The following is a 56,133-nucleotide window of genomic DNA, read 5'->3' on the forward strand; positions in this document are numbered from 1 at the left end:
CCCACGGGACCGGCGCCCGTGGGGTGGGTGATGGCGGGCCGGGCGAGCAGGGGCGGGCGTGCCCGGCGTGGCTGGACCCGGACCTCGACCCCCGGACCCGTCAGCTGGCACGTCAACGGCGGCACGGCCAGGACCTGGCGACGCTGCTGATGCGGCTGCCGACCGACCACCTCCACGACAAGACCGCCGCGACCGTGCTGGTCACCACCGGCCTGAGCGACCTGCAGGACGAGACGACCGCGGTGGCATCCACCCCGACCGGGCACACCCTCACCGCCGGCGAGGCCCGCCGGGCCGCCTGCGGCGCCGGGATCATCCCCGCCGTCCTCGGCGGGGACTCCCAGCCGATCGACCTGGGCCGCCAGCACCGGTTCTTCACCACCACCCAGCGCGCCGCCCTCGCCCTCACCTACGACACGTGCGCCGCACACGGGTGCGACATCCCGTTCGCGTGGACCGAGACCCACCACCTGCACGCCTGGCGCGACGGCGGACGCACCGACCTGGCCAACGCCGTGCCCCTGTGCGGCCACCACCACCGAGCGCTCGACCGTGGCTACACCCACACGATCCGAAGAGAGGGCAGACGCGTGGTCATCCACCTCGCCCGACACCGGACGTAACCGCTGCCCCCGCGCTGCGATCGCACTCTCTCGCCGTGACTAGCGCGATGGCTAGATACCCGCATAATCGCCGAGGGTCGTCCCCGGGTGGAGGAGCTCGAGGGTCAACCCTCGTGGATGAGCTCGAGAGCGGCCCCGCTGGCCAGGTCGGCGGTCCTCAGCGGGTGCTCAGCGCTGGTTGTTCCGGCGTGCGGCGCGGCGGCCGAGGGTCGTGAGGGCCTCGACGACCCGTCGGGGGGCGGGCCGCAGGCGCGGGGCGGCATGGCGGCCCAGCACGGGCCGGGTCTCGCCGCCACCGGGCGGGGCGTCCGGCAGGAGCCGGTTCCCCACGCCCATGAGGCGGGTCGTCGCCCCCGGCATCAGGCCACGGACCCGGATCCCGACCTGCGCGAGCGGGGTGAGCACGACCATCGGGCGTCCTGCGAGCGTGGCGTCGACCATCCGCCGGGCTGCCCGGTCGGCGTCGATCGACAGCAGGGGCAGCGCGGCGCCCGGGGCGAACCACGCGTACTCGGCCTCGGGGTCCCCGGTGAAGGTCGCCCGCTCGTGCGAGCCGGTGCGCATGAGTCCCGGCACGATCGTCGTCGCCGTGATCCCGGTCCCCGAGAGGGACGCCGCGAGACCGTCGGAGAAGCCGACCGCGCCGAACTTCGCCGTCGCGTACGGCAGCAGGTGCGGCGGAGAGACCATCCCACCGATCGACGTCACGGTCCCGATCCGGCCGCGGCCGCGCCCCCGCATCGCCGGGAGCATCGCCCACGTCAGCGCGATCGGGCCCGTGAGCATCGTCGCGATCGCATCGTCGAAGTGCTCGAGGGTCACCGACTCCGCCGGGCCGGCCTGGATGATCCCCGCGACCGTCATGAGGACCTCGATCGGCCCGACGGTCGCCTCGACGTCGTCGACGAGCGCCTTGACCTGCGCCCGGTCGCGGATGTCGACGACCCGCGCCGTCACGCGCTCGGACGGCCCGACGAGCGGCACGGCGCTCTCGAGCTCGCCGGCGCTGCGGGCGGCGATGACGACGTGGTGCCCGCGCTCGCACAGCTCCCGGGCCACGAGAAGTCCCAGACCCCGGGAGGCCCCTACGACGAGGGCGACGGGGTGGGTCAGCGCGTCGGCAGGTTCCATGGGTCCGACGCTACGGGCGTGCGCCGCCGGAGGAGATCCCCCCGCCGGGGTGGAGATCGAGCCCCCTCGACGGCCCTAGGGTGGAGGCCATGCGCGCACTCACCTGGCACGGCAAGCAGGACGTCCGGATCACCGACGTCCCCGACCCGACGATCGAGCAGCCCACCGACGCGATCATCCGCGTCACGTCGACCGCGATCTGCGGCTCCGACCTCCACCTCTACGGGGTCCTCGGCCCCTACCTGTCCAAGGGCGACGTCCTCGGGCACGAGTTCATGGGCATCGTCGAGGAGGTCGGCCCGGCGGTGACGAACCTCGCCGTCGGCGACCGCGTCGTCGTCCCGTTCAACATCTCGTGCGGTCGCTGCTGGATGTGCGAGCGCCAGCTCTTCGCCCAGTGCGAGACGACCCAGGTCGTCGAGAAGGGCAAGGGCGCGAGCCTGTTCGGCTACACCTCGCTGTACGGGTCGGTCCCCGGGGGCCAGGCCGAGCGCGTCCGCGTCCCCCACGCCGACTTCGGGCCGGTCGTCCTGCCCAAGGAGCACGACGACGAGCGCTACCTCTACCTCTCGGACATCCTCCCGACCGCGTGGCAGGCCGTGCAGTACACCGGTCTGCAGGACGAGCCGGGGAGCACGCTCGCGGTGATCGGCCTCGGCCCCGTCGGGCAGCTGGCCCTCCGCTCAGCTCGGCAGATGGGGATCGGGCGCGTCATCGGCGTCGATCTCGTGGACGAGCGGCTCGAGCTCGCCCGAGCCCACGGCGCCGAGGTCGTCGATCTGCGCGAGGTGAAGGACGTCGCCGCGACGATCGTCGACATGACCGATGGTCGGGGCGCGGACGCGACCGTCGACGCGGTCGGCATGGAGGCGCACGGCAACCCCCTCGCGGAGAAGGTCATCACCGCCGCCGGCAGCCTGCCCGGGCCCCTGGCCCGCACGGCGATCGAGAAGGCGGGCATCGACCGGCTCGACGCGCTCCACACGGCGATCTCCGCGACGCGACGTGGCGGCACGGTCTCGCTCAGCGGCGTCTACGGCGGGATGGCCGACCCGATGCCGCTGATGGAGATGTTCGACAAGGGGCTCGAGATGCGGATGGGCCAGTGCCACGTGAAGCGCTGGACGGACGAGCTGCTCGAGCTGGTGTCCGGGGCCGAGGACGTCCTCGACCTGGAGAACCTCGCGACGCACCGGGTCCCGCTCGAGGACGCACCGGACGCCTACGAGACCTTCCAGAAGAAGGAGGACGGCTGCATCAAGGTCGTCCTCACGCCGTGATCCGGCCCGACTGAGGGTCGAGCAGGACCTCGGGCCCCGGGCCGCGCGTCAGACCGTGCGGCCCGGGGTCCCGTCGTCGGTGACGACGGGCTTGCCCGCAGCCTCCCAGGCCTGCATGCCGCCGTCCACGTTGATCACCTCGTGGCCCTGCCCGGCGAGCCAGGCCGCGGCGCGGGCCGAGCGGCCACCGGCCTTGCAGATCACCGGCAGGGGGCCGTCCGTCGCCGGCAGGTCGGCCAGGCGCGTGGGGACGTCGGCCAGGGGCACGTGGACGGCGTTCGGGGCGTGGCCGGCGTCCCACTCGTGCTGCTCGCGCACGTCGAGGAGGACGGCCTCGTCGGGCAGGTCGGACGGGGTGGTCTGGCGAGGCTCGGTCATGCCGCCCATCCTCGCGCGCCGGACGGCCCGAGGGCCACCGGGGCGCGTCGGACGGTGCGACCTACCCCGGGCTCGCGCGGAATCTGCGCGTCACATGGTGCATCCGCGCGTGATATTCGGCGCGCAGATGGCACTTGCGCGCGCAATTGCGACAAGGGGGCGGCAAGGAGGGGGCGGGGAGCTCTACTTGAGGAACTTGCTCGTGCGGCGGTCTGCCAGGGGTGTGCCGCCGGTCTGGCAGGTGGCGCAGTACTGGAGCGAGCGGTCGGCGAAGGAGACCTCGCGCACGTCGTCCCCGCACTCCGGGCACGCCTCGCCGGTGCGCCCGTGCACCCGCATCCCCGCTCGCTTGGCGTCCTTGAGCTCGGCCGCCGGCCTGCCCGACGCCGCCGCCGCCGCGTCGCGAAGCGTCGAGCGCAGCGCCTCGTACAGCCGCGTCACGTCGTCCTCCGACAGCGACCCCGCGATCGCGAACGGGCTGAGCCTGGCGACGTGGAGCACCTCGTCGCTGTAGGCGTTGCCGACCCCGGCGAGCACCGACTGGTCCCGCAGCAGCCCCTTGATCTGCATCCGCCGCCCGGACAGCAGCGCCGCGAACGCGTCCCGGTCGAAGTCGTCGGCCAGCGGGTCGGGCCCCAGGGTCGCGATCGCCTCGACCGAAGACACGTCCCGCACGACGTACGCCGCGACCGACTTCTTCGTCCCCGCCTCCGTGAGGTCGAACCCGGCACCGGAGGCCATCCGCACCCGCAGCGCGATCGGCCCCTTGCCCGGACGGGCCACCGTCGCCGGCACCGCGTCGTACCAGCGGATCCACCCCGCCCGCGCCAGGTGCATCACGAGGTGGGTGCCGTCGGCGTCGACGTCGATCCACTTCCCGTGCCGGGCGACGTCGGTGACGATCGCACCGTGCAGCTCCTGCGGCGGCGGGTCGAACGTCTTGAGCACCGTGAACGAGGCGAGCTCGACAGCCGCGACCGCGTCGTCGACGAGCCGCCCGCGCAGGAAGTCGACGAGCCCCTGGACCTCCGGCAGCTCAGGCATCGGCAATACCCGTCATCGCCGTCGGCACAGCGGCCGCCTCACCACGACGACCGCAGGACCGGGTCCGGCGGCTTCGTCGTCCCGATGACGCGGCGCATGAGGGACAGCAGGGCGTACCCGTCGCTGCCCTTGCACAGGGGGATGTCCCGGGTGTGGTGGCGACGGATGTCCTCGTTCGCACCGAAGGCGAAGTGGGACAGGATCTGCTCGGCCGGCGAGAGCATCCGGATGCACACGGCCCGGACGTGGTCGGGGTGGGTCTCGGTGAACTCCGCGTAGATCGACGGGTCGTGCTGGCCGTCGTCGCCGACGAGGATCCAGTCGATCTCGGGCAGCTCCCGGGCCAGGCGCTCGAGGCAGGCCTCCTTGTGGGCCTGGCCCGAGCGGAACCACCCGGTGTTCGTCGGGCCCCAGTCGGTCATGAGCAGCGGCCCGAGCGGGTAGCCGTTGCGGCGCAGGAAGCGGGTCAGCAGCGGCACGGTGTTCCACGCCCCCGTCGAGACGTAGACGATCGGCGCGCCAGGATGGTCGCGCAGCAGCTCGCGGTACATCGTCGCCATCCCGGGCACGGGGCGGCGGGTGCCCTCGGCCTTGATGAAGGTGTTCCACGCGGCGATGAGGGGTCGCGGCAGCGCGGTCGCGATGACCGTGTCGTCGATGTCGCTGACGAGCCCGAACGTCTCGGCCGGGTCGACGACGTGGATCTCGGCCTCGGCGTCCGCGGCCCGCGGAGACGTCAGGCGCGCGGTGTGCAGGCCCGGCGGCAGGCCGTGCCCCTCGAGCTCGACGTCGATGATCCCGCTCCGGTCGGCCCGCGCGACGATGCTCGCCCCGCCCAGGGTGATCGTCACCTCCTCACCCATCGCGGGCGCGGTGAAGAACGCCCGCCAGCCGCGGCGCATGCGGTCGGCGTTGCGCAGCTCGATCCAGCTCGCCCCGGAGTGGGTCGCCATGCGGCGGTAGGGGCGGCGGGACATGAGCACGCGCCCGAGGATGCGGACGCGCTCGGTCGAGCCGTAACCGGTGTAGGCGAGCACGCGGGTGCCCCACCCTCGCCGGGTCATCGTCGACGCGAGCCGACGGTGCCAGGCGTCCTCGAGGAGCGAGGCGACGTGGGGGCGGGCAGCCATGGCGCGACCCTACCGATCGCCAGCCGCCCCGGGTCGACGCCCGCGATGGACGGCGCCGGACGCAGACCGGGCCTCGTCGACGATCGACGCCGCGAGCGCGCTGACCTTCGTGTTCGTCCGCTGGGACTGGATCCGCAGCAGCTCGAACGCCGCGTCCTCGTCGATGCCGTGCCGACCCATGATCACGCCCTTCGCCTGCTCGATCGTCGCGCGCGAGGCCATCGCCGTCTCGAGCTGGCCGACGAGCTCGCGCGCGTCGATGAGGGCATAGGTCGCCGAGACGGCGTCACCGACACGGCTGGCGAGCGCCGCCAGGCACCTGCGCTCCTCGTCGTCGAGCGTGATCGGCTCACGCGCATACATGTTGAGCGCCCCGACCGACACCTGGCCGCTGGTCAGCGGGAACGCCGCGACCGCTCGCATGTGCTCCTCGCGCGCGGCGCGGGCGAACTCGGGCCACCGGTCCGCGCCCTCGTCGAGGGTCGTCACGACCGGCGTGCGCATCCGATGGGCCTCGAGGCACGGGCCCTGGTCGAGGCCGTACTGCAGGGCGTCGATCGTCAGGGTGCGGGTCGTGGTGAACGCCGCGGTGCGCGGGAGGTGGCCGGCGATGACGGTGACGCCGACCTCCTCGCAGCCGGGGGTGGCTGCCTTGACCGCATGGGCGACCTCGGACAACCACCCCTGGAGATCATCGAGGGTGTCGATCACCCCGGTCCCGGTCGCCATCAGCTCGTCGAGGGCAGTCATGGAGGGAAGGCTAGCGATCCGGTACCGGTCGGGGCGGTGGGAGAATGCGGCCATGAGCCGCAGCGACGTGCCGATCCGGGCCTTCGGGCACGCGATCCGCATCGATCTGTCGCAGACGCCGCCGGAGGTGCCCGCCGAGATCGCGAGGCTGTGGGCGCGGTGCGCCGATCCCCGGCCCCCGCAGGACGCCGAGACGATCACCGTGCGCTACGTCCCCCCGACGGAGGTCACGGCCCGCGGCCAGGTGACGCAGGACGGCGCGACGGTGGTCGAGTACGCCCGGGTCGAGGACCTCCCGTACGAGCTGTCCCGGACCGTGACGCTCACCGCTCTGCGTGCCGTGGCGGGGCGGCACGTCCTCCTCCACGCGGCGGGGCTGCACGACGAGGCGACCGATCGCTTCCTCGCGCTCGTCGCCCCCACGGGGACGGGCAAGACGACGGCCTGCCGGGTCCTGGGCCGGTCGTTCGGCTACGTCACGGACGAGACGGTCTGCCTCACCGACGACGGCACGGCGGTGCCCTACCCGAAGCCGTTGTCGGTCGTGCGCGACCCGCAGCGGCCGTTCGACAAGGACGAGCACTCCCCCGACGAGCTCGGCCTCGGCCCGACGCCCGCCGCGCCGCGCCTGGGGGCGCTCGTCGTCCTGCGCCGCGACCCGAGCATCGAGCGGCCCCGGCTCGTCCCCCTCGGCGTGCTCGAGGCCGTCGCCGCCGTCGTCCCGGAGTCCTCCGGGGCGCGGGTGACGCACCACGCGCTGCGGCGGCTGGCGGAGATCGTCACGACCGGGCCGGGGCCGCACCGGCTCGAATACCGCGACATCGCCGACTGCGTCGAGCTGCTCCGTGCGCACCTGAGGACCGCCGGTGCGCCCCCGCCGGACGCCCGGCCGTGGGAGCACGTGCCGCCGGTCGGCAGCCAGGACGAGGGGCTCTCGACGGACGTCGACGCGGCGCCGGGACCGGTCCGCACCGTCGATCCTGACCCTGGCCCGGTGCCCCCGCCGGAGGTCCCCGTCACCCGGGCGCCGTACGTCGACGCCATCACCGCCGACGGCCAGGCCCTCGTCCTCCAGCAGGACCGCACCGTCCACCTGCACGGCCTCGCGGCGCTCGCGTGGTTCCTCCTCGGCGACCCGATGGACCGCTGCGCGCTCGCCACCGAGATCCGCACCGACCTCGGGAACCACCCCGATGCCGACGCGCTCGTGGCGGCGGCCGTCGCCGAGCTGTGGTCCGCTGGTCTGCTGACCACAGCCGCCCGGCGCCGAGGGACCGGGCCCGTGTTGAATGACCCCATGGCGAGCGGACCGGACCGGGCCCACCCCACCCCCGACGACGACCACGACCACGCCGAGGCCCTCGACGACCTCATGGAGGAGTCGCGCGAGGACGGCGACGACGAGCCCTCACGCCGACCCCGCCAGGACGCCGACGCGTGGCGGCAGGGATACCCGTACGACACGAAGCTCCCCCGTGCGGCCTACGAGAAGGAGAAGCGCCGCCTCCAGATCGAGCTCCTCAAGCTGCAGAACCACGTCAAGGCGACGGGCGAGCGGATCGTCATCATCTTCGAGGGCCGTGACGCCGCCGGGAAGGGCGGCTCGATCAAGCGGTTCACCGAGCACCTCAACCCCCGCGGCGCCCGGGTCGTCGCCCTCGGGACGCCGACCGAGCGTGAGCGCTCGCAGTGGTACTTCCAGCGCTACGTCGAGCACCTGCCGGCGGCCGGGGAGATCGTCTTCATGGACCGTTCCTGGTACAACCGTGCGGGCGTCGAGCGGGTCATGGGGTTCTGCTCGAGCCAGGAGTACCTCGAGTTCATGCGCAGCTGCCCCGACTTCGAGCGGATGCTCGTCCGCTCCGGCATCCGGCTGTTCAAGCTGTGGTTCTCCGTCGGGCACGCCGAGCAGCTGCACCGCTTCGCCGCCCGCCAGGACGACCCGGTCCGGCAGTGGAAGCTCTCCCCCACCGACCTCGCCAGCCTCGACAAGTGGGACGAGTACACGAAGGCGAAGGAGGCGATGTTCTTCTACACCGACACCGGTGACGCCCCGTGGACCGTCGTGAAGTCGAACGACAAGAAGCGCGCCCGGCTCGAGGCGATGCGGTGGGTGCTCACCCATGTGCCCTACCCCAACCGGGACGAGGACGTCGTCGGCACCCCGGACCCGCTGATCGTCGGCCCTGCCGCCGACCTCGTCGACGACGGCGAGCAGCACTTCTTCCCCAAGCTCTGAGGCCCGGCGCGGACCGGCCGATCCCGAGCCGCGCATCGACGCAGCTCGAGGCGGGAAGACCCACCCCGACGGAGGTGGCGGACAAACGTTGAACAAAGTATGGTCGAGATGTCCAATGACCTCCCTCCCCGAGGTCGGCCCTCGGTCGGCGGCGGGTGGGGACGACAGAAAGGTCGTCACCGATGTCCGAAGGAACCTTCGACCCCGCCACGGGTGAGCCGAGCGCCCGCCCGCTCGGCGCCCCCGAGACCACGCCGGGCAGCACGTACCCGACCGGCGCGTACGGCACCGACCCGCTCGACACGAGCGACCGCAGCACGACCCAGCAGGCCAAGGACGAGGCGAAGGCCACGGCCGGCACCGTCAAGGACGAGGCCGCGTCCACCGCGCAGGACGTGAAGGCCGAGGCGACCTCGGTCGCGGCCGACGCGAAGGAGTCCGGCGCCAAGGTCGTCGAGACCGCCAAGGCCGAGGGCCAGCAGGTCGCCGCCGAGGCCAAGGACCAGATCGCCACGCTCGTCGCCACGGTGCGCGAGGAGCTCGGGGGCCACGCCTCGGAGCAGACCGGTCGCGCCGCCAGCGGCCTGCGCGGCTTCGCCGACGAGCTCACCTCGATGGCCGAGGGGAACGGCGCGCCGAGCGGCATCGCCGCCGAGGTCGTCAGCCAGGCCCAGGCGCGCGTCGCCCAGGCAGCCGAGTGGATGGAGGGCCGCGAGCCGGCCGACCTCCTCGAGGACGTGAAGAACTTCGCCCGCCGCAAGCCCGGCACCTTCATCGCCGCCGCGGCGCTCCTCGGCCTCGTCGGTGGCCGGATCACGAGCAGCATCGTCGCCGAGAAGCGCGAGGAGTCGGACGGCGTCGACGTCGCCCGCCAGCCGGTCGCGCAGCCGGCCGTCACCTACCCGGAGACGCCGTACGCCACCGAGGTCCGCACGGCACCCCAGGCCTACGCCGACCCCTACGCGCCGGCCCCCCAGCCCAGCGACCCGTACCGGCCGGAGGCCCGTCCGGTCGCCGACCCGTACGCCCAGCCGGGTCAGGACCCGTTCGCCCCGCCGGCCGGCGGTTCGACCGACGGGATCGGCCGATGACGGTTCCCCCGACCTCCTCCGCGGGCGCCCACGGCGTCGGTGGCCCGACCGGTGGGACGCACGTCCCGCCGGCCGAGCCCCTGCACGGCGCCCACGACACGTACGAGAAGGGCGAGGTCTCCTCGATCGGCGCCCTCGTCTCGGACATCACCCGTGACTTCTCGACGCTCGTGCGTCAGGAGGTCCAGCTGGCCAAGGCCGAGCTTCAGGAGTCGGCCAAGGAGGCGGGCAAGGGTGCCGGGATGTTCGCCGGCGCGGGCGTCGCCGCCCACCTCATGCTCATCTTCGGCTCGCTCTTCGTGATGTTCCTCCTCGCCGAGCTCTTCGACTCCTACATCTGGGCCGCGCTCGTGGTCACCGTGCTGTGGGCCGTCGTCGCTGCCGTGCTCGCCCTCATCGGCAAGAGCAGCCTCAAGAACGTCCAGGGAATGCCGCGCACGCAGGAGACCGTCCAGAAGGTCCCCGCCGCGCTCAAGGGAAACGAGAACTGACATGAGCCAGAACCCCGACGAGATCCGCGCCGAGATCGACCGCACCCGCAACGACCTGAGCCGCAACGTCGACGCGCTCGGCGAGGCCGTCCAGCCCGGCAACGTCGCCCGTCGCCAGGTGGACAAGGTCACCGGCAAGGCGGCCGACCTCAAGGACAAGGTCATGGGCACCGTCCCGTCCGCCCCGAGCTTCGGCTCCTCCGACGGCCCGGGCGTCACCGACCGCGTCTCGGACGCCGCCTCGAACCTCGGTGACCAGGCCCAGCAGGCCGGTGTCGCCGCGAAGCAGAAGGCGGAGGGCAACCCGCTCGCCGTCGGCCTCATCGCCCTCGGCGCCGGTTGGCTCGCCGGCTCGCTGCTCCCGGCGAGCAACCGCGAGCGGGCCGCCGTCCGCGAGGGCCTCGACCGTGCCCAGCCGATGATGGAGGACGCGAAGTCGGCCGTGCAGGAGAAGGCCCAGGAGGTCGCGGGCAACCTGCAGGAGCCGGCGCAGCAGGCGTTCGCCCAGGTCAAGGAGACCGCTCAGGGTGCCGTCGAGAACGTGCGCTCCGAGGGCATGGACCAGGCGCAGCAGGTCAAGGAGAGCGCGCAGGAGTCGGCGGAGACCGTCAAGTCCTCCGCGCAGCAGTCGGCCGAGACCGTCCGCGAGGACGCCGAGGGCTCGGTCGAGGCCGTCCGCAACGACGGCTGAGCACCACACCCGGTCACGGGGCCCCGGCGCGACGCGTGCCGGGGCCCCGCGCCTTTTTCCCGGACCCGTGCGCCTCTCGCTGACGCGCCGGTTCCGTACCCGGACCTACCTCAGGAGCAGTCATGAAGGCACTCACCGTCCGCCGCACGACCACCGCGAGCGCGCAGGAGGTGTGGGACGTCATCGCCGACGGGTTCACCTACGCCTCGTGGGTCGTCGGTGCCTCCCGGATCCGCGCCGTCGAGGCCGCGTGGCCCAACGTCGGCGCGAAGATCCACCACTCCGTCGGCACCTGGCCGACCCTCCTCGACGACGAGACCGAGGTCCTCGAGGTCGAGACCGGTCGCCGGATCGTCCTCCACGCGAAGGCGTGGCCGGTCGGCCGGGCGAAGGTCGAGATCGTCCTCACCCCGACCGACGAGGGCACCCAGCTCGAGATGCGCGAGGACGCGGACAGCGGCCCGGCGAAGGCGATGCCCAAGCCCGGTCGTCAGGCCGCGATCTTCCCCCGCAACCGGGAGACGCTGCTGCGTCTGGCGCTGCTGGCCGAGCGCCCCACCCAGCCCTGAGCGACGGGCCCCGGCGCGAGTCTTCGGGGCCGACACCAGGCTCGTACCCCTCGCGCCTGACGAATCGACTCGTGGTCACCGGATCCGGTGACCACGAGTCGATTCGCTGCGCGCGAATGCCGCAGGAGTCCAGTGCCCCGTGCGGGGGTCGCTTCGGTGGGCGGGAGCGCAGCCCTCAGAGGTCGCGGATCGTCGTCGTGATCCGGGTGACCGCCGGGTGCTTCGGGGTCGAGCCGAAGCCGAAGCGCACGGGCGGGTCGACGGCGGCGAGGGAGCCGAGGTCGGTGCCCTCCCACGTCCCGGCGGCCCCGACGACCGCGTGCTGGTCGACGGCGCCGTAGTACTCGCGGCGTCCAGCCCGAGCGGTCCCCGCGGTCCGCACCCCCGGGACGACGACGCGGGCGATCGGGTCGATCGCGACGCAGTACGCCGGGGCGGACGGGAGCGCGTCCGGGACGAGGGCGTGCAGCCACCCCAGGGACGTCCGCCCACCGAGGTCGAGCCGCACGTCGAGGCCGGCGGAGGGCTCATCCCCCGCCCGCACCGCCCACCGCTCCCGCGCCGGGTTGCGCCCGCTCGCCGGCAGCCCGTCCCGGGTGCGCTCGACGCTCACGGGGACGATCCGCACCTCGTCGAAGGTGTACGTCCCCGCGATGAAGTCGGCGACCTGCTCGGTCGGAGCGAGGAGCACCCGGTGCCCGCTCGGTTCCTCGAGCATGACGTCGGAGAACGACCCGAACGGGGTCGTGACCCAGTGGCCGACGACGACGCGCACGCCGCTCGTCGTTCCCGCACCGGCGATGAAGCCGTGGAAGCGCTGCAGCCTGCTCACAGGAAGGCGGTCGGGTCGAACTCGTCGATGGGGATGATCCGCACCCGGGGCAGCGTCACGTTGAAGGCCCGCACGTCGTGCTCGAGGTCGAAGATCTCCAGGCCCTCGTCGCGCAGGGAGCCGAAGCCGCCGTTGGCGAACTCGGTGAACCCGATGACCCCGACGCGGCGTTCCTCGTCCGCGAGCAGCTCGCGCACCTGCGGGAGGAAGTCGCCGTCGTTGCTCACGAGCAGGACGTCGGCCTCGTGCTGAACGAGCTCGACCATCATCTTCTGGATGGCGATGTCGACGACCTTCTGCTGCGAGCTCCCCGACAGCGGCACGGGCGTGTAGTCGAGCGCCAGCAGCGCCTGGACGAACGCCATCGGCATCTCGTGGTTCGTCTGGAGGAAGAACAGGCCCTTGACGTCCTGCTCGAACTCCCGGCGCGCGAACGACAGGACGCGGTCCCAGCGGGGACGCTCCTCCGGTTGCGGTCGGTGACCGAGGATCGAGGTGCCGAGCGTGGCATCGATGTTCTCGCCGTCGACGAGGATGTACGTCCGGCGGTCGGCGTCGGCCGCCTCGCCGGCTGGCTCGGTGCGGTGGTCGGTGGGGGTCACGGGCGGGCCTCCTGCGGGGTGGTACGGCGGTCGATGCCGAGCCGTCCGGCGAGGACCCAGATGGCGGTCCCCATGACGGCGAGCGGGATGGCCGTGGTGAGGACACCAACGGGCGAGCCGGTCGTGTCCGACTGGACGAACGCCTCGTCGAAGCCGCCGACGATCGCGACCGTGGCGAGGATCGCGATGTTGTTCACGGCGTGCAGGGCGCACGCGGCCTCGAGCCCCCCGGTGCGCCACGTGAGCAGGACCGCCGCGACGGCGAAGACCGCGAGGTCCAGGAGGATCCACACGTGGAACGAGCCGTGCGCCGAGGCGAACGCCGCGGCGGACACCAGGCACGACAGGGCGACGGCGGCGATCCGCGAGGGGACGAACGAGCCGACCCACTGCATGACCCACCCGCGGAAGAGGTACTCCTCGCCGGCTGCCTGGAGCGGTGTGGTGAGGAGCGTCAGGCCGATGAGCCAGAGCCACGTCGAGGGCCGCTCGCTCGAGCCGCCCTCGTCGCCGCCCAGGAGCTGCGGGAAGGCCGCGCCGAGCCCGAGCACGACGCCCCACACGAGCGCCGCGACGAGCGCGCAGACCGCGGCCCACCGCCACCGGAACCGGCCGGCGACCGAGCTGACGATGCCCGGTCGCTGCCCGGAGACGATCCACGTCGTGAGCATGACGACCGGGATGAGCCCCGCGAGCAGGAGGTTCGACAGGGCGAAGACGACCGGGTTGGACTGGTCCTCGCCCCACGCGTTCCACGCCGCCTCGTCGCTCGGGGAGACGCCGGAGGCCAGGGCCGCGAGGAGGAAGACGACGAGGAAGACGACCATGAGGACGAGGAAGAGGCCGATGAGCACCATCGGCGACACGAGCGCCTTGACCCAGTGGTGGAGGGGACCGCGCAGGGCGTGCTCGTACTCCAGCGGGGTGGTCGGTCGGGCCCGGTCGGACCGCCGCGCCGGCAGCGCGTAGGGGGGCGCGTACGGGGTCGCGTACGGGGGCGTACCGGCCGGGATGACCGGCGGGCCGGTCGGGGGCGGCGCGTTCGGCGGCATCGTCACGCCGAGCACTCTGCCAGAGGGTGATGGGAGACTCTTCGGGTGAGACGCCCGTCCCGTGCCCTCGTCGCGGCCGCGGTCCTGCCGGTCCTCGCGCTCTCCGCGTGCGGCGGGTCCACCGAGCCCGAGCGCGAGTCCGCACCCCCGACGTCGTCAACCGCGACGGCGTCCACCTCGACCACCACCGCGAGCGCGTCCCCGTCCCGGCCCACGAGCGCCCGCGGGGATCGCGTCGTGTGGGCCGCGCTCGGCGACAGCTACGCCTCGGGTACTGGGACGGGACGGTACGACGTCGACGGGCCGTGCATGCGCGGCACGCGGGCCTATCCCGAGCTGCTCGCCGCCCGGGACCGCGGGGTCGACCTCACCTTCCTCGCGTGCGCGGGCGCGACGACCGACGACGTCCTCACCCGGCAGGTGCCGCAGGTCCCCCGCGACGCGGACGTGGTCACGATCAGCGTCGGCGGGAACGACGCGGGCTTCTTCGGAGCCGTCCCGCTATGCCTGTCCGAGGACCAGGAGAAGGCCTGCCTGGACCGGCTCGCGACGATGCGCTCGACCGCCCCGGGAACCATCGGCCCCGCGCTGTCGACGACGTACGCCGCCGTCGCCCGGCGGGCGCCCCGGGCACGGATCGTCGCGATCGACTACCCCCAGCCCTTCTCCGACGGGCGGGCCTGCGCAGCAGCGCAGGGGGTCTCCGCCCGGGAGGCGAAGGCGCTCGACCGCACGGTCGCCGCCGTCAACGAGGTCATCGAGCGCCGCGCGAAGGCGGCGGGCGTCACGTACGTCCCGACCGCGGAGCGCTTCCGGGGCCACGGGGTGTGCGCGAGGACGCCGTGGGTCAACGGCCTCACGTCGGAGTGGACCGAGCTGTACCACCCCTCGGCCGCCGGGCACCGCGACGGCTTCGGCCCCCTCGTGGCCCCGCACCTGCGCCGATCCTGACGCCCCCCTCAGCACGGCCCTCGGGACCCCGCCGAGGCGACGCCGTCAGAGCGGGAGCGGCGCCGCTCAGCAGGGGCGCTCGGTCGGGGCGTTGCGGGCGGTCATCGCCGGGTCCCGGACGACGACGTCGCCCAGGGCCTCGTCGATCCGGCGCAGGACGTCGGCCTCGAGCCGGACGCCCGAGGCCTTGACGTTCTCCGCGACCTGCTCGGGCCGGGAGGCGCCGATAATCGCCGCGGCGACGTTGTCGTTCTGGAGCACCCACGCGACGGCCAGCTGCGCCATCGACAGGCCGAGGTCGTCGGCGATCGGCTTCAGTCCCTGCACCGCGGTGAGGACCTCGTCGGTCATGAGGTGCTTCATCGACTGGCCGGCCTCGTCGTGCCCGGCGCGGGTGTCGGACCCCGGCTGCTGACCCGGGAGGTACTTGCCGGTGAGGACGCCCTGGGCGATCGGGCTCCACACGATCTGCGACAGCCCGAGCTCCTCGCACGTCGGGACGACCTCGCCCTCGATGACGCGCCACAGCATCGAGTACTGCGGCTGCGAGGAGACGAGCCGGATGCCGAGGTCGCACGCGAGCGCGTGGCCGTCGCGGATCTGCTCGGCGGTCCACTCGCTCACGCCGATGTAGAGCGCCTTGCCCGCCCGGACGACGTCGGCGAAAGCCTCTATCGTCTCCTCGAGCGGGGTCTCGGTGTCGAACCGGTGGGCCTGGTAGAGGTCGACGTAGTCGGTGCGCAGGCGCCGCAGCGAGCCGTCGATGGACTCGCGGATGTGCTTGCGGGACAGGCCGCAGTCGTTGTGCCCCTTCGGGCCGGTGGGCCAGTAGACCTTCGTGAAGATCTCGAGCGACTCGCGCCGCTCACCCTCGAGCGCCTCACCGAGGACGGACTCGGCGGCGGTGTTCGCGTAGACGTCGGCGGTGTCGAAGGTCGAGATGCCGGCGTCGAGGGCGGCGCGCACGCACGCGTGGGCCGCGTCCTTCTCGACCTGGCTGCCGTGGGTGAGCCAGTTGCCGTACGCGATCTCGCTGATCTTCAGGCCGCTGTCGCCGAGGTATCGATGCTCCATGGGCTCGACCCTACGGGAAGTGACCCCGGTCACGCCCCGCCCCGGGGGCTGATGCGCTCGTCAGCGCGCCGGGCTGCCGAGCCGGGCGGGGAGGCGCTCGTGACCGCGCAGGACACGCGTCGTCCGGCGGACGCGACCGGGCAGGAGCGCCAGGCGGGGGAAGCGCTCGTGGATGGCGCGGAGCCCGACCTCGCCCTCGAGCCGGGCGAGCGCGGCGCCGAGGCAGTGGTGCCGTCCGGCGGAGAACGCCAGGTGCTCCCGGGCGTTCGGGCGCGCGACGTCGAACCGCTCGGGATCGTCGAAGACGTCGGGGTCGAGGTTGGCGGCGCCGATCATCGCGGTGAGCATCGTCCGCTCGGCGATCGGCACGCCGGCGATCGTCGTGTCCTTCGTCGATGTCCGGCCGGTGAGGTACACGGGCGGGTCGAGCCGGAGGACCTCCTCGACGGCGTTGGGCCACAGGGTCGGGTCCGCGTCGAGGGCGGCCTGCTGCTGCGGGTGGTCGTGGAGCAGGGCGATGCTGTTGCCGAGGAGGTTGACGGTCGTCTCGAAGCCGGCGGCGAGGACGAGCCCGGCGGTGCCCTTGAGCTCGGTGTGGTCGAGGATCCCCTCCTCGTCACTCGCCCGCAGCAGCCGGGACATGAGCGTGTCGTCGGGGTGGGCCCGCAGGTGCGCCAGGTGACCCTCGATCCACTCGTCGAACTCGGCGAGGGAGTCCTCGACCTCGGCGAACTCCCGCCACGGCAGGCCGAGGTCGAGGCTCGGGGCGGCGGCCGACCCCATCCGGAGGACCTTCGCGTGCTGCTCCGGCGGGACGCCGAGGATCCCGGCGATGACGATGACCGGCAGGCGGGCGCAGTAGTCCTCGACGAGGTCGACGACGACGTCCGGGTCGGCAGCGGCGCGGGCCTCGAGCTCGTCGAGGAGACCGGCGGCGATGCCCTCGACCCGGGGGCGGAGCGCCTCGACCGCGCGGACGGTGAAGACGCGGGTGAGGAGCTTGCGGTACCGCGTGTGGTCCGGCGGCTCGACGGCCAGCAGCGACGGGGGCTTGAGCGGGTGGAGGTGCGCGGCGCCGGACCAGCGGGCGACCCGCTCGGCCGTGCCGCCGTCGGGGCCGGGGAAGCCGACGCGGACGTCGGGCGAGGTGAGGATCTCCTTGACCGACGCGTGCCGGGTCGCGAGCGCGGCGAACCGGCCGGGGACGAGGGCGCCGTGGTCGCGGGCGCGGGCGAGGAGGGCCTCGAGCCGCTCGTGGTCGCCGGCCGCCGAGGCCGTGACGACCTGGGCCTGCAGGTCGCCGCCGAGGGCCGCGACCCGGAGGTACGTCATGGGGAGGGCGTGCTCGGTGACCCACCGGGTGGTCCGTCGGGCTCGCGTGTCGGTCCGCACGGCAGTGACCTTACCGACGGGTAGCCGAGCGGGCGAGGGGTACGTGCAGGCGGTCGGGCACGATGAGCGCGTGGCCAGCGTGAGTGCGACCGGACCGGCGACCGTCGACGAGGCGTGGGCCCGGTACGCCGACCCGCGCCGGTGGTCGGACTGGGCGCCGCAGATCGTGTCCGTCCGCTACGCGCCGGAACGGCTCGAGGTCGGGGCGCGCGGCGTCGTCCGTGCCGTGCTCGGGGTGCAGGTGCCGTTCACCGTCCTCGCGGTCGCGGCGCCGGACTGGTCGTGGCGCGTCGGGGTCGGTCCGCTGCGGGTGCGGTTGGACCACACCCTCGAGGCCGTCGAGCACGGCTGCCGGGCGCGGGTCGTCATCCACGCCCCGCGACTGCTCGTCGCGCCCTACCTGCCGATCGCCTGGGTGGCGCTGAGGCGCCTCGTCGGGTGATCGAAGCACGGCAGCCGGTGAGCACGACCGCGCAGGATGGCGCGACGTCCGGCGTCCGGACGGGCTGGGTCGGTCGCGGTACGGTTCGCGGGTGACGGTCCGTCCTCTCGCCCTGACCTGCGGGTTCGCGCTCGTCGCCGTGAGCCTGTCGGCGTGCGGCAGCCCTGAGGACGGCGCCGCCACCGAGGCCGCGCAGCAGTTCGAGCAGGCGGTGGCCGATGACCCGGCCACGGCGTGCGCGCTGCTCGCGCCGGTGACGCGGCAGCAGCTGGAGTCGCAGGCCGAGAAGACGTGCCCGGCCGCGCTCCGCGCCGAGGACCTGCCGACCGACGGCCGCGTCGAGGCGACCGAGGTCGCGGGGCACTCCGCCCAGGTGCGGATGTCGGGGGACACGATCTTCCTCGCGTTGTTCGACGAGGGCTGGCGCGTGACGGCCGCCGGGTGCGAGCGGACGTCGAGCGACCCGCAGGAGCCGTACGAGTGCGCCGTGGAGGGCCGATGAGGACGATGTTCTGGGCGTACCTGCTGTTCATCGCCGTGGGTCTGGCGTTCTGCTTCGCTGTCGGGATGCTCGCGCGATGAGCGGCGCGGACCCGCGGCGGTCGTTCGTCAGGGACAACGGGCTCTCGCTCGCGTTCGGCGCGATGCTCCTGCTCACGCTGCTGGGGCAGGCACTGTTCGGGGTCGTCGGCTACAACGACGCGGCGCGGACGGCGGGGCTGCAGGAGATCTCGTTCTGGCGGTACGTCACCTCGAGCTCGTTCGCGGTCGACATCGCGGAGAACTGGCAGTCGGAGTACCTCCAGTTCACGCTGTTCATCCTGCTGACGATCTGGCTCGTCCAGCGCGGGTCGAGCAAGTCGAAGAAGCCCGGCGACGAGGGTTGGGAGAGCGACGAGGAGCAGCTCGTCGGCGAGCACGCGAAACCGGACTCCCCCGCGTGGGCGAAGGCCGACGGCTGGCGTCGCACCGTCTTCTCCCACTCGCTGATGATCGTCATGACGGCGATCTTCCTGCTGTCGTGGTCCGCGCAGGCCGTGGCCGGGCGGGTCGCGAGCAACGAGGAGCGGATGCGCGACCAGCTCGACCCGTTGAGCCTGTGGGCCTACCTGGGGTCGCCGGACTTCTGGGGACGGACGCTGCAGAACTGGCAGAGCGAGCTGCTCGCCGTCGGGTCGATGACGGTCTTCGCGATCTACCTGCGGGAGCGGGGATCCCCCGAGTCGAAGCAGGTCGGCACCCCGAACGCGGAGACCTCCGCCGACGGCTGACGGGTCAGACCGGGATGCCGAGCTTCCTCGCGACGGCGTCGCCGCCGACGTTGCGGATGTAGGCGGGGTCGCCGACGACGATGAGCCGGTCCGTCGCACGGGAGAGCCCGACGTAGAGGCGTTCCTTGGCCCGCTCGGGGTTGGTGTCGTTGATGCAGAGGACGACAGCCTTGCGCTCCAGGCCCTTGCAGCCGAGGACGTGGCCGTAGAAGACGTCGTCGCCGTCCCAGAACGAGGCCCAGTACCCGTCCTGGCCGTCGTTCTCCTGCCGCTCGGCCTGCACGGGATGGCGCTTGCCCGTCGTGATGAGCGCGACGTGCTCGGGGTCCCAGCCCTCCTCGAGCAGGATCTCGACGGCCTCGTCAGCGACGCCGATCGCCCGTGCCGGCTCTGCGGGGACGAAGTGGACGTCCGGCCCGTCCCCGCCACGGGCATGCATCCGCATCGGGGTCAGGGGTGAGAACGAGTCGGCGATCTGCTTCGTGTTCCGCAGGTTGTGGTCGAGCACGAGCGGCACGAGCTGCACCGGCGGGCGACCGAAGCGGGGGAAGACCCGCTAATTCTCGTCGGAGTAGACGTAGAGGCCGCCGTTCTCCTCGTCGCGCAGCGACCGGAGGATCGGGGTCCACCACGAGTCGGCGAAGTCCTGTCCCTCGTCGACGACGAAGGCGTCGAACTTCTTCCCCTCGGGCAGCTGCGCCGCAAGCTCGGACATCCGCTGCGGGAGCTCCGTCTCCCAGAAGTCGGCGTCCTCGCGACCGCCGAACCGTTCGACCCCGAGATAGCGCGCGAACTCCTCGAAGCTGCCGACGAAGGCGGGACGGTGCTGCCGCTTCTCGCCGCTGAGCCGGCGGGTGAACATCGAGGCGAGACCGAGCGAGTAGCACAGCAGCGCCACCCGCTGCGCAGGCCGGTCGTCGGCGCCGCGCGTGAGGTCCTTCGCCTGGGCGAGGGCGAGGACGGTCTTCCCGCTGCCGGCGCCACCGCGGATCTCCATGCGCGGGATGAGCCGCGTGGCGCGCAGGATCATCATCTGCTCGATCGTCAACCGCTCGATCGCGTCCTCCCGGGCGGCGGCAGCGGCGACGACGTCCCGCAGCGGCAGGTTGCGGCCGTGCAGGATCTCGACGATCTTCGCGCAGTCCTCCTCGGTCGGAGCCGGGTAACGGGAGTCGCTGCGGCGGGCGAGGGTCGCCAGGCGGCCGGCGAGGTTGTCCATGTCGTTGCGGTCGTGGACCCGCTCGCGCGGGCAGTCGGTCATGGAGAAGTTCGCGGGCACGGAGGTGTCCGGGAAGGCGACGGCGTGCGTCCAGCGCATCCGGGGGCGACCCCAGCGCGGGTCCTCCTCGACGTAGGCGCGTGTCTGGTACTTGGCCTTCATGACCTGCCGGACGGGGTCGATCGCATGCTCGCTCGACCCGATGCCCTGGCGCCACCGGCCGCGATCGTCGACGAAGACGGAGCCGCCCTTGACCTCGAGCACGACGGCCCCGAGGTCGGGCATGAGCACGAGGAGATCCACCTCGTACTCCCGGTCGGCCTCGCCCTCGACGCGATCGCCGACCCGATCTGGCGGCGGGGAGATGACGAGGTTGGCGATGACGGTCCAGTGATCGGGTGCCTGCTCGACCAGGCGCTGCCACACCGCCTGCTCGGTCGGGTTCGCCCAGCTCGGGTTCGAGGGGAAGGTCTTCGCGGCCACGATCCACACCCTGCCAGCGCGCACCGACAACGGCAGGCCGACCTGCTACCGTTTCGTTTTGTTCGTTTCGACTGGCGCGCGCCGAGCGGCGCACCGACGGAGGGACCATGACCCGGAACGCTGCGGCCGAGGCCCACACCTATGTCACCGAGGCCGATGACGCGCAGATCGTCGACTTCGTGCGCGCGCTCCAGGCGAGCGGTCGCGGTGTCCCGGAGGCCCGGCCGGCCCTCCTCGGCGCGGACGGAAGCCGTCATGAGATCCCACAACCGATCTACGAGGCACTTCGCCAGGTGGCGGACGCGCTGGTGGACGGTATGGGTGTCACCGTCGCTCCGCGTAGCGCGCGCCTGACGACGCAGGAGGCTGCCGAGTTCCTCGGGGTGTCGCGCCCGACCCTCGTTCGGATGCTCGAACGAGGTGACCTCCCGATGGAGAAGCCCGGCCGCCATCGCTACGTGCGCCTCGACGACCTCGTCGCATATCAGGCAGCCCGCCGGATGCACCGCCGTTCCGCTCTGGACGCGATGCAGACACAGAGCGCCGAGGACGGCCTGTACGAGGCCACGGATGGCACCCCACCCCTCCGGCGATGAGCTTTCCGGTCTACTTCGACACGTGCGCCTTGTACGGCATCAGCCTCGGCGACCTCTTCCTCCGCCTCGCCGAGAACGACGCGTTCCGACCCTTGTGGTCCTCGCACGTCCTCGACGAGCTGTCGCGCAACCTCGCCTCGCGTGTCGGGGACGCCGCTGCGGCACGCCGCGTCGACGCGATGCGGACCGCCTTCCCTGAGGCCGAGGTCGTTGGCTACGAGTCGCTGATCGATGCCATGACGAACCACCCCAAGGACCGCCACGTGCTCGCCGCCGCCGTCCGAGCAGGCGCAGAAGTCATCGTGACCTTCAACCTTGCTGACTTCCCGGCCGAGTCCACCGCTCCCTTCGACCTGACGGCGGTTCACCCCGATGAGTTCCTCCTCAACGAGCTGGACCTCCACCCGCGCCACGTCGCGCAGGCCTTGGGGCATCAGGTAGCGGCGTCGCACCGACCCCGTCTCACCTTGTCTGATCTGCTCGATCGCCTCAGCCGCTGCGGGGTTCCGTCGTTCGCCGCCGCATGCGCTCGGCTCGACTGCTGACCGCTGTGCGAGGCCGAGGTCGGATGCGGCGCCCCATCGCGCTCGGTGAACCGCCCCGGCTTACCGTCGGACGATGACCGGGCCCGACCGTGACCTTCATGCCCCCGGCGCCAGGGGCATCGACGCCGACCGCACCCGGAGTGTCCTGCGTGTGCGCCGGGCCGAGGTGGTCGCGGGGATCGGGGAGCTGGACGCGTCCTTCGCCGACATCGTCGCGGCGGCCGAGGGCAGCAACCTCGACGATGAGCACGACCCCGAAGGCGCGACGATCGCCGTCTCCCGCGAGCAGGTCTCGGCCCTCGCGACGGCCTCCCACCGGCAGATCGAGGCGATCGACCAGGCGCTCGCCCGGCTCGAGGCCGGCACCTACGGCACGTGCGTGCGCTGCGGCCAGCCGATCGCGCGGGGCCGCCTCGAGGCCCGACCCGAGGCGTCGGACTGCATCACCTGCGCTCGCACCGGCGCACGCTGATCCTCCTCCACCGCCCGCGCGACCAACTTCTCCGCCCGGTTGGGCGTCGCGGCGCCCCTCCCGCTCGTCGTCGTCGGCGCCGCGCCGTCAGCCATCCCGTCGACGCCGCTCATCCAGGTCAACCCCCACGTCATCCTCGGCGTCGTCCTCCCCCCGCTGCTCTACGCGGCAGCCCTCCAGATGCCCTTCGTCGACTTCCGGCGCAACCTGCGGGTCATCACCTCGCTCGCGGTCGTTCTCGTCGCGCTCTCGGCGGCCGCGGCGGGCCTCGTCGTCCACGCGGCGCTCGGGCCTGGTCAACGACGCGACCGCGCTCGTCCTCGACGTCGCCATTGCCCTCGTCGTCCCCTTCGTCGCGTTCCTCCTGGCCGAGGAGGTGCACGCGTCCGGCATCGTCGCAGTCGTCGCGGCCGGCCTGACCCTCGGCAACCGGGCACCCGGCCGTGTCCCGGCAGCACGCCGGCGGGCGGAGGAGGCGAACTGGGCCACCTTCTCGATGGTCGTCGAGAACGGGGTCTTCCTCCTCATGGGCTACCTCCTGCCCCCGGCCGTCCGGGAGGTCGCTCGGCAGGGCTCCCTCGAGCACTCGATCGGGGCGGGCCTCGCGGTCGCGGCCATCTTGGTCGCCGTGCGTTTCGCCTACCTCCCCTTCACCCTCGCGCTCGTGCGCCGACGCGCCCGACGCATGGCGGAACGGCGCGACTCGATGGCCGAACGCCTCAAGGGTGTCGAGCCGGAGGAGGATGACGTGCGGCTGCGGCGGCGGCTCGACCGTGGCTGGCTCCGGCTCGAGGCCTACCGCCACGACGTGGCCGCGGAGCGGGAGCAGCGGCTCGGATGGCGGGACAGCATCATCCTGTCGACGGCCGGCATGCGGGGCGTGGTGACGATCGCGGCGGCCCAGACTCTCCCTCGCGATCACCCGCTGTACGCGACCCTCGTCCTCGTCTCCTTCGTCGTGGCGCTGGCCACGCTGCTGCCGCAGGGTCTGCTCCTGCCCGTTCTCGTCCGGCGGCTGCGCCCGACCGCCGATCCGGACGACACCGAGCGCCGGGAGTACGCCGAGCTCCTGGGCCGGATGAGCGAGGCGGCACGGGAGGCGATCGAGGAGCAGCTCGAGGTGGAGGAGATCGATCCCGTGGTCGCCGAAGGGTTCGAGGCGCGGCTGCGGGAGCGAGCCCGGAGGGCGGAGGTGCTCGGCGAGCTCCGGAGCGCGGAGCTCGCCGCCCAGTTCAGGCGGGTCCTGGAGGCCCAGCTGGCCGCCGAGGCGCAGGCGTTGGCCGCCGAGCGGTGGCGGGGCGCGTACTGCTCGGAGATGATCGCCCGCGCGCAGCGTGCCCTCGACGACCAGAAGATCCAGCTCGCGGGTGTGGGCGGCGAGGACTGAGGCGGGCTGCGCCGCAGGCTCCGGTGGAACCGGGGCCGTACCGGCGACCCGCCCCCACAACGACGAAACTCCGGCCAGACCGACGTCTGACCGGAGCTTCGTGAACACCCTGCGTGCGAGAGGGGGGATTTGAACCCCCACGCCCGTAAGGACACTGCCACCTGAAGACAGCGCGTCTGCCGTTCCGCCACTCTCGCGTGAGCCGGACCATTGTGCGGCATGGGAGCCTCCCGGCACAAACGAGGCCCCCCGAGCTTGTGTGGCTGGCTCGACAGACCCTCTACCGCGCGACCGCAGGCAGGACCAAGAGGCTCCCATCCCGGTCCTTGAGGACCTCGATCGTCAGGTCGCCAGAGCTCCTCTCGGTCACTCGGTCTCCCACCAACCGAAGGGCGTAGGCGAACTCCAGCAGCTCATCGACCTCCCCTCGCATCATCATCCGGTCGAGGAAGCCCTGCGGAGGCCGGAGCCGGAGCTCGGACAGACCTCGGAGAACGGCGGCGATGCGCCGTTCGAGCTCGTCCACGCTCTGCTGGTCGTTGCGCAAGCTGCGCATGAAGTTCTCGAACTGGTTCGACGCGTCCAGCTGGCTGTGCTCCACCGCCTGCAAGACGATCACCCTTCGCTTGAGAGCGATCGCCAACGCCGCCAGCTCGAGATGGGCGTAAAACTCGCCCGACTGACCGCTCAGGAGTCCCGGGAATTCGTCCTCGAGGCGCTCGACCTCGACGGCCTTGTCCCGCACGCGACCAAGGCTCGTCTCCCACTTGCCGACACGGCGCCGTGCCGCTCGAATGGCGGTGCCGATTTCGTGGGCTGCAGAGTCCAAGCCTAGGGAGATCCCGACCCGGCCCTCATCGAGGAGCACAGCGGTCGCCTTGTCGATCGAGTCCAAACACCCTTCGAGCTCGCTCCGCTCCCGATCGAGATCGCGTTCATCAATCTTCTCGAGCAGCTCGGTCACCCGCTTGATCGCCTCGTCGCGCTGTCGCTCGGCGTACGCAGTCACACCCGCGGCAACAAGTGCGAGGACCAACGGGGCAGCCACCGTCAGCATTGCAGCGGACCCTCCCGCAGCCGCCGCACCACCAGCGAACGCAGCCCCGCTCGTGCCCACGGGGACGAACCGCGCGTTCGCCGTAACCCCCTTCGCGCCGAGCAGACCGCTGTAGATTCCGCCGGACGCTGCCTTCATCGGCTTGACCAACCCTTGGCCGACCTGCGCCGCAACCTTTGCCGGAACGACCATCCGATACAGCACCTCGCCCTGCTCGGCGACCGCCGAAGGCATCGCAGTGGCGGTCTTGCTCACGAGCGCCCCCAACTCTCGGGCGAGCGGGCTGAGCGCGTCCAACGGGACTCCATCGGGTCTTTCCACCCCCTTCGGAACTGGATGCGCCTCGAGGGTGACGACCGGCGTCTCCGCAAGTGCGGCGAGGGCGAGCCGCATCTCGTCCAGACGTGCCGGTGTCATCTCATCCCACGCCCCGAGGTGCGGCAGGGCGGGTTCGCCCGTGGTGAGCGTCCACACCGGGACGACAGTCTGAGCAGAATCGGTCATCGAGCCCCTCCTTGGTGTCTCCGACACGATATTGGTTGCGTATGACAGCCGCGGCTCAGAGCACCTGGCGGAAGGCCTCCGTCGCCGAGCGCATGTACCGAAGAACGACCTCCCGCTCGTCATCGGACAGCTCGGCGTCGATCGTCCGGAGGCGCTCGAACATCGGTCGGAGCAGGGCGACAACCTCGGCCTTGCCCGTCTCGCTGATGTGGATCTCCGTCCGCCGGCCGTCCGTCGGGTGCGGCTGTCGGTCGACGTGCCCGCGCGCGGCAAGCCGGTCGACGATCCCCGACACGGCCGCCGACGTCACCGTGAGCTCCTTCGCCAGTTCCCCCGGCGTCCGCGGCTCCTCGTAGATGAGCTCGAGCACCCGCAGCTCGTGCAGCCCCAACCCGGCCTTCTTCGCCACGGCAGGTCTAACCGACGCCGCGACCTGGGTCAGTCGCTGCAGCACCGCGAGGCTCTCGGACGCGGGAGGGTTCACCCTGCATCCCGAGTGGACACGCGGACACCGTCCTGCGTAGATTCATTCACGAACTTAATCACCTTTTGAGTAAGAAAATGAGCGAATACGAGGAGTCTACGACCGTGCCCGCACCCTTGGCTCGCCTCATCACCGCCGCCCGCACGGGGTGGCTCGTCGCCCTCGTCGGCCTCCTGCTCGGGGTCGGCCTCATCGCCGGCCTGGGCGAGGCCGAGCACACGACCACCCCGGTCGAGCAGCTCGCCGCAGGGTCCGACTCGGCGCAGGCCGCTCAGCTGCGCGACCGCCTGCCCGACAAGGACTCCTCCACCGCGATCGTCCTGTTCACCACCGAGGACGGCTCACGCCTCGACCGAGCCACCCTCGGTGGGCTCGCCAAGGCCGTCACCCCGTACCTGCCGGAGGGCGCCACGCGCGGCGCCCCGGCCGTCATCCCCAGCGAGGACGGCCAGGCGGCCATCGGCATCGTCCCGATCGACACCGCGGACGCGTCGGAGACGAAGGAGAAGGTCGAGGCCCTCCGCGCCGACCTCGCCACGAGCACCCCCGACGGCATCCGCGCCGAGGTCACCGGCCCCGCCGGTATCCAGACCGACCTCGCCAAGGTCTTCGACGGGGCGAACACCCGTCTGCTCCTGGCGACCGCCCTCGTCGTCGCGTTCCTGCTCATCGTCACCTACCGCAGCCCGGTGCTCTGGGTCATCCCCCTGCTCGTCATCGGCGTCGCCGACCGGCTCGCCACCGTCCTGGCCACCCACACCCTCGACGCCACCGGCATCCCCTGGGACGAGTCGACGACCGGCATCCTCTCCGTCCTCGTCTTCGGCGCCGGCACGGACTACGCCCTCCTGCTCATCTCCCGCTACCGCGACGAGCTGCGCCACGCCCCCGAGACCGGTGACGGCCGCCGCGCCGCCCTCGCCACGGCCACCCGCGCCACCGCGCACGCCGTCGTCGCGAGCGCCACGACCGTCGTCGTCGGCGTCCTCACCCTCTTGCTGTCGGTCTTCCCCACGACCCGCGGGCTCGGGCTCGCGTGCGCCGTCGGCATCGTCGTCGCGGCCGTGTTCGCCCTGATCGTCCTGCCGGCCGTGCTCTCCCTGTTCGGCCGGTGGATCTTCTGGCCCCGTGTCCCCCACGACGGCGAGCCGGGAGCCGACACCCGACGATCGCTGTGGCACCGCGTCGGCACCGCCGTCCGCGGCCGCCCCGGCGCCTTCGCCGCCGCGACGACGCTCCTGCTGGTCCTCCTCGCCGCCGGCCTCGGCTGGTCGAAGCTCGGCCTGCCCCGCAGCGAGCAGTTCCTCGCCCGCCCCGAGGCCCTCGTCGCCGCCGACCGGCTCGCCGAGCACTTCCCCGCCGGCGCCTCCGACCCCGCCTCGATCGTCACGACCGCCGACGCGCGCGAGGTGACCGCCGCGGTCAAGGACGTCGACGGCGTCGCGTCCGTCACCCCCGTGGCCACCGGCGGCGGCGTGACCGAGCTCCAGGTCGTCCTCGACGCCGACCCGGCGTCCCCGGCTGCGGCCGAGACGGTCACCCGGCTGCGGGAGACCCTCACCGACCACCCGGGCAGCCACGTCGGGGGGAGCACCGCGGAGGACCTCGACACCGGCGACGGCACGCAGCGCGACCGGCTCGTCGTCCTCCCCCTGATCCTCGCCCTCGTCCTCGGGGCGCTCGTCCTGCTCCTGCGCTCCCTCGCCGCCCCGCTGATCCTCGTGGCCACCGTCGTCGCGACGTACCTCGCCGCCCTCGGCGTGAGCTGGTGGATCTTCGCCCACGTCTTCGGGTTCTCGGGGATCGTCGACAGCGTCCCGCTGCTCGCGTTCCTCTTCCTCGTCGCGCTGGGCGTCGACTACAACATCTTCCTCGTCACCCGGGCGCTCGAGGAGTCCCGCAGCCACGGCCACCGCGAGGGCATGCTCCGCGCCCTGTCCGCGACCGGCGGGGTGATCACGAGCGCGGGCATCCTGCTCGCCGCCGTGTTCGCCGTCCTCGGTGTCCTGCCCCTGGTCGTCCTCGCTCAGCTCGGCACCGTCATCTGCGTCGGTGTCCTCCTCGACACCCTGCTCGTGCGCACCGTCCTCGTCCCCGCCATCGCATGGCTCATGGGCGAACGCTTCTGGTGGCCCCGCAAGGTCTGACCGTTCACCCCGGCGACCGGCGGGCCATCTCGTTCCCAGAGTCCGTCCACCCCCCTTCGGTATCGTTCCCGGCGCACGTGTCCGATCACGAGACCGCGAGGGAGGATCAGCATGGGCATGTTCGACAAGTTCGAGGGCCGCCTCGAGCGTGCCGTCAACGGCGCGTTCGCCAAGGCGTTCCGCTCCGGCGTCGAGCCGGTGGAGATCGCCTCTGCGGTCCGCCGCGCGATGGACGACCGGGCCGCCCGGCTGGGCCGCGGCCGCACGATCGTCCCCAACTACTTCTCCGTCGAGCTGTCCCCGACCGACTACGACAAGCTCGTCGGGTACGAGGACGACATCGAGCGCGAGGTCGCCGCCTCCGCCCAGGAGCACGCCGAGACGCAGGCCTACCAGATCCCCGGGCCGCTGCGGATCGACCTCACGTGCGAGGAGGAGCTCGAGACCGGCGTGTTCCGGGTGCGCCCCTCGACGGACAAGAACCCGCCGGCCCGCCACCACGCCGACGTCGAGGACGAGCCCGGCAACGACGACGCCTTCGCGGGCATCTGGGACGAGCAACCCGAGGCCTCCGCGGACGATCCCAACGACCCGTACGCCGAGGACCACGGCGAGCGCTACGAGGACGACGCGTACGACGAGCCGGCACCGATCATGTCCGCCAAGGACCGCCCGTGGCTCGAGATCGACGGCGACCGCTACCCCCTGCTCGGCCCGACCGTCGTCCTCGGGCGCGACGAGAGCGCCGACATCATCCTCGACGACGGCTCCATCTCCCGCCGGCACTGCGAGATCCGCACGACGACCGACGGCCCCCGCTCCGTGTTCACCCTCCGCGACCTCGGCTCGACCAACGGGACCTTCGTCAACGGCGACCGGATCCCCTCCCAGCACGTCCACGACGGCGACACCATCACCATCGGCAAGACGCGGATGACCTTCCGCGCCGGCCGCCGGTGAGTCGCCCCCCGAAGAGGGCGAGGACCCCCCATGAGTGAACTCACCCTGCTCGTCATGCGGCTGGCGCTGCTCGCCCTGCTGTGGTTCTTCGTCTTCTCCCTCGCGACGATCCTGCGCGGCGACCTGTACGGCACCCGCGTCGTCGCCCGCACCGCCAAGGACCGCGGCGACGCGAAGGTCAAGCCCGCCAAGCGCCGCCTGCCGCGACCCGTGCGCACCCAGAACGAGTCCGCCGCGCTCGTCGTCACCGCTGGCGGCCTCGCGGGCACCTCCCTGCGCCTGAAGCCCGGCGGCACCCTCATCGGCCGCAACCCCGAGTGCGCGCTCGTCCTCGACGACGACTACGCCTCCGGCCGCCACTGCCGCGTCTTCCACGACGGCTCGGGCTGGGTCGTCGAGGACCTCGGATCGACGAACGGCACCTTCGTCGGCAACCGCCCGATCACCGAGCCGACGCCGATCTCGCCCGGGGGGTCGATCCGCATCGGCCGCACCGTCATCGAGCTGCGCAGGTGACCGTGCCGACGACCTTCCGCTACGCCGCACGGTCAGACGTCGGTCTCGTCCGCTCCGACAACCAGGACTCCGGATACGCCGGCCCCCACCTGCTCGTCGTCGCCGACGGGATGGGCGGCCACGCCGGCGGTGACCTCGCGAGCTCGACCGCGATCGCCGCAATGGCGGCCATCGACGGTGACTCCCTCACCAGCGGCGAGGCGAGCGACGCCCTCGACCGCGTCATCCACGAGGCCAACGCGCGGATCGGGCGGATCGTCGACGGCGAGCCCGAGCTGCTCGGCATGGGCACGACCGTCACCGCCCTGCTGCGAGCGCGCAACAAGCTCGTCCTCGCCCACATCGGCGACTCGCGCGCCTACCTCCTGCGCGAGGGACGCTTCGAGCAGATCACGAAGGACCACTCCCTCGTCCAGACCCTCGTCGACGAGGGCCGGATCACCGAGGACGAGGCCTCGACCCACCCGCAGCGCTCGGTCGTCACCCGCGTCCTCACCGGCCAGCCGGGCGACGAGCCCGACCTCGGCATTCGCGAGGCCCGCCGCGGCGACCGGTACATGCTCTGCTCCGACGGCCTGTGCGGCTTCGTCGCGCACGACACGATCGAGGAGGTCCTGAGCGGGACGGACGACCCCGGTCAGGCCGCCGACCGCCTCGTCGCCCTCGCCCTGCGCGCCGGCGCCCCGGACAACGTGACCGTCGTCGTCGCCGACGTCGTCGACCCCGCCCAGGGCCCCTCCACCCAGCCCCAGGTCGTCGGCGCCGCGAGCCTGCGCCGCAGCGGCACCCAGCAGTCCGCCGCCCCCACCCCTGCGCAGAAGGCCGCCGCGCTCCGGCCCGTCCCGCTCGAGGAGGACGCCGACGTCGAGGAGCACTCCTCCCGCGGCCGCCTCCTCACGACGCTCGCCGCGGTCCTCACGGTCCTGCTCCTCGCTGCGGGCGCGACATGGGCCGCCTACTCCTGGACCCAGGACCAGTACTACCTCGGCGAGCAGGACGGGGTCGTCACCGTCTACCGCGGCGTCTCGATGGACCTGGGGCCCGTCAGCCTGTCCGACCCGATCGAGCAGACCGACGTGCGCCTCGCCGACCTGCCCGAGTTCGACCGTGAGGGCATCAGGGACACCGTGAAGGTCGTCGATCTCGAGCAGGCCCGCACCCGCGTCGAGCAGCTCGAGCGGACCGCGGCCGAGTGCCGGCAGGCCCGCGCCGACGGCGACGAGTGCGGCGTCGAGGGCCCCACGTCGACGTCGACCTCCACGACGTCCGGCACGAAGACGTCGGGTACCAAGACCTCCGGCGCCGAGCCCTTGGGGGGCAGCCGATGACCGCCGTCACCTCCGTCGTCCCCAAGCGCGGGCGGACGGCCGAGCTCGTCCTCCTCCTCGTCGCCGTCGGGATCGTCGTCCTCGCGTACGTCAACGTCGAGCTCGCCACCCACGGCAGCGTCCCGGCGGACCTGCTCACCCACGGCGGCATCCTCCTGGCGATCGCCCTCGCCTTCCACCTCGTGCTGCGCTGGAAGGCCTCCTACGCCGACCCGCTCATCCTCCCGATCGTCACCCTCCTCAACGGGCTCGGCGTCGTCATGATCCACCGGCTCGACATCGCCGCCGGGCGCGAGGTCATCAGCGGGCTGGCGCTCAAGCAGCTGTGGTTCTCCGCGCTCGGGGTCGCCATCGCCATCGGCGTCCTCGTCCTCCTGCGCGACCACCGCCTGCTGCGCCGGTACACGTACACCGCCGGGCTGGCCGCCATCGGCCTGCTCCTGCTCCCGCTGCTGCCGGTCATCGGCCGGGAGATCAACGGCTCGCGCATCTGGATCGGCATCGGGCCGTTCACCTTCCAGCCCGCCGAGCTGACGAAGATCGTCCTGGCGATCTTCTTCGCCGGCTACCTCGTCCAGACCCGTGACGTCCTGTCCATCGCCGGCCGGAAGGTCCTCGGGATCACCTTCCCCCGCGGCCGCGACCTCGGGCCGATCCTCGTCGCCTGGGTGATGTCGGTCGGCGTCCTCGTCCTCCAGACCGACCTGGGCACCTCGCTGCTCCTCTTCGGCCTGTTCGTCGCGATGCTCTACATCGCCACCGAGCGGGTGAGCTGGATCGTCCTCGGGCTCACCCTCGCCGCGGGCGGGGCGTACGTCGCCTACCAGCTCTTCGGCCACCTCCAGCAGCGCGTCGCCCTCTGGCTCGACCCCTTCGACCCGGGTCAGTCCGACCAGGTCGCCAAGGGCCTCATGGGCATGGCCGCGGGCGGGATGATGGGCACCGGGCTGGGCCGCGGTCGCCCGGACATCAACTACCTGCCGTTCTCGGACATGATCTTCCCCGCCCTCGGGGAGGAGCTCGGGCTCGTCGGCCTCTTCGCGATCCTCTGCCTGTACGCCCTGCTCGTCGAGCGCGGCATGCGCACGGCGATCGGGCTGCGCGACGGCTTCGGCAAGCTCCTCGCGGCGGGTCTGGCGTTCATCGTCGCGCTGCAGGTCTTCGTCACCGTCGGCGGCGTCACCCGGGTCATCCCGATGACCGGCCTCACCCTCCCGTTCATGGCCTACGGCGGGTCCTCGCTCCTGACGAACTGGACGCTCGCGGCGATCATGCTCCGCATCTCCGACCATGCGCGCCGGCCGCTGCCGCAGGTCGACGAGGACACCCCGACTCCTGGATCGATCCCGGCCGTGCGCTCCGACCACCCGACGGAGGTCGTCTCGTGAACCCCCCGATCCGGCACGTCGCCATCGTCGCCTCGCTCCTGTTCGCCCTGCTGCTCGGGGCGACGTCGTGGACCTCGGCGATCGACGCCCGCGCGATCAACGAGAAGCCGAACAACCGGCGGACGATCCTCGCCTCGTACAACAAGGAGCGCGGGAAGATCCTCGTCGGCGGCAAGGTCGTCGTCCGGTCGGTGCCCACCAAGGACGAGATCAGGTGGAAGCGGGTGTACACCGAGCCCGAGCTCTACGCGACCGTCACCGGGTACAACTCCTTCGTCTACGGCAACGGGGCGGGCCTGGAGAGCGCGGCGGACCCGCTGCTGTCCGGGAAGGCCGACCAGCTCTTCTACGGGCGGGTCACCGATGCCCTCACGGGGAAGCGGAACCGGGGCGCGAGCCTGTCGCTGACGATCCGCCCGAAGATGCAGCAGGCCGCCCGCGAGGGCCTGGGCAACCAGAAGGGCGCGGTCGTCGCGCTGGACCCGAAGACCGGCGCCATCCTCGCGATGTACTCGAACCCGACGTACGACCCGAACACGCTGTCCACGCACGACCTGAGCAGCGCGCAGGACGCGTGGGAGCGGCTGACGACCGACGCGGACCAGCCGATGCTCAACCGGGCGATCTCCCGGACGTACCCGCCGGGCTCGACGTTCAAGGTCGTCACGAGCGCCGCCGCCCTCGAGGGCGGGACGTACTCGAAGGACTCCCAGATCCCCGGGCCGGCCGTCCTCAAGCTCCCGCAGACGACCTCGACGATCGCCAACAGCCACCCCGGCCCGTGCGGCCCGTCGGGGACGGTCTCCCTCCTGGCGGCGCTGGAGCAGTCGTGCAACACCGCGTACGGCTGGCTCGGGATGAAGATCGGCGCCGACGGCCTGCGCGACACCGCGGGCGCGTTCGGCTTCGGCCAGGAGATGTCGATCCCGATGGCCGTCGCCCCGTCGAGGTTCCCCGACGAGGTCGACCCGCCCGGGCTGGCCAAGAGCGCGATCGGGCAGCAGGACGTCGCTGCCACGCCGCTGGAGATGGCGATGGTCGCCGCCGCCGTCGGCAACAAGGGCACGGTGATGAAGCCCTACCTCGTCCGCTCGGTGCGCGGGTCGGACCTGTCGGTCATCGACGAGACGAAGCCGGACGAGCTCGGCCGCGCGATGGACGAGGGGGCCGCGAGCCAGCTCGGCGAGATGATGACCGCCGTCGTCCGCTCCGGCACGGGCGGGCCGGCGGGCATCCCGGGCGTGAGCGTCGCGGGGAAGACGGGCACCGCCCAGCACGCCCCCGGCAAGCCGCCGCACGCGTGGTTCATCGGCTACGCGCCGGCGGAGGACCCGAAGGTCGCGGTCGCCGTCGTCGTCGAGTCCGGCGGCAACGCCGGCAGCGAGGCGTACGGCGGCACGGTGGCCGGTCCCATCAGCAAGAAGGTCATGGAGGCCGCACTGTGAACGCGCCTCGGACAGCGGCAGCCACCGGGGCCACGACGTGCGAGCATGCGACGAGGACGAAGGAGAGGGCATCGTGAGGACACCCCGTCTTCTCGGCGGCCGGTACGAGGTGGGGGACCTCATCGGCCGCGGCGGCATGGCCGAGGTGCACCGCGCCTACGACACCCGGCTCGGCCGGGACGTGGCCGTCAAGATCCTCCGGAGCGACCACGCCCGGGACGCCTCGTTCCTCCACCGCTTCCGCCGCGAGGCGCAGTCCGTCGCCGGCCTCAACCACCCCTCGATCGTCGCCGTCTACGACTCGGGCGAGGACTCGATGACCGAGCCCGGCGGCGGCCGGGTCGACATCCCCTACATCGTCATGGAGTACGTCCGGGGCCGGACCCTGCGCGAGGTCCTCAACGAGTCCGGGTCGCTCGACGTCGAGGACGCGTGCGTCGTCGTCGAGTCGGTGCTCGACGCGCTCGCCTACAGCCACGAGCGGGGCATCGTCCACCGGGACATCAAGCCCGGGAACGTCATGATCGCCGAGGACGGCGCCGTGAAGGTGATGGACTTCGGGATCGCGCGCGCGGTCGCCGACGCCCAGGCGACGATGACCCAGACCCAGGCCGTCGTCGGCACCGCGCAGTACATCTCCCCCGAGCAGGCCGAGGGCCAGACCGTCGACCACCGCTCGGACGTCTACTCCGCCGGCTGCCTGCTCTTCGAGCTGCTCACCGGGCGGACGCCGTTCGTCGGCGAGCCGATCTCCCTGACCTACCAGCACGTCCGCAAGCCGCCGCCGGTGCCGAGCACGCTCGCGAGCGAGCTCCCCACGGACATGGACGCGGTCGTCGCGCACTCCCTCGAGAAGGACCGGACGCGTCGCTACCCCGACGCCGAGACCTTCCGCGCCGACCTCGAGCGCGTCCGCACCCACCGCCCGATCAGCGCCCCCGCGCGCGCGAGCCTGGCCGCCCTCATCGGGGCGCCGGCCGTCGCGGCGGCGACCGGGGCGACCGCAGCGCCGACGGAGGTGCTCGGCGGGGCCGCGCCGACGGAGCAGCTCGTCGGCCCGCCCAACCCCGCGACGCAGCCTGTCCGCCGCGCGCCGGTCGAGGAGTGGTCGACGAGCACCTACCCCGCGGCGAAGGACCGTCGGCGGGGCGGGGCGCTCGCGTGGGTCCTCGTCGGTCTCGCCCTCCTGGGCGCGCTGCTCCTGGGCCTGTTCGCGTACTCCCAGTGGCAGGAGAACCGGGAGTACCGGGCGATGCTGCCGGTCCCGAACGTCGTCGGCACCGACATCGACATCGCGAAGAAGCGCCTCGACAAGGACTTCACGGTGACCGCGCGCGAGGTCGACAGCCAGAAGCCGAAGGGCCAGGTCATCAGCCAGGACCCGGCCTCGAAGGGCGAGGAGGGCATCCTCCAGCGCAACGGCCTGGTGACGCTCACGTACTCCGGTGGGCCGGGATCGACCCAGGTGCCCGACCTGGAGGGCATGACGATCGGCGAGGCGAAGAAGGCGCTGGAGGACGCGGGGCTCAAGCTCGGCGACCGGGAGGCGGTCGACACCGCCGACCAGCCGCAGGGACGGGTCGTCTCGACCGACCCCGGCGCCCTGACGAACCAGCAGAAGGGCACGGAGGTCGACGTCACGTACTCGTCGGGCAAGGTGCGGCTGCCGGACCTGACGGGCAAGACGGCGGACGAGGCCCGCAAGATCATCGACGACCTCGGTCTGCCCTACCCGAAGGTGACCGAGCGGACCACGGACGAGGCCGAGGCCGGAACGGTCATCGCGCAGAACCCGGCTCCCGGGGCGATCCGCAACGACCAGGTGGTCGCCATCATCATCGCGAAGGCGCCGGACAAGACCGTCACCTCGCCCCCGCCGAGCGAGACCCCGACGCCCACGCCGAGCGAGCCGACCGACACGGGCACGCCCAAGGACAAGGGCAAGGGCAACGGCAAGGACCCGAAGACGCCGACCGACAGCCCGACCTCGACCGAGCCGCCCCTGCCGACCGACCCGAGCCCGACGGCCGGACCCGCGCCCGCCTCGGTGGCGGTCCGGCCCGACGGCTGGAGGCTCAGCGCCACCTGGTCGTCATGACGAACCCGGCGAGGACGAGGCCGAAGCCGACGCCGAGGTTCCAGCGCCCGATCTTCTCGATCGGGTACCGCTGGTCGGACACGTAGAACGTCACGACCCATGCCAGACCGGCGAGCATGAGGCCGACCATGACCGGCACGAACCACGACGGGTTGCCCATGGTCACCTTCGCGCCGCGCCGGACCTCGGTCTTCTCGTCGCGCTCGCTCACCGCGGCGTCGCTGCGCTCGTCGGAGGCGTCGTCGCGGGGGGAGGTCTCGTCCAGGGGGTGGGCCACGTGCGGCGCCCTTCCTCGTCTCGGGTCCCCGCGGGCGGGGCTGGTCGTGGCCTAGCGTAGACGCGTGCCCGTCATCCCCCGCCTCCGATCGGTCGCCAGGGCCCTCTGGCTCACCCGGCGCCCCAGCCGGTGGTCGGCCCTCGTACCGGTGGTCGCGGTGCTCGCCGGTCTGCTCTTCGCGACGACGAGCCAGGTCGCCCGCGGGACGAACCTGCGGGCCGAGGTGACGGACGTCAGCCAGCTCATCCGCGCCGAGGACGCCCGCAACGCCGAGCGCACGGCCCGCGTCGGCGAGCTGCGGGCCGAGGTCGACGCGCTCTCGCAGGACAAGGGCGGCAGCACCCGCGCGAAGGAGGACACCGCCCGCGCGGACCGTCTGGCGCCGGCCGCCGGGTACGCCCCGGTCACCGGCGACGCCCTGCGGGTCACCCTCGACGACGCCGACATCACCGCTGACGCCCTGCCCGAGGGCGTGAGCGTCGACGACGTCGTCGTCCACCAGCAGGACGTCCAGGCGGTCGTCAACGCCCTGTGGCGCGGCGGCGCGACGGGCATGACCGTCATGGACCAGCGGATCATCAGCACGAGCGCCGTCCGGTGCGTCGGCAACACCCTCATCCTCCAGGGCCGGGTCTACTCGCCGCCGTTCACGGTGACCGCGACCGGCGACCCCGCGACGCTCGAGGCCGAGCTGTCGGCGGACCCGCAGGTCCAGATCTACCTGCAGTACGTGGAGAAGGTGGGGCTCGGCTGGCTCGTCGAGCAGCAGGGTCGGATCACCCTGCCGGCGTACGACGGCTCGAGCACGCTGCGCCACGCCCGGCCCGAGCGGTGACGCCGAGACCGGACGGGCCGACCGCCGCGTGACGCCGGTGCGGGATGATGGCCCGATGAGCCGGGTCCTCGTCGTCGACAACTACGACAGCTTCGTCTTCACGATCGTCGGATACCTCCAGCAGCTCGGCGCGGAGACGACCGTCGTGCGCAACGACGCGATCTCCCCCGAGGCCGCTGCCGAGTTCGACGGGGTCCTGGTCTCCCCCGGCCCGGGCACCCCCGAGGAGGCCGGGGTGTCGATCGCGATGATCGAGGCGTGCGCGCAGCGGGCCCAGCCGATGCTCGGCGTGTGCCTGGGCCATCAGGCGCTCGGGGTCGTCACGGGGTGCCGCGTCGGTCGGGCGCCGGAGCTGCTGCACGGCAAGACCTCACGCGTCCGGCACGACGACACGGGCGTCCTCGCCGGGCTGCCCAGCCCCTTCACGGCCACCCGGTACCACTCGCTGACGATCGAGCCGGAGTCCGTCACGCCGGAGCTCGTCCCCAACGCGTGGACCGACTCGGGCGTCATCATGGCGGCCCACCACCGCGCCCTGCCGCTGCACGGCGTGCAGTTCCACCCCGAGTCGGTCCTCACGGAGGGCGGCCACCGGATCCTCGCGCAGTGGCTCGCGCTCACGGGTGACGACGCGGCGGTCGAGCGGTCGGACGGGCTCAGCCCGCTCGTCGGGGATGCCGACGGCGTCGCCCGGGTCCTCGCCGCCGGCTGACGTGGGCCGCGACCGTGCTGCTGCCATCCACCGTCAGCGCGGTTGTCCACAGGTTTTTCCACGCCTGGGGATGAATGACACCGGTGTGATTCCGCTGGTCAGACGAGGTAGAGGGCGCCCCACACGAGCAGAAGTGCGACGGCGATCGCGCCGAGCAGGGCCCATTGCACCCACCGGCGGTCACGCCGCGTCGCGCTGACGAGCGCGCCGCCGCACAGGGCCCCGACGGCGAGGCCGCCGAGGTGGGCCTGCCACGCGATGCCGGCGACGACGAGGCCCAGGACGAGGTTGATCCCGATGACGCCGATGAGCCCCGAGACGTCCACCCCCGCGCGCCGACCGACGATGACGACGGCCGCGAAGAGCCCGAAGACACCCCCCGACGCCCCGACGACGGGCGTCCACGCCTCCGGGCCGTCGACCCCGAGGGCCAGCGCGAACCCGAGCGCGCCGCCGACGACGCTGAGGAGGAAGGTCGCGAGGAAGCGCCCGGCGCCGACGGCCGGCTCGAGCGAGCGGCCCATCGCGACGAGGGCGAAGAGGTTGAATCCGATGTGAAGGATGCCCGTCGGACCCGTGCTGTGGACGAAGCCGCTCGTCACCAGACGCCACGGCTCGATCCCGCCGAGCGCCGGGGCGAACGCGAGGTCGAGCGTCACCCGGGGCGAGGCGAGCTGCGCCAGCCACAGCAGGACGCAGACCGCGGTGATGCCCCACGTCGCCCACGGCTGGAGTCGGCGTCGACCGCCGAGGACCGTCACCTCGGCCCGCTGGCCCTTGGCGGCCTCCCGGACGCAGTCGACGCACTGGAACCCGACGGGCGCGGTGCGCTGGCACTCCGGGCACGTCGGGCGGCCGCACCGCTGGCAGCGGACGTACGAGGGCCGGTCGGGGTGACGGGGACAGACGGGCACCCCGCCGGCCGGCGGGGTGCCCGTGGGGGTGGTGCTCACGTCGTGGGTCAGTCGCGCTCGATGGTGACGCGCTCGATGACGACGTCCTCGAGCGGCTTGTCGCTGCCGTCCGTCGCGACCGTGCCGAGCTTCGCGACGACCTGGCGGGAGGCCTCGTCGGCGACCTCGCCGAAGATCGTGTGCTTGCCGTTGAGGAACGGCGTCGGGACGGTCGTGATGAAGAACTGCGAGCCGTTCGTGCCCTTGCCCATCCGCTTGCCGGCGTTGGCCATCGCGAGGAGGAACGGGCGGTCGAACTGCAGGTCGGGGTGAATCTCGTCGTCGAAGGTGTAGCCCGGGCCGCCGTAGCCGGCACCGAGCGGGCAGCCGCCCTGGATCATGAAGTTGTCGATGATCCGGTGGAAGATCAGCCCGTCGTAGAACGGGGTCGGGTTGGTGCGCCCCTTGTCGTCCGTGTACTCCTTCTCGCCCGTGGCGAGGCCGACGAAGGACTCGACGGTCTTCGGCGCCTCGTTGGGGAAGAGGACGAGGGTGATGTCACCGTGGTTCGTGTGCAGGGTCGCCTTCATGCCGTCCATCCTTGCACGTGGGTCCGGGCGGGCCGGGCCCACCGACCGGTGCGACGCGGCGCGCCCTGACTGTCGCGCTCGAGGCGAACCGTGTTGTATGGGGGTGGACAGACCTGCTGCACGACCGACCAGGAGGAACCGTGTTCCGTCGCAAGAGCAAGACCGAGCTCATCAAGGACCGCGCCGTCGAGGCGCTCGAGACCGCCACGGAGAAGGCCCGCGACGCGGTTGCCGACGGCGCCGCCAAGGTCGAGGACGTGCGGAAGAACTCGGACGCCTACGCCGAGGTCGCCCGGGCAAAGGCGAAGAAGGTCCGCAAGGAGGCCGCGAAGGCCGCCGAGGCCGCCCGCGAGGACGCGAAGAAGGCGAAGGGGAAGGCCCCGAAGCAGGACCCGGCCGTCCTCGCGCTCGCCCCGAAGATCGACCAGGGCCGCGACGCGCTCGTCGAGGACCTCCTGCCGAAGGTCGCCGAGGGCATCGCCGCGCTCGCCGCGTCGGCCACCGCCGCCCGCGCCGCCGGTGACTCGCTCGCCGACCACGCCCCGGCCGCCTTCGCCGCGGCCAAGGACGGGAAGGTCAAGAAGCAGAAGAAGGGCGGCAAGCTGCTGATGCTCGTCGGCCTGGGCCTCGCCGGGTTCGCCGCGTACCAGGCCCGCCAGAAGTCGGGCGGCGCGAAGAAGGACCCGTGGGCCGTTCCCGCCGGCGACCCGTACACCGCGCCGACGAGCGGCCGCGACAGCAGCCTCGCCGCGAAGGCCACGGCCGTCGCCGAGGCCGCCAAGGAGAAGGTCGCCGCCGCGACGGGCGGGTCGTCCGACTCGACCCCGACGACCACGACGACCACGTCCGCCACGGACTCCGCGAGCTCCACGGACTCGCCGTGGGCGACCGCGGCCGACGAGCCCCGCTCGCTCGGTGAGGTCCGCGAGGTGAGCGACGCCGTCGACGCCGAGCCGTCGACGATCGAGGCCACGACGACGGTCGAGCCCCTCGAGCCGACCACACCCGAGGTTGACCCGACCGTCGGCTCGACGCTCGACGACGCCGCCCCCGCCGGTGACGACGCCTGGTCGACGGCCAAGGACTGGACGGACGAGGGCAAGGGCGACAACCGCCTCTGACCTGCTCGCACCGCGGACGGGCCGGACTCCTCACGGGGTCCGGCCCGTCCGGCGTTCCCGCCCGGGTCAGCCGCCGAGGGCGCGGGTGACGCTCCACCCGGTGCCGAGGTCGGTGATCGTCACCGAGACGATGCCGGCGCGGTCGACGACGTACCGCTCCTCGACGAGCGGGGCGGTCGCGGGGTCGAAGTCCGCGTTGCGCTCGACGGCCAGCTGCGCCAGGCCGGCGTCGTCGAGGGCGCCGGTGCGCATCCGCTCCTGCAGGTCGGGCGCGAAGGGGAAGGTCACCTCGGCGAACGGGGACACTGCGCCGGCGGGCAGGCCGTCCTCGCCGAGGCGGGAGTGCTCGACGAACCGGAACCACCCGATGTTGTGGGCGGCGCGGTACGTGCGCACGACGCTCAGCTCCTCGGTGCGGCTCACGGCCTGGGCGCGGGTGAGGATCGGGTCGAAGGAGCGGGCGGTGCCGCCGTCGAGCTCGCGGTACAGGCCGAACCCGCGGGAGAGCTGGTCGCGCAGGCGGTAGCCGGCGTCCTCGTCGGCGGCGATGGCCAGGCCGATGGCCGTCGACGCGGCGGGGTGCGGCGAGCGACGGACGCGACGACCGAAGTCCGTGCGGAGGATGCGCGGGACGAGCGGCAGCCCGCTGGCGCCGCCGACGAGGTAGATGCCGGCGATGGACGTGAGGTCGGGGTCGTCCTCGTCCTCGAGCGCGCCGACGAGGGGGCGCATGACCTCGACGGACGCCTCGACGAGGTGGCTCGCGGCGTCGTAGAAGTCGTCGACGGGGATGGTGACGACCTCACCGGCGACGTCGAGGACGACCCGCTTGGTCTGGGGGACGAGCGACTCCTTCGCGCGACGGGCCTCGTCGAGCAGGACCCGCCAGTGCCAGCGGCCGAGGTCCTCGCGGGTCCTGCTGGCCGCGGCGAGGGCGAGGTCCGCGAGGACGACGTCGAAGTCGTCGCCGCCGAGCCGGTTGTGGCCGAGGCTGTCGACGACGTCGTGGTCGGTGCCGTCGACGGTGACGAGGGAGGCGTCGAAGGTGCCGCCGCCGAGGTCGTAGACGATGACCTGGGTGCGGCGGGAGGTGATCGTGTTCGCGTGGGCGTGGGTGTACTCGAAGCCGGCGGCGGAGGGTTCGTTGACGAGGCCGACGACCTCGAAGCCCGCGCGGATGAACGCCTCGATCGTCAGGTAGCGCTGGGCGCCGTGCGCGTGCGCGGGGACGGCGATGACGGCCTCGAGGGGTTCGCCGGGCCCCAGGAGGTCGGCGGCGCTGGAGGACGTGCGGATGGCGTCGGCGAGCGCGCTGAGGAAGCCGGTGAGGAGGTCGATGAGGGGGTACTCGTCCTCGTCGACGGTGATGACGGTGTCGATGCCGACGGCCGGGTCGGCGAGCTCGCGCTTGATGCTGCGCAGGGTGGGGGCGCCGAGGACCTCCGCGTGGACGGCGGCGTGGCCGTGGAGGAGGCCGTTCTGCCCGAGGGCGATGACGGAGGGGACGTGGTCGGTGACGTCGCCGTCGGGGTCGAGGAAGCGCACCACCGGGTAGTTGCCGCGGTCGACCTGCGCGACGACGGTGCGGGTGGTGCCGAAGTCGATGCCCAGTCGCATGGTTCGACCCTAACGACCCGGGCTGGGGGCAGGCAGAACCGCGAAGCGGACTGGGCCTCGTACATGCAGTTCGCGGTCCCGGCGACGAGGGATGGCGGGTTTCCGGGGGCGGTGACGCGAACTGCAGGTCGCAGCGCGGCCGGGAACGCGCACGGACCCGCACCAGGGCGGTGCGGGTCCGTGCGATCGGGTGGAGGCGAGGGGACTCGAACCCCTAACCCCCTGCTTGCAAAGCAGGTGCGCTACCAATTGCGCCACGCCCCCGGAGGGTGCACCCCGCGAGGTGCCCGCCAATGGTACGCGAGCCGCGGCGCGAGCAGAACCGGCCGCGCGGAGGGCTCAGATGCGGTCGGTCGCCGCGCCCCACGCCGCGCCCGAGGGGCGGTCTTTCGCGGCGAGCTCTTCCGCGTGGTCGGCCCCGTCCTGGGTCGTCTCGGGGACGACGCTCGTCGGGGCACCGTCGGTGGCGGTCGCCCACAGATCACGGTCCTTCGCCTTGCGCAGCTGCTTGCGGTACGCGATGGCACCGCCGGCGGCGATGGCGGCTACGGCCAGGAGTCGCTTCATGCGCCCACCCAAGCACAGCGCCGGCCCGGGATGCACGACGCCCCAGCTCGCGGAGGGGCGAGCCGGGGCGTTCCGGGTGGGCCTAAGAGGACTTGAACCTCTGACCTCTTCCTTATCAGGGAAGCGCTCTAACCGTCTGAGCTATAGGCCCGGGGCGACGACCGAGACTACCCCACCTGCACCCGGCGGTCCAAAACGGGCTGGCCCGCTGCCCGTCGTTCGTTCAGATCTGCGCGTCATCGGTGACATTTGCGCGCGATATTCGGCGCGCAGATGTCACTTGCGCGCGCAAATGCGGGGAAGTGGTGGCGTGTGGGGGGTCAGTCGTCGGTGAGGGTGAGCTGCAGGCCGCCGACGAGGCTGGCGATGACGTTGTAGAGGAACGCGGCGAGCGTCGCCAGGGCCGTCCAGAGGAACGTGTCGATGACCGCGAGGACGATCGTCAGCGACAGGATCCGCCCCAGGCCCAGGTACTCGTTGACGTCGAACGGCTTGTCCGAGTCGCCCATGATCGAGCCGATCATCCGGTTGATGTCGTCGAAGACTCCCATCCCGGACAGGATCGTCCAGAGGACGAACACCATGACGACCATCGCGACGCCGAACGCGAACGACAGCAGGAAGCCGACCTTCATCGCCGACCACGGGTCGACGCGGCTGACCATGAGCTTGACCCGGCGCACCGCCGGCCGCGACGGACGGGCCGCGCGCGGGTCACGACCACCGGTGACCGCGGCGGATCCGGCGCCCTGGGCACGGGCCGCAGCGACCCGCGACCCCGCATCGGCCCGCGCCGTGCGCATCGCCGTCCCCCGCTGGTCTGTCGCGCTCACTCGGTACCTCCCGCGGTCTGCTCCGCGTCGTTCGTGCTCCCGTCGGCGGCCTCCGCCGGGACGTCGTCCCCAGACGCTACCGCGTCGACCTGCTCGTCACCGACCTGCTCGACGCTGCGCGCCACGGCGACGATCGAGTCGCCCGTGCGCGGCGCGGCGAAGGCAACGCCCATGGTGTTCCGGCCGGTCCGCTTCACGCCGTCGACCCGGGAGCGGACGATGTTGCCCTTCTCCATGACGACGAGCACCTCGTCGTTCTCCCCGACCGTGAGCGCCCCGACGAGCTGACCGCCCTTGCCGTTGCTCGCCGCCGTGACGCCGTAGATCCCTCGGCCCTTCGGCGTCCACTCCGAGGCGGCGGTCCGCTTGGCGACACCGTTCTCGAAGACGACGAAGACGTCGGGGTCCTGGCCGGCGGGCAGGACGTTCATCGCGAGCAGGCTGTCCCCCTCGCGGAACTTCATGCCCGTGACGCCGCTCGTCGCCCGACCCATCGGCCGCAGCTGGTCGTCGGTCGCGTGGAAGCGCACCGACTGGCCGTTGCGGGACACCAGGAGCAGGTCGTCCTCCGCAGACGCGAGCGCCGCACCGACGAGCTCGTCCCCGTCCCGCAGGTTGATCGCGATGAGACCGCCGGAGCGAGGGCTGTCGTACTCCGCCAGGCGCGTCTTCTTCGCCAGACCCCGGCGCGTGGCCAGGACGAGGTACGGCGCGGCCCCGTAGTCCCGCACCGCGAGGACGGCGGCGATGCGCTCCTCCGGCTGGAAGGCCAGCAGGTTCGCCACGTGCTGGCCCTTGCTGTCCCGCGAACCCTCGGGCAGCTCGTACGCCTTGGCCCGGTACACCCGACCGAGGTTGGTGAAGAAGAGCAACCAGTGGTGGCTCGTCGTCGTGTAGAAGTGCTCGACGACGTCCTCCCCGCGCAGCGCCGCGCCGCGCACACCCTTCCCGCCGCGCTTCTGGCTGCGGTAGGCGTCGACCCGGGTGCGCTTGGCGTACCCGCCCCGGGTGATCGTCACGACGACGTCCTCCTCGGGGATGAGGTCCTCCATCGACATGTCCCCGTCGTACGGGTGGATCGTGGTGCGCCGCTCGTCGCCGTACTTGTCGACGATCTCCTGCAGCTCCTCGGAGACGATGCTCCGCTGCCGTTCAGGCTTGGCGAGGATGTCCGTGTAGTCCTCGATGAGGGCGGCGAGCCGGTCGTGCTCGTCGATGATCTTCTGGCGCTCCAGCGCGGCCAGGCGCCGCAGCTGCATGTTGAGGATCGCGTTCGCCTGGATCTCGTCGATGTCGAGCAGACGGATGAGCCCCTCGCGGGCCTCGTCGACGGTCGGGCTGCGCCGGATGAGCGCGATGACCTCGTCGAGCATGTCGAGGGCCTTGAGCAGGCCGCGCAGGATGTGGATCTCGGCCTCGGCCTTCGCGAGGCGGAACCGCGTCCGGCGCTGGATGACCTCGATCTGGTGATCGACCCAGTGACGGACGAAGGCGTCGATCGGCAGCGTGCGCGGCACCCCGTCGACGAGGGCGAGCATGTTCGCCCCGAAGGTCGTCTGCAGCGCCGTGTGCTTGTAGAGGTTGTTGAGGATGACCTTCGCGACCGCGTCCCGCTTGAGGACGATGACCAGGCGCTGGCCCGTGCGGCCCGAGGTCTCGTCGCGGATGTCGGCGATCCCCGACAGCCGGCCCTCCCGGGTCTGGTCGGCGATCTTCTGGGCGAGCGCGTCCGGGTTGACCTGGTAGGGCAGCTGGGTGACGACGAGGCAGGTCCGGCCCTGGATCTCCTCGACCTCGACGACCGCCCGCATGATGATCGAGCCGCGACCGGTGCGGTACGCGTCCTCGATCCCCCGGCGGCCCATGATGAGCGCGCCGGTGGGGAAGTCCGGCCCGGTGACCCGCGCCATGACGGCCTCGAGCATCTCCTCGCGCCCGGCGTCCGGGTGCTCGAGGACCCACTGGGCCGCAGCGGCGACCTCGCGCAGGTTGTGCGGCGGGATCTGGGTCGCCATGCCGACCGCGATGCCGGCGCTGCCGTTGACGAGGAGGTTGGGGAAGCGCGCGGGCAGGACGTCCGGCTGGAGCGTCTTGCCGTCGTAGTTGGGGACGAAGTCGACGGTCTCCTCGTGGATGTCCCGGACGAGCTCCATCGCGATCGAGGCCATCCGGCACTCGGTGTACCGCGGTGCGGCGGCCCCGTCGTTGCCCGCCGAGCCGAAGTTCCCCTGACCGTCGATGAGCGGGTACCGCAGCGACCACGGCTGGACGAGACGGACCATCGCGTCGTAGATCGCCGTGTCGCCGTGCGGGTGGTACTGCCCCATGACGTCGCCGACGACGCGCGAGCACTTGTTGTACCCCCGGTCGGGGCGGTACCCACCGTCGTACATCGCGTAGACGATCCGGCGGTGCACCGGCTTGAGGCCGTCCCGGACGTCGGGCAGCGCGCGGCTGACGATGACGCTCATCGCGTACTCGATGTAGCTGCGCTGCATCTCCTGGTTGAGGTCGACCGGCTCGGTGCGGTCGGTCACCAGGGCGCCGTCGGCGGGCGCGTCCGGCCCGGTCGGCTCGGTCGGTCCCTCGGGGGGCAGGTCGGTCATCGCGATCCTTGTCTCGTCGTGTCAGGCGTCGGCTCGCGGGCCGGTCAGATGTCGAGGAAGCGCACGTCTCGGGCGTTGCGCTGGATGAAGGTCCGCCGGGAGTCCACGTCCTCGCCCATGAGGACGGCGAAGATCTCGTCCGCGGCGGCCGCGTCGGCGAGCGTCACCTGGAGCAGGACCCGGTGGTCGGGGTCCATCGTCGTCTCCCACAGCTCCTGGTAGTTCATCTCGCCCAGACCCTTGTACCGCTGGACGCCGTTCTCCTTCGGCAGCCGGTACCCGCTGGCCTGGCCGTCGGCGATCATCGCGTCGCGCTCGCGGTCGGAGAAGGCGAACTCGTGCTCGTGGTTGCTCCACTTGAGCCGGTAGAGCGGGGGCTGGGCGAGGTAGACGTACCCGGCCTCGATGAGCGGCTTCATGAAGCGGAAGAGCAGCGTCAGCAGCAGCGTGCGGATGTGCATGCCGTCGACGTCGGCGTCGGCCATGAGGACGATCTTGTGGTAGCGGGCCTTGGTGATGTCGAAGTCCTCGCCGATGCCCGTGCCGAAGGCGGAGATGAGCGCCTGGACCTCGGTGTTCGCCAGGACCTTGTCGATCCGGGCCTTCTCGACGTTGAGGATCTTCCCGCGGATCGGCAGGATCGCCTGGTTCTCGGGGTTGCGGCCGGCCTTGGCCGAGCCGCCGGCGCTGTCGCCCTCGACGATGAAGACCTCGGAGACCGTCGGGTCCTTGCTCTGGCAGTCGCTGAGCTTGCCCGGCAGGCCGCCAGACTCCAGCAGGCCCTTGCGCCGGGTCGCCTCGCGCGCCTTGCGGGCGGCCATCCGAGCGGCCGCGGCCTGGACGGCCTTGCGGACGATGTCCTTGCCCTCGTTCGGGTGCGCCTCGAGCCAGTGGCCGAACTCGTCGGTCATCGCCCGCTGGACGAACCCCTTGACCTCGGAGTTGCCAAGCTTGGTCTTCGTCTGGCCCTCGAACTGCGGCTCGCCGAGCTTGACCGAGACGACGGCGGTGAGCCCCTCGCGGATGTCGTCGCCGGTGAGGTTCTCGTCCTTGTCCTTGAGCAGGCCCTGGCGGCGCGCGAAGTCGTTGACGAGCTTCGTCAGCGCGGCGCGGAAGCCCTCCTCGTGGGTGCCGCCCTCGTGGGTGTTGATCGTGTTCGCGTACGTGTGGACCGACTCGCTGTACGCGCTCGTCCACTGCATCGCCAGCTCGAGGGAAAGCGCCCGGTCGACGTCCTCCGACGCGATCGAGATGACCTCGGCGTGCACCGGCTCGCTCTTCTTGCTGCCGACGAGGTGGTGGACGTAGTCGACGAGCCCGCCGTCGTAGCGGTACGTGACGGTGCGGGCCCGCACCTCGCCCGCCGCATCGGTCTCGGGGACGACCTCGTCGTCGCCCGCGCCGGTCGAGGCGGGGGAGTCCACCGCCGTGTCGACTCCGTGCTCGGCGTCCTCGAGCTCGTCCTCGGCGTTGGCGACGGCGTTCTCCCGCTCGTCGACGAGGGTGATCGACAGGCCCTTGTTGAGGAAGGCCATCTGCTGGAAGCGCGCGCGGATCGTCTCCCAGTCGAGCTCGACCGTCTCGAAGATCGCCGCGTCCGGCCAGAACGTGATCGTCGTGCCCGTCTCGTCGGTGTCGCCGACCACCGTCAGCGGCCCGGTGGGCACGCCGTGGTCGAAGGACATCCGGTGGACGTGCCCCTTCTGGCGGACCTCGGCCTCCATCCGCGTCGACAGGGCGTTGACGACGGACGAGCCGACGCCGTGCAGACCGCCGGAGACCTTGTACCCGCCACCACCGAACTTGCCGCCCGCGTGCAGCTGGGTGAGGACGAGCTCGACCGCGCTCACACCCTCCTGCGGGTGGATGTCGGTGGGGATGCCGCGGCCGTCGTCGGCGACCCGGACCCCGCCGTCGGCCAGGAGGGTGACGAGGATCGAGGTCGCGTAGCCCGCGAGCGCCTCGTCGACGGAGTTGTCGACGATCTCCCACACGAGGTGGTGCAGGCCGCGCTCGCCCGTCGAGCCGATGTACATGCCGGGGCGCTTGCGAACGGCCTCCAGACCCTCGAGGACCGTGATGGCGCTCGCGTCGTAGTCCGGGGTGCTCGCCTGCGCGGGCGTGCTGGTCTCGTCGGCCACGTCTCTCCTCGGGTCTGCGGTCAGCCCTTCGGCGGGAGCCGGGGGCGTCGTCCGCCGGCGGGTCGGACGACCCGGGACATCGTCGTGAGTTTACCGGCTCGGACGGGCCGGGCGCACGTCGACACGGGCCGGGAGGGCCGCTCTCGCGCCGGAACGGGGAGGGATCCGAGGGGATCCACACGTCCGGCCTCCTCCGGGCCTTCTCGCGGCCCTGCGAGCGCCGGTGTCGCGCTCGCGCCCACCGAGTCGACTCGTGGTCATCGGATCCGGTGACCACGAGTCGATTCACGAGGCGCGACACGCGTCGATACCCTCGGTGTCATGGCACCGCGCTCCGTCCGCCCCGCCGCCGCGCTCGTCGCCCTCGCCCTCGGGGTGGGCGGCCTGTCGGCCTGCGGGCTCGGCGGCGACAGGCCCGCCCCGACGGTGACCGCGACGTCGACCACCGACGCGCTGCCGCCCATGGAGACCGAGGACGGCCCCAGCCCGACGACGACGGCCGGCGGCGCGAAGACCCTGCCCTCCGGCACCCGCTGGGCGACCTCGAGCCGGTCGGGCCTGCGCTGGGCCGTTCCCGACGACTTCACCGTCGTCGACGTCGCGGCGCTGCGCGCGAACCGCTCGACGCCCGTGCCGAAGGACGTGCGGGCCCTGGCCCGACGCCAGGGGATGTCGGTGAACGAGATGCTCGCGTCGTTCGGCACGGGGGCCGAGCTCGTCGCCGTCGACACGGCCAGCCCGCAGGGGCAGCCGGTCACGGCGAACGTCAACCTCGTCGCGATCGAGAACCAGTCGCTGCCCGACGAGCAGGAGATCCGCCGCCAGCTGGCGAACATCCCCGGCAGCCGCACGCGCGTGCTGTCCGTCAAGGACGTGCCGATGGAGCTGGGGCCGGCGAACCGCACAGTCTACACGATGACCGTCAAGGACCGCACGCTCGCGGTCGAGGCCATGGCCGTCGAGCACGACGGAGGCACCGCGACGATCACGGCGAGCGCGGCGACCGCCCCCGCGGCGAAGGCGCTCATGGACGACATCGTCGACACCCTCGAACCGGTCGCGGCCTCGGCGTCGGCCTCGTCCTCCTCGGCCGCGTCGTCGGCCTCGTCCCGGGCCGCCTGAGTCGGCGCGCCTGACCCGACGCGGCGTCAGGAGGGGCAGGTCCCGGACGGCAGATCGGTGCGGTGGTCGGTGAGGACGCGCGCGAGGTCGCCGAGGATCGCCGTCGCCTCCTCGTGGGTCCCGCCGGGGAGCCGGACGGCGAGCGCCACGGCCGTCCGCCCGCCGCGGGCCGGGACGATCCCGAGCTGCCGGGCGACGTAGCCCTGCGGGGTCGGGCCCCAACCGCCCTTGAACCGCGCCCCGCGGTCGGTGCCGAGCCCCCAGCGCTGGTCCGCCCGCACCCGCCCCATGAGGGGCAGCACCTCGTCGGCATCGGCCAGGCACGGCAGGCCGGACGTGAAGCGGGCCTGGTCGGCGACCGGCCACCGGGTCTGCCCGAACGCGCTGAACCCGGGGACGAGGACGCGGGACTCGACGCGGGTGCGCCGGTCGCCGGCCTCGCGCAGGACGGCCTCGGTGCGGCAGGCCGCCCGCGGCGGGGGACCGAGCGAGCTCCACAGCTGCGCCGCGGCGTCGTTGTCGCTCGCGGTGATCGCTGCGTCCGCGTCCCGCCGGAGGACCTGGTCGCTGCCTCGGGAGGGCGTCCGTAGGGCGGCGAGCACGATCGGCACCTTCATCGTCGACCACGCCGGCAGACCGGGGTCGGTCCCGACGACGGTCGGGGTCCGCGGGCGCCCGACGGGGGCGAACGCCACGGTGACGACCGCGCGGGGATGGGCGCGCCGCACCCGGGCCAGGTCGTCCGTGAGCGCACGGGGGACGCGCTCCGCCGGGCCGGTCGTCGGGACGGACGGGGCGGGCCGGCTCGGCGCGACCTCGGTCGAGGTGACCGTCGCGGGGGCTCGGTCCGCGCCGGTCCCGCACGCGCCGAGAGCACCCAGCGCGAGCGCGAGGGCCGTCGCACCCAGGCGTCGCACGCTCAGTAGAGGTGGACGACGGCGTTGTTGCCGCCGGTGCAGGTCACCGGCTCACCCCGGCACGTCATCGTGTAGGTCCGACCCGTCTTGGGGCTGAACGCACGGATCGAACGGTTGCCGCGGCCACCGGCGTCGACGTAGGCGTCGCGGACGTTGACGGCGAACTCGCACGAGGTGACGTCGGAGCCGATCGCGGCCTTGAGTCCTCCGGCGGTGGAGCGCCCGCAGGCCGTGGCACCCGCCGGCAGGGTGCGGGTCCGCCGCGACGACGGGGGCGAGGACGACGACGGGCTGGCGGAGCCCTGCGTGCCGCCGCTGTCGGTGGTCACCTCGGTCGTCGTCGTCTCCGTGACGACCGTCGGCCCGTCGGCGTCCGCAACCCCGCGCCCACCGAGCAGGGAGAACCCGATGGCCAGCCCTGCGAGCAGGAGGAGGGACCCGAGGGCCAGCCCGATGACCCATGGGGCCGGACCGCCGCGTCGGGGCTCGACCTGGCGGGGCGCCCCGGGAACGGGGTGCTGCACGGCGTACCCCGGTTGCGGGGCGTACACCGGATGACCGGCCAGCCCCGGGTCGGTGGCGTAGTCCTCCGGGCGGTGGACCGGTGCGGCGTCGACGCTCGCCACCGGGGAGCGGCTCGCCGTCGCGTCGGGGTCACGAGAGGGGAACCCGCCGGCCGCTGGTTCGGCCCAGGGGTCCTCGTACGGGTCGTACGCCCCCGACGAGCCCTGCTCGAGCATGCCGTCGAGAGCCTCGACCCCCTCGTCCTCCGGACGCGTCATCGACAACTCCTCCTCAGCGTCGTGCTCCGTCACTCTGGCACAGGGGACGACGCCCGGGCACCCGTCCGATCCGTGATCGACCGGTGTCCGGGCGATCAGCCGTAGGTGTCCCGCGGGCCGCGGCCGTCGCTCGCGCGGCGCGGGCCGCGGCTCCACGACGGGGCGCTCGGGCCGACGACCTTGAGCTCGGCGACCGCGTCGGGACCGATCTCCGCCGCGACCCGGGCCAGCAGCGAGCTCGAGAGCAGCCGCAGCTGGTGGGCCCAGGCGGTCGAGTCCGCGCGGACGGTGAGGACACGACCCTCGAACGAGACCGGGGTCGAGTGCGCCGCGACGCCGGGCCCGACGATCTCGGCCCAGCGCCCCATGACCGACCCGACGGCGACGTCGACCCGCCAGCCCCGGTCGGCGACGAGCCGGTCCATCTGGTCCCCGATGAGCAGCGGGTCGCGGTCGGCCCCGGTGCGGGGCACCAGCCCGTCACCCGGCCGACGGCGGCGCGTGGGTCGCAGACCAGGACGCAGGCCCTTGGCCCGAGCAGCGCCCCGCGCCCGGGCCAGCGCGGCGGCCGCGGCGTCCTCGACCGTGGGACCGACCTCCTCGACCGTCCCGTGCTGCTCCCCGGCGCCGACCTCCTCGTCATCGGCGGGCGGACCGACCTGCGGCGGCTGGGTCATGCCGGCGTCACGCTGCCCTCGGTGACGGAGAACCGGTGCCCGCTGAGCGCCTCCGGCACATCCTCCGGGACCGCGGCGGTGATGAGGACCTGCTCGCAGTCGGCGATCATCGCGGCCAGCCGCTCCCGGCGGCCGGAGTCGAGCTCGGCGAAGACGTCGTCGAGGATGAGGACGGGGTCGTCGTCGAGGTCGTGGCGCAGGAGGTGGAAGGCCCCCAGGCGCAGCGCGAGCGCGAACGACCACGACTCGCCGTGGCTGGCGTAGCCCTTCGCGGGCATCTCCCCGAGCGTGAGGCGCAGCTCGTCGCGGTGCGGACCCAGCGCCGTCACCCCGCGCTCGATCTCGTGCTCGCGCATCCCGGCCAGCCCGTCGAGGTAGGCGGTCCGCAGGTCGTCGATCTCGGGGACCTCGCCCGCGGCGATCGCGGCGGCCACGGGCTCGGTCGCCGATGCCGCGTCGAGGCTGCTGCGGTACGTCGCGCCCGCGGACCGGTCGGCGTCGGCGACCTGTCGGTACGTGGCGTCCAGGTGCGGGCGCAGGTCGCGCAGCAGGCGCAGGCGGGCGTACGTCAGCTGGGCGCCGACCCCGGCGATCTGCTCGTCCCAGATGTCGAGGGTGTGCAGGGCCGAGGCGCGCGGGTCCCGACCGTCGGGGTCGGGGGGAGCCGCGCGGTCCCGCCGGCCGCGACGCAGGACGGGCGCGGCGGACCGCAGCAGGGCGTTGCGCTGCTTGAGGACCTTGTCGTAGTCGGCACGGACCCCGGCCCACCGCGGCTGCCGCTGGACGAGCAGGTCGTCGAGGAAGCGTCGCCGCGCCGCGGGGTCGCCCTTGACGAGGGCGAGGTCCTCGGGGGCGAAGAGGACCGTGCGGAGGATCCCCAGGACGTCGCGGGGGCGGGCCGGCGCGCGGCCGATGTGCGCCTTGTTCGACCGGCCCGGGGTGATCTCGAGCTCGACGACCTGCTCCCGCCCGGCCCGCACCACCGCCGCCCGGACGACGGCGCGCTCGGCGCCGAAGCGCACGAGGGGCTGGTCGGAGGACACCCGGTGGCTGCCGAGCGTCGAGACGCACCCGATCGCCTCGACGAGGTTCGTCTTCCCGCGGCCGTTGAGCCCGACGAGCGTCGAGATCCCGGGGGACAGCGCGAGGTCGGCGGACGCGTACGAGCGGAAGTCGGCGACCGTCAGGTGACGGACGTGCACGCGCCGGTCAGCCGCCGGTCGACCCGCCGCCCGAGGACGGGCCGGCGTCCGCGGCCCGGCGACCCTCGGCCGCCGCCTCCGTCGCGCTCGTCGGCGGCGCGGTCTTGCTCTCCTCGGCCTGCTCCGCGGCCTTCGCGCTGCGCGGGCCCTCCTGCGCCTGCGCGCGCAGCTCGTCGCCCTCCGCCGTCGTCATCACCTGGTGGCCGCCGAACTGACCGCGCAGCGCCGCGACGGCCTGCATCGTCGGGCTCGACTCCTGGCGCGAGGCGAACCGCGCGAAGAGCGACGCGGAGATCACCGGCATCGGCACGGAGTTGGCGATGGCCTCCTCGACCGTCCAGCGGCCCTCGCCGGAGTCGGCCGTGTAGTCGGAGACGTCGTCCAGGCTCGGGTTCTCCTCGAGCGCGAGGACCATGAGGTCGAGCAGCCAGGAGCGGACGACCGTGCCGCGGCTCCACGCCTTGAAGGCGCCGGGCACGTCGGTGACGATGTCCTTCTTCGTCAGCAGCTCGTAGCCCTCGGCGTAGGCGTGCATGAGGCCGTACTCGATGCCGTTGTGGACCATCTTCACGTAGTGGCCCGCCCCGACCTCGCCGGCGTGGACGAAGCCCTCGTCGCGCGGACCCTCGGGCCGCAGCGCGTCGAAGATCGGCATGGCCCGCTCGACGTTCTCCGCGGCCCCGCCGACCATGAGGCCGTAGCCGTTCTCCAGACCCCAGATGCCGCCGGAGACGCCGCAGTCGAGGTACTCGATGCCCTTCTCCTGCAGCGCCGCGGCGTTGAGCTGGTCGTCGGAGAAGCGGCTGTTGCCGCCGTCGATGACGAGGTCGCCGGGCTCGAGCCGGTCCCCGAGGTCGGCGATGACGTCGCGGGTGATCTGCCCCGAGGGGACCATGACCCAGACGACGCGCGGCGCCTGCAGCCGGTCGATCATCTCCTCGACGGAGCCGGCGTCCGAGACCTCGGGGTTGCGGTCGTACCCGATGACCTCGTGACCGGCGCGGCGGATGCGCTCGCGCATGTTGCCGCCCATCTTGCCCAGTCCGATGAGACCCAGCTGCATGACTCGCTCCTGACGCTCGGGTGCTGTGGTCAGCCGGCGAGGCGGACCGGCTGGAGGACGTAGCGGTAGCTCGTGTCGGCCTCGGCCTCGATGGTGTCCTGCCCCGTGATCATCGCGGGTTTCAGGGGCGCCGTGAACCCCAGGCGGGTGAACGTCGTGCCGAGGGCGCCCAGACCGTCGAGCAGGTAGCCGGGGTTGAAGGCGATCTCGAGGTCCGGACCGGTGACGGTGGCCTCGACGGCCTCGGAGGCCTGCGCGTCGTCACCCGTGCCCGCCTCGATCGCGACCGAACCCTCGGTGAACCGCAGCCGGACGGGGGTGTTGCGCTCGGCCACGAGGGCGACGCGCTTGACGGCCTCGACGAGCTCGTGGGTGCTGACGACGGCGTCGGTCTCGGTCGACGCGGGGAAGATCTTGCTCACCTTCGGGTACTCACCGTCGAGCAGGCGGGAGGTCGTCCGGCGGCGGCCGGCCTCGAAGCCGACGAGCCCCTCACCGCCGGCGGCGTCGCCCAGGGCGAGGTCGACGGTGCCGGCCGCGCCGAGCGAGCGCGCGGTGTCCAGGAGGGTGCGGGCCGGGACGAGCGCGACGTGGCTGGCGTCGCTGGCCGAGGGGTTCCACGTGATCTCGCGCATGGCCAGGCGGTAGCGGTCGGTGGCCAGGAGCGTCATCCGCTCGCCGTCGACCTCGACCCGCACGCCCGTGAGGATCGGCAGGGTGTCGCCGCGGTCGGCGGCGATCGCCACCTGCTGGACCGCCTGGGTGAACGTCGGGCCCTCGATCGTGCCGGAGGGGGAGGGCGAGGTCGGCAGCGTCGGGTAGTCCCCGACCGGCATCTGCAGCAGCGCGAAGCGGGAGCTGCCGCACGTCACCTGGACCTTCGAGCCGTCGAGGCCGACGTCGACCGGCTTGTTCGGGAGGTTCTTCGAGATGTCGGCCAGGAGGCGTCCGAGCACGAGGACGGTGCCGGACTCGCTCACCTCGGCGGGCACGGTGATCCGGGCCGATACCTCGTAGTCGAACGCCGAGAGGGTGAGCTCCCCGTCGGTGCTCGCCTCGAGCAGCAGGCCGGCGAGGACCGGGACCGGGGGGCGGGCCGGCAGGCCACGGGCGACCCACGTGACGGCTTCGGCGAGAACGTCGCGCTCGACGCGGAACTTCACGGCAGCCTGCCCTTCCTTCGTCGGCCGGGGCGGCCGACGTGTGTGCACTCCTCGGGGAGTCCGACCCTAACCCCTCCGGGCGATGACGATCGCGCCGATCCCCGAGCTGCTCGCTCCGTCCACATCCCCGTGCTCGGGGCGGAAACCCCTTCGTGTGATGAGGAGTCATCGTCATCGGGGCTGTGGATCCTGTGGACGGGCGAGTGCCGCGGGCGCGTGATCGGCCCCGATGGCGGGCGCGCGGGGTCCGACGGCGGCCCCGCGCGCTGTGCACGGACGGTGGATCCCGCGGCACGCGAGCGCTGCGTGATGTGGACGGAGGAGGGCCGTCCACAGCCGTCCACCGTCGTGCCTGCCGGTGTGCGCATGACATCCCCCGGTGGGCGCCGATGATCCACAGGCCGACCCGGGACGGCATCGCGACCGTTGTCCACAGCGGGTGTCCACATGTGGGCGGAGGAGCACCGTGCGTTCATCGAAGGTCGCCCCGTGGTCACCTGGGGGTCCTCGGGCGTCGCGACCGGCGCGTCCTGCGGGGCGCAGGGCAGGGAAAGGTCACCCGCGTGGTCCACACCCTGTGGACAACGGTGTGGACGAGATGTTCGTGGGGGGTGACGGGGTGGGGATCGGTGGGCCGGGACCTCAGCCAGCGGCCTGCTGCTTGATCCGGTTCGTCAGCTCCGTGACCTGGTTGTACGTCGCGCGCCGCTCGGCCATGAGCTGGCGGATCTTCTTGTTCGCGTGCATCACCGTCGTGTGGTCGCGGCCGCCGAAGCCCTTGCCGATCGTCGGCAGCGACTCGTCGGTGAGCTCGCGGCAGAGGTACATCGCGATCTGCCGGGCGTTGACGAGGGTGCGCGAGCGGGAGGGCCCCTGGAGGTCCTCGATCGTCAGCGCGAAGTACGAGGCGGTCTGGGCCATGATCAGCGCCATCGTGATCTGGTTGGCCGACTCGTTCGGGATGAGGTCCTTGAGGACGATCGTCGCGAGCGGCACGTCCACCCCGGCCTGGTTGAGGCTCGCGAACGCCGTGACGCGGATGAGCGCCCCCTCGAGCTCGCGGATGTTCGTGCTGATCCGGCTGGCGATGAACTCCAGGACGTCGTCGGGGACGTCGAGCCGCTCCTGGATCGCCTTCTTGCGCAGGATCGCGATCCGGGTCTCGAGGTCGGGCGGCTGGACGTCGGTGAGCAGACCCCACTCGAACCGGCTGCGCATCCGCTCCTCGAAGCCGCCGAGCATCTTCGGCGCGACGTCGCTGGTGATGACGACCTGCTTGTTCGCGTTGTGCAGGGTGTTGAACGTGTGGAAGAACTCCTCCTGCGTCTGCATCTTCCCCGAGAGGAACTGGAT

General features: G+C 72.5%; 55 protein-coding genes, 3 tRNA genes and 1 pseudogene (1 of these 59 only partly in view). 27 read left to right on the forward strand and 32 right to left on the reverse strand.

From position 1 onward, the window contains the following. A partial coding sequence (locus DAA34_RS03130) for an HNH endonuclease signature motif containing protein (RefSeq protein ID WP_158707577.1) occupies window positions 1-623 on the forward strand: 623 nt, incomplete at its 5' end. A 168-nt stretch (window positions 624-791) separates the two neighbouring features. Here DAA34_RS03130 and DAA34_RS03135 read toward each other — a convergent pair. Then, window positions 792-1,754: an SDR family NAD(P)-dependent oxidoreductase gene (locus tag DAA34_RS03135; RefSeq protein ID WP_106817576.1), complete on the reverse strand. Its 963-nt coding sequence runs from the start codon at window positions 1,752-1,754 to the stop codon at window positions 792-794. An 89-nt stretch (window positions 1,755-1,843) separates the two neighbouring features. Between DAA34_RS03135 and DAA34_RS03140 the strand changes: the two genes are divergently transcribed. Beyond that, on the forward strand, window positions 1,844-3,034 hold the full coding sequence (locus DAA34_RS03140) for a zinc-dependent alcohol dehydrogenase (protein WP_106817577.1): 1,191 nt from the start codon (window positions 1,844-1,846) through the stop codon (window positions 3,032-3,034). Between the two features lie 48 nt (window positions 3,035-3,082). On the opposite strand, the gene DAA34_RS03145 is transcribed toward DAA34_RS03140, so the two are convergent. The 4 genes from DAA34_RS03145 to DAA34_RS03160 all read right to left on the reverse strand — a co-directional run bounded on the left by DAA34_RS03145 (window position 3,083) and on the right by DAA34_RS03160 (window position 6,336). Next, window positions 3,083-3,412: a rhodanese-like domain-containing protein gene (locus DAA34_RS03145; RefSeq protein WP_106817578.1), complete on the reverse strand. Its 330-nt coding sequence runs from the start codon at window positions 3,410-3,412 to the stop codon at window positions 3,083-3,085. A gap of 183 nt (window positions 3,413-3,595) precedes the next feature. Beyond that, the gene (locus tag DAA34_RS03150; protein WP_106817579.1) at window positions 3,596-4,456 is read right to left on the reverse strand and encodes an Fpg/Nei family DNA glycosylase; all 861 of its coding nucleotides are present in this window, start codon (window positions 4,454-4,456) and stop codon (window positions 3,596-3,598) included. 38 nt (window positions 4,457-4,494) lie between these two features. Further along, entirely contained in the window at window positions 4,495-5,586 is a 1,092-nt protein-coding gene (locus DAA34_RS03155) for an App1 family protein (RefSeq protein WP_106817580.1), read from the reverse strand. A 9-nt stretch (window positions 5,587-5,595) separates the two neighbouring features. Further along, window positions 5,596-6,336 carry a GAF and ANTAR domain-containing protein gene (locus tag DAA34_RS03160; protein WP_158707578.1) on the reverse strand — a complete coding sequence of 247 codons (741 nt, stop codon included), beginning with the start codon at window positions 6,334-6,336 and terminating at the stop codon, window positions 5,596-5,598. Window positions 6,337-7,633: 1,297 nt separating this feature from the next. Here DAA34_RS03160 and ppk2 point away from each other — a divergent pair. The 5 genes from ppk2 to DAA34_RS03190 all read left to right on the forward strand — a co-directional run bounded on the left by ppk2 (window position 7,634) and on the right by DAA34_RS03190 (window position 11,417). Continuing rightward, complete coding sequence (gene ppk2 / locus DAA34_RS03170) at window positions 7,634-8,575, forward strand: polyphosphate kinase 2 (RefSeq protein ID WP_106819739.1); 942 nt, start codon at window positions 7,634-7,636, stop codon at window positions 8,573-8,575. A 182-nt stretch (window positions 8,576-8,757) separates the two neighbouring features. Further along, the gene (locus tag DAA34_RS03175) at window positions 8,758-9,666 is read left to right on the forward strand and encodes a hypothetical protein (protein WP_106817582.1); all 909 of its coding nucleotides are present in this window, start codon (window positions 8,758-8,760) and stop codon (window positions 9,664-9,666) included. Further along, window positions 9,663-10,157 carry a phage holin family protein gene (locus tag DAA34_RS03180; RefSeq protein WP_106817583.1) on the forward strand — a complete coding sequence of 165 codons (495 nt, stop codon included), beginning with the start codon at window positions 9,663-9,665 and terminating at the stop codon, window positions 10,155-10,157. The genes DAA34_RS03175 and DAA34_RS03180 overlap by 4 nt, the downstream gene beginning before the upstream one ends. Window position 10,158: 1 nt before the next feature. Further along, a complete protein-coding gene (locus DAA34_RS03185; RefSeq protein ID WP_106817584.1) occupies window positions 10,159-10,848 on the forward strand; it encodes a DUF3618 domain-containing protein in 690 nt (229 codons plus the stop codon). 122 nt (window positions 10,849-10,970) lie between these two features. Further along, a complete protein-coding gene (locus tag DAA34_RS03190) occupies window positions 10,971-11,417 on the forward strand; it encodes an SRPBCC family protein (protein WP_106817585.1) in 447 nt (148 codons plus the stop codon). Between the two features lie 175 nt (window positions 11,418-11,592). On the opposite strand, the gene DAA34_RS03195 is transcribed toward DAA34_RS03190, so the two are convergent. From DAA34_RS03195 to DAA34_RS03205, 3 genes are read right to left on the reverse strand one after another with little or no spacing between them, the layout of a single operon-like run. Next, entirely contained in the window at window positions 11,593-12,249 is a 657-nt protein-coding gene (locus DAA34_RS03195) for a hypothetical protein (RefSeq protein ID WP_199847408.1), read from the reverse strand. Beyond that, the gene (locus DAA34_RS03200; RefSeq protein WP_106817586.1) at window positions 12,246-12,851 is read right to left on the reverse strand and encodes an NYN domain-containing protein; all 606 of its coding nucleotides are present in this window, start codon (window positions 12,849-12,851) and stop codon (window positions 12,246-12,248) included. Before DAA34_RS03200 ends, DAA34_RS03195 begins: the two co-directional genes overlap by 4 nt. Then, a complete protein-coding gene (locus DAA34_RS03205) occupies window positions 12,848-13,903 on the reverse strand; it encodes a CPBP family intramembrane glutamic endopeptidase (protein ID WP_234354248.1) in 1,056 nt (351 codons plus the stop codon). The genes DAA34_RS03200 and DAA34_RS03205 overlap by 4 nt, the downstream gene beginning before the upstream one ends. Before the next feature lie 45 nt (window positions 13,904-13,948). Here DAA34_RS03205 and DAA34_RS03210 point away from each other — a divergent pair, with 45 nt between their 5' ends. Then, window positions 13,949-14,854 carry an SGNH/GDSL hydrolase family protein gene (locus DAA34_RS03210; RefSeq protein WP_106817588.1) on the forward strand — a complete coding sequence of 302 codons (906 nt, stop codon included), beginning with the start codon at window positions 13,949-13,951 and terminating at the stop codon, window positions 14,852-14,854. Window positions 14,855-14,920: 66 nt separating this feature from the next. Here DAA34_RS03210 and DAA34_RS03215 read toward each other — a convergent pair whose 3' ends face one another. Both DAA34_RS03215 and DAA34_RS03220 read right to left on the reverse strand, forming a co-directional pair. Continuing rightward, window positions 14,921-15,928 carry an aldo/keto reductase family protein gene (locus DAA34_RS03215; protein ID WP_106817589.1) on the reverse strand — a complete coding sequence of 336 codons (1,008 nt, stop codon included), beginning with the start codon at window positions 15,926-15,928 and terminating at the stop codon, window positions 14,921-14,923. A 60-nt stretch (window positions 15,929-15,988) separates the two neighbouring features. After that, entirely contained in the window at window positions 15,989-17,320 is a 1,332-nt protein-coding gene (locus DAA34_RS03220) for a cytochrome P450 (protein ID WP_199847409.1), read from the reverse strand. A 70-nt stretch (window positions 17,321-17,390) separates the two neighbouring features. On the opposite strand from DAA34_RS03220, the gene DAA34_RS03225 reads away from it, so the two are divergent. From DAA34_RS03225 to DAA34_RS03235, 3 genes are all read left to right on the forward strand, one after another. Further along, window positions 17,391-17,762 (forward strand): SRPBCC family protein, encoded by a 372-nt coding sequence (locus tag DAA34_RS03225; protein WP_158707580.1) that lies wholly within the window; start codon window positions 17,391-17,393, stop codon window positions 17,760-17,762. Between the two features lie 91 nt (window positions 17,763-17,853). Then, entirely contained in the window at window positions 17,854-18,264 is a 411-nt protein-coding gene (locus DAA34_RS03230) for a hypothetical protein (protein WP_199847410.1), read from the forward strand. 76 nt (window positions 18,265-18,340) lie between these two features. Then, entirely contained in the window at window positions 18,341-19,033 is a 693-nt protein-coding gene (locus DAA34_RS03235; protein WP_106817592.1) for a DUF6766 family protein, read from the forward strand. 4 nt (window positions 19,034-19,037) lie between these two features. On the opposite strand, the gene DAA34_RS12400 is transcribed toward DAA34_RS03235, so the two are convergent. Then, window positions 19,038-19,559 (reverse strand): ATP-binding domain-containing protein, encoded by a 522-nt coding sequence (locus DAA34_RS12400; RefSeq protein WP_234354084.1) that lies wholly within the window; start codon window positions 19,557-19,559, stop codon window positions 19,038-19,040. A gap of 30 nt (window positions 19,560-19,589) precedes the next feature. Next, a complete protein-coding gene (locus DAA34_RS12405) occupies window positions 19,590-20,735 on the reverse strand; it encodes an NERD domain-containing protein (RefSeq protein ID WP_234354085.1) in 1,146 nt (381 codons plus the stop codon). A gap of 107 nt (window positions 20,736-20,842) precedes the next feature. Here DAA34_RS12405 and DAA34_RS03245 point away from each other — a divergent pair, with 107 nt between their 5' ends. The 5 genes and pseudogenes from DAA34_RS03245 to DAA34_RS12245 all read left to right on the forward strand — a co-directional run bounded on the left by DAA34_RS03245 (window position 20,843) and on the right by DAA34_RS12245 (window position 23,735). Further along, window positions 20,843-21,331, forward strand: a complete 489-nt coding sequence (locus tag DAA34_RS03245) for a helix-turn-helix domain-containing protein (RefSeq protein ID WP_106817593.1) — start codon at window positions 20,843-20,845, stop codon at window positions 21,329-21,331. Continuing rightward, complete coding sequence (locus tag DAA34_RS03250; protein WP_106817594.1) at window positions 21,328-21,876, forward strand: PIN domain-containing protein; 549 nt, start codon at window positions 21,328-21,330, stop codon at window positions 21,874-21,876. The genes DAA34_RS03245 and DAA34_RS03250 overlap by 4 nt, the downstream gene beginning before the upstream one ends. A 73-nt stretch (window positions 21,877-21,949) precedes the next feature. Next, window positions 21,950-22,348, forward strand: a complete 399-nt coding sequence (locus DAA34_RS03255; protein ID WP_106817595.1) for a TraR/DksA family transcriptional regulator — start codon at window positions 21,950-21,952, stop codon at window positions 22,346-22,348. 39 nt (window positions 22,349-22,387) lie between these two features. Then, window positions 22,388-22,573 (forward strand): annotated as a pseudogene (locus DAA34_RS12710) (cation:proton antiporter); the annotation flags it as partial. A 106-nt stretch (window positions 22,574-22,679) separates the two neighbouring features. After that, a complete protein-coding gene (locus DAA34_RS12245) occupies window positions 22,680-23,735 on the forward strand; it encodes a cation:proton antiporter domain-containing protein (RefSeq protein ID WP_267894621.1) in 1,056 nt (351 codons plus the stop codon). A gap of 114 nt (window positions 23,736-23,849) precedes the next feature. Here the strand turns inward: DAA34_RS12245 and DAA34_RS03265 are convergent. From DAA34_RS03265 to DAA34_RS03275, 3 genes are all read right to left on the reverse strand, one after another. Then, window positions 23,850-23,932, reverse strand: a tRNA-Leu gene (locus tag DAA34_RS03265). 83 nt (window positions 23,933-24,015) lie between these two features. Next, the gene (locus DAA34_RS03270) at window positions 24,016-25,296 is read right to left on the reverse strand and encodes a hypothetical protein (protein ID WP_106817597.1); all 1,281 of its coding nucleotides are present in this window, start codon (window positions 25,294-25,296) and stop codon (window positions 24,016-24,018) included. 55 nt (window positions 25,297-25,351) lie between these two features. Next, window positions 25,352-25,780, reverse strand: a complete 429-nt coding sequence (locus tag DAA34_RS03275) for a MarR family winged helix-turn-helix transcriptional regulator (RefSeq protein ID WP_106817598.1) — start codon at window positions 25,778-25,780, stop codon at window positions 25,352-25,354. 77 nt (window positions 25,781-25,857) lie between these two features. Here DAA34_RS03275 and DAA34_RS03280 point away from each other — a divergent pair, with 77 nt between their 5' ends. The 7 genes from DAA34_RS03280 to pknB all read left to right on the forward strand — a co-directional run bounded on the left by DAA34_RS03280 (window position 25,858) and on the right by pknB (window position 35,662). Continuing rightward, a complete protein-coding gene (locus DAA34_RS03280) occupies window positions 25,858-27,927 on the forward strand; it encodes an MMPL family transporter (protein WP_106817599.1) in 2,070 nt (689 codons plus the stop codon). Window positions 27,928-28,038: 111 nt separating this feature from the next. Further along, window positions 28,039-28,887, forward strand: a complete 849-nt coding sequence (locus tag DAA34_RS03285) for an FhaA domain-containing protein (protein ID WP_106817600.1) — start codon at window positions 28,039-28,041, stop codon at window positions 28,885-28,887. Window positions 28,888-28,917: 30 nt separating this feature from the next. Continuing rightward, a complete protein-coding gene (locus DAA34_RS03290; protein WP_106817601.1) occupies window positions 28,918-29,403 on the forward strand; it encodes an FHA domain-containing protein FhaB/FipA in 486 nt (161 codons plus the stop codon). Continuing rightward, window positions 29,400-30,731: a PP2C family protein-serine/threonine phosphatase gene (locus DAA34_RS03295; RefSeq protein ID WP_234354088.1), complete on the forward strand. Its 1,332-nt coding sequence runs from the start codon at window positions 29,400-29,402 to the stop codon at window positions 30,729-30,731. Before DAA34_RS03290 ends, DAA34_RS03295 begins: the two co-directional genes overlap by 4 nt. Next, window positions 30,728-32,119 (forward strand): FtsW/RodA/SpoVE family cell cycle protein, encoded by a 1,392-nt coding sequence (locus tag DAA34_RS03300; RefSeq protein WP_106819747.1) that lies wholly within the window; start codon window positions 30,728-30,730, stop codon window positions 32,117-32,119. The genes DAA34_RS03295 and DAA34_RS03300 overlap by 4 nt, the downstream gene beginning before the upstream one ends. Further along, complete coding sequence (locus tag DAA34_RS03305; protein WP_106817602.1) at window positions 32,116-33,564, forward strand: peptidoglycan D,D-transpeptidase FtsI family protein; 1,449 nt, start codon at window positions 32,116-32,118, stop codon at window positions 33,562-33,564. Before DAA34_RS03300 ends, DAA34_RS03305 begins: the two co-directional genes overlap by 4 nt. A gap of 73 nt (window positions 33,565-33,637) precedes the next feature. Next, window positions 33,638-35,662 (forward strand): Stk1 family PASTA domain-containing Ser/Thr kinase, encoded by a 2,025-nt coding sequence (gene pknB / locus DAA34_RS03310; protein ID WP_158707582.1) that lies wholly within the window; start codon window positions 33,638-33,640, stop codon window positions 35,660-35,662. Here pknB and DAA34_RS03315 read toward each other — a convergent pair. After that, window positions 35,640-35,939 carry a cell division protein CrgA gene (locus DAA34_RS03315; protein WP_325027416.1) on the reverse strand — a complete coding sequence of 100 codons (300 nt, stop codon included), beginning with the start codon at window positions 35,937-35,939 and terminating at the stop codon, window positions 35,640-35,642. The two genes, pknB and DAA34_RS03315, sit on opposite strands and share 23 nt — an antisense overlap. Window positions 35,940-36,003: 64 nt before the next feature. Between DAA34_RS03315 and DAA34_RS03320 the strand changes: the two genes are divergently transcribed. Both DAA34_RS03320 and DAA34_RS03325 read left to right on the forward strand, forming a co-directional pair. After that, entirely contained in the window at window positions 36,004-36,774 is a 771-nt protein-coding gene (locus DAA34_RS03320) for a DUF881 domain-containing protein (protein WP_199847411.1), read from the forward strand. Window positions 36,775-36,829: 55 nt separating this feature from the next. Beyond that, window positions 36,830-37,486, forward strand: a complete 657-nt coding sequence (locus DAA34_RS03325; protein ID WP_106817604.1) for an aminodeoxychorismate/anthranilate synthase component II — start codon at window positions 36,830-36,832, stop codon at window positions 37,484-37,486. 98 nt (window positions 37,487-37,584) lie between these two features. Here DAA34_RS03325 and DAA34_RS03330 read toward each other — a convergent pair whose 3' ends face one another. Together DAA34_RS03330 and DAA34_RS03335 are read right to left on the reverse strand one after the other, a co-directional pair. Next, window positions 37,585-38,439, reverse strand: a complete 855-nt coding sequence (locus DAA34_RS03330) for a rhomboid family intramembrane serine protease (protein ID WP_106817605.1) — start codon at window positions 38,437-38,439, stop codon at window positions 37,585-37,587. Between the two features lie 8 nt (window positions 38,440-38,447). Continuing rightward, window positions 38,448-38,969: a peptidylprolyl isomerase gene (locus tag DAA34_RS03335; RefSeq protein WP_106817606.1), complete on the reverse strand. Its 522-nt coding sequence runs from the start codon at window positions 38,967-38,969 to the stop codon at window positions 38,448-38,450. Window positions 38,970-39,109: 140 nt separating this feature from the next. On the opposite strand from DAA34_RS03335, the gene DAA34_RS03340 reads away from it, so the two are divergent. Beyond that, window positions 39,110-40,090, forward strand: a complete 981-nt coding sequence (locus DAA34_RS03340) for a hypothetical protein (RefSeq protein ID WP_106817607.1) — start codon at window positions 39,110-39,112, stop codon at window positions 40,088-40,090. Window positions 40,091-40,156: 66 nt separating this feature from the next. Here DAA34_RS03340 and DAA34_RS03345 read toward each other — a convergent pair whose 3' ends face one another. From DAA34_RS03345 to gyrB, 7 genes are all read right to left on the reverse strand, one after another. After that, window positions 40,157-41,707, reverse strand: a complete 1,551-nt coding sequence (locus DAA34_RS03345) for an Hsp70 family protein (RefSeq protein ID WP_106817608.1) — start codon at window positions 41,705-41,707, stop codon at window positions 40,157-40,159. A 191-nt stretch (window positions 41,708-41,898) separates the two neighbouring features. Then, window positions 41,899-41,971, reverse strand: a tRNA-Ala gene (locus tag DAA34_RS03350). A 75-nt stretch (window positions 41,972-42,046) separates the two neighbouring features. Further along, window positions 42,047-42,274, reverse strand: a complete 228-nt coding sequence (locus DAA34_RS03355; protein WP_106817609.1) for a DLW-39 family protein — start codon at window positions 42,272-42,274, stop codon at window positions 42,047-42,049. A 77-nt stretch (window positions 42,275-42,351) separates the two neighbouring features. Then, window positions 42,352-42,425, reverse strand: a tRNA-Ile gene (locus tag DAA34_RS03360). Between the two features lie 169 nt (window positions 42,426-42,594). After that, window positions 42,595-43,107 (reverse strand): DUF3566 domain-containing protein, encoded by a 513-nt coding sequence (locus tag DAA34_RS03365; protein WP_234354089.1) that lies wholly within the window; start codon window positions 43,105-43,107, stop codon window positions 42,595-42,597. Beyond that, complete coding sequence (gene gyrA / locus DAA34_RS03370; RefSeq protein ID WP_106817610.1) at window positions 43,104-45,713, reverse strand: DNA gyrase subunit A; 2,610 nt, start codon at window positions 45,711-45,713, stop codon at window positions 43,104-43,106. The genes DAA34_RS03365 and gyrA overlap by 4 nt, the downstream gene beginning before the upstream one ends. A gap of 44 nt (window positions 45,714-45,757) precedes the next feature. Beyond that, a complete protein-coding gene (gene gyrB / locus DAA34_RS03375) occupies window positions 45,758-47,854 on the reverse strand; it encodes a DNA topoisomerase (ATP-hydrolyzing) subunit B (protein WP_234354090.1) in 2,097 nt (698 codons plus the stop codon). Between the two features lie 321 nt (window positions 47,855-48,175). Between gyrB and DAA34_RS03380 the strand changes: the two genes are divergently transcribed. Continuing rightward, complete coding sequence (locus DAA34_RS03380) at window positions 48,176-48,976, forward strand: hypothetical protein (protein WP_106817612.1); 801 nt, start codon at window positions 48,176-48,178, stop codon at window positions 48,974-48,976. A gap of 26 nt (window positions 48,977-49,002) precedes the next feature. On the opposite strand, the gene DAA34_RS03385 is transcribed toward DAA34_RS03380, so the two are convergent. The 7 genes from DAA34_RS03385 to dnaA form a co-directional block, all read right to left on the reverse strand. Beyond that, window positions 49,003-49,893, reverse strand: coding sequence for a serine hydrolase (locus DAA34_RS03385; protein ID WP_106817613.1), 891 nt, complete (start codon window positions 49,891-49,893; stop codon window positions 49,003-49,005). Window positions 49,894-49,895: 2 nt separating this feature from the next. Further along, on the reverse strand, window positions 49,896-50,675 hold the full coding sequence (locus DAA34_RS03390) for a hypothetical protein (RefSeq protein ID WP_106817614.1): 780 nt from the start codon (window positions 50,673-50,675) through the stop codon (window positions 49,896-49,898). Window positions 50,676-50,770: 95 nt separating this feature from the next. Continuing rightward, the gene (locus DAA34_RS03395; RefSeq protein ID WP_106817615.1) at window positions 50,771-51,352 is read right to left on the reverse strand and encodes a DUF721 domain-containing protein; all 582 of its coding nucleotides are present in this window, start codon (window positions 51,350-51,352) and stop codon (window positions 50,771-50,773) included. Further along, window positions 51,349-52,554 carry a DNA replication/repair protein RecF gene (gene recF / locus DAA34_RS03400; RefSeq protein ID WP_106817616.1) on the reverse strand — a complete coding sequence of 402 codons (1,206 nt, stop codon included), beginning with the start codon at window positions 52,552-52,554 and terminating at the stop codon, window positions 51,349-51,351. Before recF ends, DAA34_RS03395 begins: the two co-directional genes overlap by 4 nt. Window positions 52,555-52,561: 7 nt before the next feature. Then, on the reverse strand, window positions 52,562-53,617 hold the full coding sequence (gnd, locus tag DAA34_RS03405; RefSeq protein WP_106817617.1) for a phosphogluconate dehydrogenase (NAD(+)-dependent, decarboxylating): 1,056 nt from the start codon (window positions 53,615-53,617) through the stop codon (window positions 52,562-52,564). A gap of 29 nt (window positions 53,618-53,646) precedes the next feature. After that, window positions 53,647-54,780: a DNA polymerase III subunit beta gene (dnaN, locus tag DAA34_RS03410; protein WP_106817618.1), complete on the reverse strand. Its 1,134-nt coding sequence runs from the start codon at window positions 54,778-54,780 to the stop codon at window positions 53,647-53,649. Between the two features lie 642 nt (window positions 54,781-55,422). Next, window positions 55,423-56,133, reverse strand: the 3' portion of a protein-coding gene (gene dnaA, locus DAA34_RS03415; protein WP_106817619.1) for a chromosomal replication initiator protein DnaA. The gene runs 780 nt beyond the window's last position; the window shows 711 of its 1,491 coding nt (coding positions 781-1,491); its start codon lies beyond the right edge, outside the window — the gene reads right to left on this strand; it ends in the stop codon at window positions 55,423-55,425.

Source organism: Janibacter massiliensis (assembly GCF_900289115.1).
GTDB lineage: Bacteria > Actinomycetota > Actinomycetes > Actinomycetales > Dermatophilaceae > Janibacter_A > Janibacter_A massiliensis.

Excerpts from the sequence above, each read along its gene's own strand:
- DAA34_RS03380 (WP_106817612.1), top strand. The coding sequence starts at position 48,176 with ATGGCACCGCGCTCCGTCCGCCCCGCCGCCGCGCTCGTCGCCCTCGCC.
- DAA34_RS03185 (WP_106817584.1), top strand. The coding sequence starts at position 10,159 with ATGAGCCAGAACCCCGACGAGATCCGCGCCGAGATCGACCGCACCCGC.
- gnd (WP_106817617.1), bottom strand. The coding sequence starts at position 53,617 with ATGCAGCTGGGTCTCATCGGACTGGGCAAGATGGGCGGCAACATGCGC.
- DAA34_RS03160 (WP_158707578.1), bottom strand. The coding sequence starts at position 6,336 with ATGACTGCCCTCGACGAGCTGATGGCGACCGGGACCGGGGTGATCGAC.
- DAA34_RS03345 (WP_106817608.1), bottom strand. The coding sequence starts at position 41,707 with ATGCGACTGGGCATCGACTTCGGCACCACCCGCACCGTCGTCGCGCAG.
- DAA34_RS03215 (WP_106817589.1), bottom strand. The coding sequence starts at position 15,928 with ATGGAGCATCGATACCTCGGCGACAGCGGCCTGAAGATCAGCGAGATC.
- DAA34_RS03300 (WP_106819747.1), top strand. The coding sequence starts at position 30,728 with ATGACCGCCGTCACCTCCGTCGTCCCCAAGCGCGGGCGGACGGCCGAG.
- DAA34_RS03325 (WP_106817604.1), top strand. The coding sequence starts at position 36,830 with ATGAGCCGGGTCCTCGTCGTCGACAACTACGACAGCTTCGTCTTCACG.
- DAA34_RS03235 (WP_106817592.1), top strand. The coding sequence starts at position 18,341 with ATGAGCGGCGCGGACCCGCGGCGGTCGTTCGTCAGGGACAACGGGCTC.
- DAA34_RS03280 (WP_106817599.1), top strand. The coding sequence starts at position 25,858 with ATGAGCGAATACGAGGAGTCTACGACCGTGCCCGCACCCTTGGCTCGC.
- DAA34_RS03285 (WP_106817600.1), top strand. The coding sequence starts at position 28,039 with ATGGGCATGTTCGACAAGTTCGAGGGCCGCCTCGAGCGTGCCGTCAAC.
- DAA34_RS03270 (WP_106817597.1), bottom strand. The coding sequence starts at position 25,296 with ATGACCGATTCTGCTCAGACTGTCGTCCCGGTGTGGACGCTCACCACG.
- DAA34_RS03135 (WP_106817576.1), bottom strand. The coding sequence starts at position 1,754 with ATGGAACCTGCCGACGCGCTGACCCACCCCGTCGCCCTCGTCGTAGGG.
- ppk2 (WP_106819739.1), top strand. The coding sequence starts at position 7,634 with ATGGCGAGCGGACCGGACCGGGCCCACCCCACCCCCGACGACGACCAC.
- DAA34_RS03150 (WP_106817579.1), bottom strand. The coding sequence starts at position 4,456 with ATGCCTGAGCTGCCGGAGGTCCAGGGGCTCGTCGACTTCCTGCGCGGG.
- DAA34_RS03335 (WP_106817606.1), bottom strand. The coding sequence starts at position 38,969 with ATGAAGGCGACCCTGCACACGAACCACGGTGACATCACCCTCGTCCTC.
- DAA34_RS03180 (WP_106817583.1), top strand. The coding sequence starts at position 9,663 with ATGACGGTTCCCCCGACCTCCTCCGCGGGCGCCCACGGCGTCGGTGGC.
- DAA34_RS03245 (WP_106817593.1), top strand. The coding sequence starts at position 20,843 with ATGACCCGGAACGCTGCGGCCGAGGCCCACACCTATGTCACCGAGGCC.
- DAA34_RS03355 (WP_106817609.1), bottom strand. The coding sequence starts at position 42,274 with ATGAAGCGACTCCTGGCCGTAGCCGCCATCGCCGCCGGCGGTGCCATC.
- DAA34_RS03395 (WP_106817615.1), bottom strand. The coding sequence starts at position 51,352 with ATGACCCAGCCGCCGCAGGTCGGTCCGCCCGCCGATGACGAGGAGGTC.
- DAA34_RS03255 (WP_106817595.1), top strand. The coding sequence starts at position 21,950 with ATGACCGGGCCCGACCGTGACCTTCATGCCCCCGGCGCCAGGGGCATC.
- gyrA (WP_106817610.1), bottom strand. The coding sequence starts at position 45,713 with ATGACCGACCTGCCCCCCGAGGGACCGACCGAGCCGACCGGGCCGGAC.
- DAA34_RS03155 (WP_106817580.1), bottom strand. The coding sequence starts at position 5,586 with ATGGCTGCCCGCCCCCACGTCGCCTCGCTCCTCGAGGACGCCTGGCAC.
- DAA34_RS03250 (WP_106817594.1), top strand. The coding sequence starts at position 21,328 with ATGAGCTTTCCGGTCTACTTCGACACGTGCGCCTTGTACGGCATCAGC.
- DAA34_RS03205 (WP_234354248.1), bottom strand. The coding sequence starts at position 13,903 with ATGCCGCCGAACGCGCCGCCCCCGACCGGCCCGCCGGTCATCCCGGCC.
- DAA34_RS03190 (WP_106817585.1), top strand. The coding sequence starts at position 10,971 with ATGAAGGCACTCACCGTCCGCCGCACGACCACCGCGAGCGCGCAGGAG.
- DAA34_RS03290 (WP_106817601.1), top strand. The coding sequence starts at position 28,918 with ATGAGTGAACTCACCCTGCTCGTCATGCGGCTGGCGCTGCTCGCCCTG.
- DAA34_RS03175 (WP_106817582.1), top strand. The coding sequence starts at position 8,758 with ATGTCCGAAGGAACCTTCGACCCCGCCACGGGTGAGCCGAGCGCCCGC.
- DAA34_RS03140 (WP_106817577.1), top strand. The coding sequence starts at position 1,844 with ATGCGCGCACTCACCTGGCACGGCAAGCAGGACGTCCGGATCACCGAC.
- DAA34_RS03390 (WP_106817614.1), bottom strand. The coding sequence starts at position 50,675 with ATGACGCGTCCGGAGGACGAGGGGGTCGAGGCTCTCGACGGCATGCTC.
- DAA34_RS03145 (WP_106817578.1), bottom strand. The coding sequence starts at position 3,412 with ATGACCGAGCCTCGCCAGACCACCCCGTCCGACCTGCCCGACGAGGCC.